Below are 56,978 nucleotides of genomic sequence, written 5' to 3' on the forward strand. Positions count from 1 at the left end.
ATTAAAACGTTGGCGCTTTGTTTTGTTCAGTTTTCAAAGAGCAATTCATGGTGTCACTCTCTCGGAGGCGACTTTGTTATTATATCAATCCGTCAACTAGAAGTCAACACATTTTTATAACTAGTTCATTACTAATTTCGACTTTTTCCTTTGTCGTAAGCAACTTTTATAATATATCAGGATTAAAATATTCCGTCAACAACTTTTTTACTTTTTCACCTCAGAATCTTTCAGTGAATTCTTCCCCGTATGTGACTTCCTCTTAGCAGGGGTTTTGGTTCGCATATATTTAAGACATTCCTTAGGCGGAGCCACTCTTTTGAAAAGGTTAAATAATATTTTATACCTTTCCTCCATCGCTCTTTTAACAACTTGGTCAATCCGGTCGTCCATTAAATCAAATAGGATTTCATCCAATTCTCTCTTTAATAAATACTCTATTTCCTTCTGTTCCATTTCGGAAATCATGAAACCAAGCATTACTCCACCTCATTAACTTTTTTACTATACTTTCCATTTGGCCTAATTTTATGATTGAATCATTTTAAGTTTTAGCATGAACTCTCCAAAAGAAGCATAGGATGTTTCAAGAGTGCTTGGACGAGGTGATGATAATGAATTTTTTTGTGGTATTAAATGCAAGACGGGTGAAACAGTATGCGTTCATTTTGCTTACTGCGTTATTTACAGCATGGTTTTTTTATATTCAAGAAATTGTCAATATACCGGTTTTCTCAACTGCTAGTGGACCTAAAGCTGTTTATGAAGGAGAAAAGGGTCTTGCGTTAACCTTTAATATTGGCTGGGGAGATGAGAAAGCAGTCCCTATTCTTGATACCTTAAAGTCAGGGAACGTTAAAGCAGCTACCTTTTTCTTATCGGGGGCCTGGGCTGAAAGGCATCCGGATATTGTCAGCCGGATCGTAAAGGAAGGCTATGAAATCGGAATGCTTGGCTATGACTACGAGGATTACACTGATCTTGAGGACAGAGAAATTATCAAGGATATCTCTAAAGCACAGGTTGCGTTTAAAAAACTGGGCGTAAAAAAGATCAAGTTAGTTCGCGCTCCGACAGGACATTTTGATAAACGGTTTTTAAAAATAGCAGATAGATTCGGTTACTCTGTAGTTCATTGGAGCCTGGATTCTAAAGATTGGACGAATCCTGGAACAGACAAGATTGTAGAAAATCTTAAGATCGCGGAGAATGGAGATATTGTCTTGCTTCATGCTTCCGACTCAGCAAAGCAAACGGCCGGAGCATTACCCGAAATCCTGAACAATATCCATTCAAAGCACTTAAATTTGGTAACTGTTTCTGAAATGATATCCAATTCTTCTTCTCGAAGTGAAGAAGTGAAATAGTCTAAGAAAAGTGTAAGCTCCCTAACAGATGAAGGACCACAGCTAATTGTACCACGTACCGAGGCTACGCCAGTCTCTGGCACGTCCTCACAAACTTGGCGTTTGTTTGGTGCGAAGTTACTCTTTCGTTATTTCATAAAAAAATGACCTCCGCCAGGAAGGTCATTTTTTCCTTTTTAATGCCAATTCTTTCATCGACATTTCATTAAGTTTGGTTAATATTAATAACTGATAGGAATTACAGATTAAAAGAGGTATCAGCATAAAATACATCCAGCTGTTATCGTTAATGCGCAAAACCGGTACCCATTCCACTGCGGTCACAACTATCATGAAAAATAACGCAGGAATAAAGGCTTGTTTATTTGTTTGTTTCATTTTTAAATATGCCATAATCAGCCCTACTGCTAACAGAACGATAGCCCATCCAATATAGCCTGTAATCCCTTCACCGTCTGAGAAAGCTGTGAAACGGAAATAAACTACGTCAAATAAAACAAAAACAATAAGTACGATTTGAACTGCATTCCAGAGTTTTACCGTTTTAAATATACCTAATCCAAAGCGATGGATAGTTAAGTATGCAAAGAAGCCCATTTGGCTGATTACACTAAATATAAATCCTACTCCTACTAACCAGAAAAACGTCATGAATAACTCGCCTACATCTCCGGAGGCAAACAGTGACCTGTATTCATCCCAGCGGGCAACAAAACCGACAATTCCGGCTGTTACACCTCCTAAGAGCAATGTTGTTATAAATAATCGAACCAAATTACGGCTGTTCACTTTTTTTCCCCCAAGTCTTATTCATCCCCTTGATTGTACCAACCACCCTTACAAAAATCTACAATTTCTGCAAGCGAATATTTTTTTTTACAAGTACCATATTAAGATTATGAAGTCATGAAAGGGGCTCTTACCAAATGAGAATTAGAGTGGTATTCTGTATCTTCTCAGCTATCTGTATCCTTTTTACCGGCTGTTCTCCAAAAGAGTCCGGCGGTGAAAGAGTCCAATATGAAGAAACTAAGAAAATGGTTGTCGATATACTAAAAACGGACGAAGGCAAGAAGGCAATCCAGGACGTTATGTCTGATGAAAAGGTCAAAAGCCAGATGGTTATGGATCAAAAGGTTGTCTCTTCCACCATTGAACAATCCATGACTTCAGATAAAGCAAAAGAGTTTTGGCAAAAGGCATTTGACGATCCCAAATTTGCTTCAGCCTATGCAAAAGGACTGCGCCAGGAGCATGAGAGTCTTCTTAAGGATTTAATGAAAGATCCACAATATCGGGGAATGCTTATGGAAGTGATGCAGGATCCCGAGCTTCAAAAAGAGCTGAGGACTTTAATCAAGAGCAAAGCCATGCGTGATGAAACCAAAAGAATTATGCTTGAGACGATGGATAGCCCTTTAGCGCAGGAAAAGATTCAGGATATCCTTATGCAGGCCGCTGAACAAATGCAATCGCAAAAAAAACAAGAAGGCGGAAGTTAACGACATTACATCTGATGCAACCATAAGAAGCCTTCTCATGCGAGAAGGCTTCTTATAGTTTTTAAAGGATATTTACTACTTTCCGGGCAATATCTGTATAAATAAGGCCCAGTTTGTGATCCTCTGCATAAATTGAAGGTGCAAAGTCATCTTCGTTCCAGTCAGGCTGCTGAAGCGGGAGCTGTCCAAGCAATTGTGTCTGGAGCTCTTCAGCGAGCTTCTTGCCACCGCCTTGTCCGAATACATACTCCTTTTCTTCTGTTACCTGACTTTCAAAATAAGACATATTTTCGATTACTCCGATTACTTCGTGATTCGTTTTAATAGCCATTGCTCCAGCGCGAGCCGCGACAAAAGCCGCTGTCGGATGAGGAGTTGTTACGATAATTTCCTTACATGATGGAAGCATATTATGCACATCAAGCGCTACATCACCTGTTCCCGGCGGAAGATCCAGTACCAGAAAATCCAACTCTCCCCATTCTACCTCATTGAAGAAGCTGTTGAGCATTTTTCCGAGCATCGGCCCTCTCCAGATAATTGGGGCATTATCCTCCACGAAAAAGCCCATTGAAATAACTTTAACACCAAAGCGTTCAACTGGGATTATTTTTTCACCGCGTACAACAGGTCTCTTTGTAATTCCCATCATATCCGGAACAGAGAAACCATATATATCGGCATCCACTAAACCAACCTTTTTGCCCAGCCGTGCAAGTGCTGTTGCAAAGTTGACTGAGATCGTAGATTTACCAACTCCTCCTTTCCCAGAGGCAATCGCAATAAACTGCGTTTTATTGCCAGGAGACAGCAAACCAAGATCTTCTGGGGGAGAACTTGCCCGATGCTTAGCCAATTCTTCCGCAGGTAATTCCGCAAACCGGATTCCCACTGTATCTGCACCAGCGTTCTTCAACAGTTCCACGATCTTGCCCTGAAACTGCATTTGTTCTCCAGTTCCTGTTTTGGCAATCGCAATCTTAACACTCACATGATTCTTTTCTGGTTTTATCTTAACCTCCAGAATGCCATTTGTTTCTTCCAGGCTTTTATGGAGAAACGGATCCTGCAAGTTATGTAAGGCTTCGATAACTTTTTGTTCTGTTAACACGGTAGCACCTGCCTCATTGAATTCGTTTTCAGAAATTAGTATATCATATTATTGTTTCTATTTCGCACTGCAGCGGCTTGTTAACTCACAAATATAGAGAGTTCGGCTAATATGTAGAAAATTCTGGGGTGTCATAAAGGTGACAAAATGTTTGGATTTCCATTGTAAAAAATGTAAAAAAACCCTGCTGCGATGCAGGGCACCACAATATTAATTTTTACTTTGGAGGTTCTTCTGTGAAGTATTTCAGGATTCCCGTGTAAATGGATGCTGCAATACTTTCTTGGTAATCCTCATTAGTGAGGTTTTTACGATCCTCCGGATTAGAGAGGAAACCAACTTCAACTAGTGCACCCGGTTTCTTTGCATTCTTTAGTATATAAACAGAACCTAATGTTTTCGCCTTACGATCTGTGTTTTCCAAGTTTCTTTTAATTTCTGACTGAATATACGTTGCAACTTGTTTATTTTCTTCATATCGTAAGGAATAAAAAGTCTGAGCACCCTTCCACTTATGTGATGGAAGCGAATTTAAGTGAATGCTAAGAAATAGATCAGCATCAGAGTTGTTGATAATTTCTACTCTTTTCCGAAGGTCTTCCCGCTTACGGTTGCTTAGCCCTTTTGTTTCCTTGGCAGCCAGATCACCGTCGTCTTCCCTCGTAAGAATGACCAGCGCCCCCTGTTCCTCCAAAAAAGTTCTGATTTTTTTGGTTATGGAAAGAGCAATGTCCTTTTCAAGTGCATTTAGGAAATTTGCTCCAGCGTCAGGGGCTCCATGTCCAGCATCTAAAATGATTACCTTTCCGCTTAATGGGAGATTCCACGGCTTCCATGAGTTATTCTCCACCAAATTCATTGTCATTATTAAAAATAACAAGATAATTCCAAGTGCAAAACCGGTATATTTCAGCTTCCTTCTCATTTGGCCTATCTCCTTTTCGCTAGTCCTACATTAAAAAAATATGGGACGATAATGCGAAATAGAACTAATGATTAGAAACCGTTTATTATGGTTGCAATTGGTTAATGGAGCAGCCGCATTTTATAGCGGCGTTCCCCATTTTCATACCCTTCTTTCCACCACGTTTCCACAAACCTTTCACAGCGATAATACAAAGACTCGTTATAAAGATCATTATCGGCGACCTTTCCCCAGTACAAGATAAAATTAAACAGGGTATCTATAAGATGTTTCTCTTCTGATAAGCATCTATGTTTAACGGCTTCTATCGGTTCACCATGGTAACCAAATTTGCTGAAATTGGCACCCAGCAGATATGACTCAACAGCAACATCAAAACAACCTTCCTCAAGGACCTGACTAAACGCTACTCCAAACGTCTTGTCCTCTGCAAAAAACTCCTGCACCCTTTTTTTCATATTCCCGATTGATATATCCCTAAGAACTATACGTTCATACTTGATCTGTTTCTCTCTCCGTTTTTCCTTCAATGTTGTAATCACATTCATATATCTGCACCTCGTGATGGGGGTTTAACCCCATTTCCCGGTCTTTTCCCGGGTATGTATTTAGTTTTAGCCTCAAAGCGGTGTCGATTCTTGTTTTTTACTGGGGAGCTGGTGGCAATAATTTATAGAGGAACCAGCAGGAAAGTCGGGGATAATAAAAAGCAACAATGTACTGTGACAGATTTTCATACACACTATTCGAAATACGTGGAATCAGAAACACAAAGATGCTAAGCCAGAATAGTTGAGAGTCATCGGGTGCTAAACATTCCAGTGGTAATATTTTTTTCTACTGCGTATTAAAAAAGATTGCTGTTTATTCTCCAATTTCCTCAACACTTCCCAATGCGGAAAACAAATTGATTGCGAATTAACTCTTCCAATCATAAACATACGATTTTAGGTGCTAACCTAAAGCGTTCCATGAATACTAACTAAAAAAGATCAGCAGTCCGTTAACACTTCAAAGCGCTCACCTTAGTTTTACATGTGGTGACAATGATTGGCGATTAAAGGGGATGTCTTTAACAACAAAAAAAGCCCCAACAAAGGTGAGAGCCTTTACTTCTGTATATTTTTAAAATCTTATTGGCAGGTATATATTCGTGTTCTTTCGGAAACGTTAAAGATCGCTTCAGCTTCTAAAACTTTTCTTTAAACGCTAATCACTTTAACATGATGTTAAATGACCGTCATAATGGAATGGTCTTATTCTGTAAAACATTACTTGCCCTTTTGCATTAATAAAATATCTAGTTTTGTTTCTATTCTACTTAAGGTTTCTTCTAAGTTTTCTACAGCATTAGAATCTTTTTTATCAAGTCTCTTGTCTAATTCGTATAACAGATCCTGCTGTTGAATTAAATTGCGGTAAAACTTACTACTATTGTTTTTTAAACTCACACTAGTCCCTCTTTTCTTTCCACATTGATGCATTCTTAAAGAGTAATAATCAATATTATGGTTTTAAAAAAAGGAAGCAAAGAATAGATCTAATATTCACATGAATCAACTTCTTTGAAATCAACTCTGCAGTCCAGCCATCCTAGCGATAAGCTTTAGATCTGTGACTTTGCGTCCCCATTTTTCAATTAGGTTTGCCCCTGATTCATCATTCTTAACTTATTAACTAAGTATAGTTTACCAGGACTATTTTACCATATATAATATTATCTGAAAATTTTTTTTTGCTTGAAAGGATAAATTTTTTGTTTGAGAGAATAAAATGTCATGTTAAACAAAAGTTTTTGATCAGGATTAGGGGCAATGGCAACTCTGCCTATAATTGCCGGGGTGAACTGCCGTTTTCTAAACAAAAGAAAAGCGCAAGCGCTGGTAGAGGAACGCCGACCAAGGTCTGACACGTCCTGTGCCAAACATCGACGCCAGGACATCCTCACAAAGCTGTCGCTTTGTTTCGTGGGATGTGTCGCTGTCGAAGCCTTTCTTGTCCTGTGCAAGTCCGACAAGCATAAGACAAGTATTGACAGAAAGCGGTCGTTAGCGATTGGCTTATGACCTGGTTTGCAATGGCACTTTATTGCAGTACATTGACGGCTTTTGGTCACAACATTCGAGGGCTTTTTTCCATAAGAAAAAAAGTTGCTGGGCGCTGGAGCTAGACATTTGTACTTGTTAAATAGGAATGCTTTCCTATCTTATAAAAAAGCCCCCAACCAAATGGTTGAGAACCTTTGAAGCGCCAGCTCAGGAGATGACAAACAGTTTCTTTAAAACCGTATTTTCTACATTCTTCATTCCTTTATAACAAAATAAAACCGAAATAATATGATATGAGATAACTCGTGATTAACAGGCTTTTTATTATGAAAAGACAGATCGTGACCGCTGTTCTTTAGCTAAGCAAACTCCCTTTTAGCCAGGCACGGGGACGGTATGGACCCACCGGAATCTGGATCAAGCTGGTTTTTCCTTTCGAATCAATCCTATAAAGTTTATCACATTGGTTCGCATCGAATCCTAGCAGTGGATGCCCGCCCATTCCTAAGGCACCTGATACTAAGAGCAGTCGCTGTACAAGAATGCCAGCTTCCATCTGTTGAATGCGATATCCTCTATAACCGAGTGTCCTTTTGAGATGATCCTTATCTCCAACGACATGAATACAGAGCGGAACCTGAAACAGGTTCACATTGGGCATTGTTAATCCAAATTGTAAATACTGCCGGTAATCCCCCTCTATTATGCTCTGAAGTGCATGAGCTCTTTTGTTATATGAGTACGCGCCATTTGGAATTCCCTCAACGTTATAAAAACTTCCATACAAAGAAACACGAGTCTCACCATTCCCAGTTGTTTCGTCAAGGTCATTCTGGTACGAGAAGGACGATGCATCTTTTAACAAAATGGATAGTTGTTTTAAACTCACTTTTCCCAATATAAAATCGGTATCAGGAGAATGCCGCTCCCTGCAAACAGACCCGAGATCATAAGAGAAGCTTTCGGTAAATGGAAGCAAGATCATCTCCGTACCTATGGAAGAATGTATAATATCTTTTTTATTTATCTCCCCAAATGACTGCGTTGTTTCATACATTGAGGCTTCATTAAGTTTTTTCAACAGCGGATAATCAATGGCTCTCTTTGAGCGGTTATAGGAAACATGCCTCAACAAAGGCACCTCCCGGCTCAATTCAGTGGCAGAAATAATCTCTTCCCCCTTAAGATCTATGTCACCACCATTGATAATTCGGTAAATAGATAATGGGAGAACCGCATATACACTTTCCTCCTGTCCGGATAGCCCAAGCAGATGGTTGATAGACTGATCAAGGAATTGGTAGCATACGCGTGTGAAGAAGCCCATGCTATTGGCCACTTCTAAAAATTGCCCGATTAATGCACCTGCATCTAACCCCTGCAGCCGGTATGAAAAATTATTGTATTTATAGAAGTTTTTCCAAAAAACAGTTGAGACGAAAACGGTGCAAAAACATTGAGAAATATCACAACCATTTCCTAGACTTCTGGACAAGTAGGAGTCATAATTTCCTTCCCGAAGCAAAATGAGGCGATGATGCGCCGCATCGTAATGGTAAATTCCCGTTGGGGCGTCCTCCAGCTTTGCATACACATAAATTTCATTAGGATACAACGCCCCTCCTGAAGGAACAAATCTGCGAAGAGACTGAGCAAAGCTAACAGCTTGATGCCTGCTTCCCTCGGTTAAAGCGGATTGAGAATATTGAGTAAGCCCGTATACGTACCACAAAAAATGGCCAAGCTCCGCCAAGCTTGGATTGTATTGAGATTCTCGTTTCTTAAGTGTTAATGGTATATCTGCTGTTAGTGGAATCGATGGTAAACCGCGGTACAGTTTATAGGGAAGCGGCGCATCTTCCCAATCCACCTGCCAATCTGGCGGAAAGACTTTATCTGTGTCAAAATGCAGATGGCTTAGAAGTGTCTCTAGCTCCAATCTTTTGCCTCCTACTCTTCAATTATGGGAATGGATGGGGATAGGGATTAAGCTGTTCATACGATAATGGCTGCTTCATAAAACCGAGTTTCATCGGTACCTCCAGTACCCTCTCCAGACCTTTCACACGGATAAGATGATGGCCAAATGTCATCGGCAGCATTCCTGGAATCAATACCTTTACGCAAGTTAATCCATTCCGTGCGGTTATAGGTGTTGACTGATCCACTACAATGACCTCAAGGTTTAACTCGCGAAACTTCTGGAGAATTTCTTGAAGATCATCCTTCAGGTCTGTGTACTTCGTTGCCGGCTTGAATTCCTCAGCAAACGTACGTAAAGGACGTTGATCATCCAATAAAAAATTCAATCTCTCCTCTGCTTCTGGCAGACCGTAGAGTAAACCATGGTCCTCCATGCTACGTACTGCGAACGGGTCTTGCAGCATGCCTTCATATTTCTTTCGATTTTGTTCCAATTTTTCATCATCTCTAAACATCATTCCTGCAAGCTCGTAAATTGTGCTTTTTACAGCCCTTACAGGGTCAGGATTAGCTCCGGCTGCACAAATGAGATTTAAACCCTTGGATTTTCTGTTTTTAGCCACTGCCCAGACACTTGGAATTCCATGTTCCATCGTTGAATTGAATATATGAATGTCATATCCCGCCACCTCACATAAACGGTCGACCATCAGATCCAATTCTGTATCGTTAGCAGATCTAAGGTCAAGGCGACGAAGAGGAAGCCTGGCATACCAGGTTAACAAGAAGGAATCTCGCTCAACAACCTCCATAATAGCATGGAAAATAGCTTCCTCTAATCTCCCACCTAAAGCACATCCGTTGGAGGTTTCATAAACAAAGCCCTCCCCATAGCCCAAGCTGTAATAGGCTAGCAACTCCGGCACAAGGAGAGGACGTTTTTGTAAAAATGAATACCCCCATACCCAATTCATTGGATCATCAGGATGAAATGGTTTAAACGGAAAATGAGGTTTTTGATATTGATCCTCTTCATGTAAACCTGTTCTTTCAGGGTTTAGTGCTATTTTCTCCAAGTTGCGGTAACTATCACGAACTGCCTTCCTTTTGCCTCGAGGCTCGATTCCGCAATATCGCTCCAAACCTTCCAAGATAGCAGTTAACTCGCTCAATTGATAAGAATGAGACCTTCCTGCAACTCCCTCATCCGCTCCAAACAGCGGCATGTTCACTAAAACATCAGCAAACGGCAGCCTCAAATCCTGCATTTTCCCATTCATGATCCCAGTACGATAATCAAGATAGTCTTTTGCTAGTACTGTTTTTAATTCATCCATCGAACGGCAGCGATAGCCACCCCCATTTATTTTAGGACTGGATTCTAACCTGATCCGAGCCAATTCCGATGTATCCTCAGGTAACGAACTGCATAACGGGCACAATGGATCTGGCAAGAAAAGATGACTAAAGTTCGTCAACGTTCTCAGGTGAGTAATATATATTTTTTCTTCTAAGTTGCTGGATTCTCCTTGAAGAACCCTCTGCACTTCGTTACATATCAACATTGACATTTGCAATAGGCCCGTTCGTGATGCCCATGCATCTCGCAGTATACTTTCTCCTGCTGAAAATCTAAGCTGAAACTCCCACATTTCTTGGCGATCAGGCCCAGCCATAACTCTCCTTCTATCAGCACAGCGAGAGCATCCAGGTGTATCTGGACGTACCAATGGACCAATTATTCCTTCCCCAAATGAAACGAAACCTCGAAGCCACGGTATACCTGTGACCCTATATCTTTCTTCCGCTTTTTGATGAACTGTCGGATGCCATGCATCGTGCAGCACCAGAGCTAATTCTGTTGCCTCTGGAATTTCCTCTAATGCACCTAGCCGCTTTACAAGATAATTACCGGACAATTGCTCATGGACAAAATCCGCTAATAAACCCTGTCCATCAATTAGAATATCGGCAGCCATTAGCATTCCTCCTCTCGTACCTGTACACCAAACACTCCTGCCAGTTCCTTTTTTAAAAAAGGTTCGAACGCAAGATCATAAACGAATAGCCGTTTGCTGTTTTGGTTTAGGACTTGAATGGAAGATTGTAATAGTTCCCATTGTGACATGTCATCAAAAGAGGGGATTTCCAGTTTGGTTTCCTTTTTTTGAAGAAAACCCGCTGACACTATCTCTTGCCTCACTTCGGAATTCACCTGGTTTTCAGTGTCCAATAGCGATAGCAGCAATGCATTTCGTAATGCCAATGTTAGATTTAAACCTGCCCTTGTGTACCAACGACCATTCGATCTAACCGATATGACGGGGAATCCAGCTATATCCTCCCTCAAACCTATTGTCGGTGGACCGTTCAAGGTAGTCAGAGCATTTAAATAATATCTGCATTGCTGATCGCCTATTGATCCTAGCTGCAAATAAAAAATCTTATTTAGTAGATCAACCGTTCCTTTTCTCAATTCTTCGTCTAAATATCTTTGAAGCCCTCGACAAACACCCTCTGCAATGGATTCACCTGCACCGATGCCTATAAATCCCTCTGGTATGTTCGCACCGGCCTTATCTTTCTGATTTTTAAATGCCTGAGCATGTAAATCTATCATTTTGGAAACATACATTTCAATACCCGTCAGCCCGGCATCTCTTTTTGCTTCCACATGTGTAAGGCCAGCACAGACAATTTCTGGAAGAATCTCTGCCGGTCCCTCCGACACCGGGTTAACTGCTTGAACATAGCATTGTGCAATTGGAAGCTGTGCCAGATTTCGTTCCTCCCAGGTATGGAAAATACCACACTGCTTGGAAGTTAACCGACTGAAGTATTCCAATAATTTTTTCGGCTGGTCATTTCTGATTAATTCCTGTTTGATCCTAAAAACAAGATCTTCAACCAGTGTGGGCGTAATACTTCTAGCCGTAACCAACGGGTGTGTGATGAATGATAACCAATCACCTTCCAGCGTTTCAAGATCAAGCAGGTAAATCTGATTCCCTTGATTTGACTGTGCTATTCCTGTAGCATTTTTAAAAAATTCGAATACAGTGACATTTGCCAGTAACGATACTGCGGTTGAAGAAAAGACTTGAGGCTCTCGTTCTCCTTGTACTGCAGTTTGATGGATGCGGCGCCATGCGGACTCCCAGCATCCATCCGATTCCGGATGAACAACTGGGCCAGCGAGCCCCGTTTGTTCCAAACACATGCCAGGTATAAATGATTTCCTCTCCTCTTTGCAAACCTGATTAAGACTCCTCAGTTCATTTATATTTCCGTCCTGTGAAACATACAGTATCCAATCATATGGCTGCACAGCTTCTCTCCAAAAACTTCTCCCTGGCGCTTTTTGAAAGTGTACCTCCTCTATCTCAACTTCGGAATCCGCCTTGCTGGCATTCTTCATTAATTCATTCAGCCGCGGCCGATTTGTAGGAATGGAATCCGTTATCATGAAATGAAATTTAGGCAATCCTGACTCGACTAATGCAGAAACCAATGAAAGCATGAAGGGGCCAGCGCCGACAGCCAGAACTTTAGCCTGTCGGTACTTTTGAAAATGATACGCACCGGATTCCACAAAATTCTCAATAAATTCAATTTGCGATGCATATTTTTCAAGAACATGACTATCTAACTGATGCGGAGTGTCCTTGCTTATATCGCGTACAAAGCCCTGCTGGTACAATATTTCTCCAATCTGATATACCCTTTCTCGATACGGTGCCGTTAACCCCTCGGTTAAATCTCCCAATGTTTGCTCTCCGTTGAACAATGGCATCAATTTTTCTATCCACTGATAGATTGTGTTACCTTCCATTCGAAATGAGCTTAAGTTATTTCTGAAATACACACCTCCCTTTGGATCAGGGAGAAAAAATGTATCCCTTTTAGCTTTCAATCGTGCTGACGAGTTAAGTTTGGTCATTCAGCCCCTCCTTATTCTAAACATTACTAGTTATGCACTATCATGTTATGTACGCTTATTTGTCCATTATGATTAACCCTAAAAGAAGAGCCCCTGCATCACGGCATACAGGGGGCATTTTTTTTATCATAAAATCTTTTTTTCGTTGAGAATTACCAACCACCCCAACAGTTGTAACAGCTATAACAGCTATAACAGCTGTAACAGTTATAACAACGATAACCGCCACAACGATAGCCTCCGCATCGGTAGCCTCCACAACGGTAGCCTCCGCAACGGTAGCCTCCACAACGACCGCCATACTGGCGCATGTCTTGGCTGTTATCATCTATAGGCATTAAATCACCAACTTGGAAATTATCCATTCCTAAAGACTGAAGATCATTTTGAAAATTGTACATTTTTTCCTCTCCTCTGTTTTTAATAACAGGTACATAACAAGAGTTTAAACGAAGGAAATTCATCAGTTCTGTAAACTGCCAACCGATACTACGTATACTCTCTTCAACAAATTATGATTCTTGTTAGGTCAGTGTTACTGATTTAACAGCCTATTTCATGCTGTGGTACTGTGGCTTCATTACAGTAAGTTCTGAAAGTAAGTTTCAAGAAGCATAGAAATGATTATTACATACACGGACGGAAACTCTAAAAAGAACAAACACCGGCTCAGTATTTCGAGTTGTGAGTCTGGTTAAAATGTGGTCAAAAACCATTAATGGAAGGACCCCCAACCAAATTGGTTGAGAGCCCATTGTATTTTTACTGAAAAGTTAAAAGACAAGATACCTTCTGATCTATTTTTTAAAGCAGGAACATAAACAAAAAGAAAACCAATCCACCTGAGATAGTAGATAGGCTTTTTGGTAAAAAGGGAATGTAACTCGGGGTGATTTAATAGCCACCTCCCCAGTAGGAAGCTCCTACAATACAGAATAAATAGGACTACGATTAATACAAAACCGCAGCCGCCGCCATTACCGTAACCGCCATAGCCTCCTCCGCAATATCCCATATAGCGACTCCCCCTTCACCTTAGTAATATGGGGTTTGATGAATGAAATATTGGTAAAGGCAGATCACGATAGCAAGCCTATTTTTTAAAAACTTCTACACTCAAATATTTTTAATTAAAAATCCTTAACAGGCTATGTGTTAAGGATTTGCCAAAAGGAAAAAATAAAGTGTTTTATGGAGGTAATTCAAAGAACTTCCATTTTGAGATAAACTTCTCTTTTAAAAATACATTACAGCTATAAATTGGGATCAAAAGCATTTTTTAAGAATAAAAAAAGACCCCCAGCCAAAATGACTGAGAGTCTTTGAAAGCGAGAATTAACGCTTTGAGAACTGAGGTGCACGACGAGCGCCTTTAAGACCGTATTTTTTACGTTCTTTCATACGAGCGTCACGTGTTAATAGTCCAGCTGTTTTTAAAGTTGGACGGTATTCTGGATCAGCAAGAAGCAATGCACGAGCGATACCGTGACGGATTGCGCCTGCCTGGCCAGTGTATCCACCGCCATTAACGCTAACAAGAGCGTCGTAATTTCCAGTAGTTTCAGTAGCTACTAGTGGTTGCTTTACAACTTCACGTAAAGCTTCGAATGGGATATAATCTTCAATTTCACGTCCGTTAATGATGATGCGGCCTTCGCCAGGTACTAAACGTACACGAGCAACTGAGCTCTTGCGGCGGCCAGTGCCATAATATTGAACTTGTGCCAAGATAGTTTACCTCCTTATTGATTATCCGCGTAATTCGTATACTTCAGGCTGTTGAGCTTGTTGCTTGTGCTCGCTGCCAGCATATACGTGTAGTTTTTTGAACATTTGACGTCCTAGAGAGTTCTTTGGAAGCATGCCTTTGATAGCAAGTTCAAGCATTCTCTCAGGATAGTTAGTGCGCATTTCAAGAGCTGTTCTTGTTTTAAGACCACCAGCATATTGACTGTGACGGTAGTAGATCTTGTCATTCAATTTCTTACCTGTCAAATGGATCTTTGATGCATTAATGATGATTACGTGATCACCAGTGTCTACGTTTGGTGTAAATGTTGGTTTGTTTTTACCGCGTAAAATAGCTGCTACTTCGCTAGCAAGACGGCCAAGTGTTTGGCCTTCTGCGTCGATAACATACCACTTACGTTCAACTTCATTTGCTTTCGCCATAAATGTTGTACGCATGATTACCCTCCTAAAAAAAGTTCAATGGTTATATTTATTTTCAATCACAATAAGACTTCCGGGGCCTATCGTGGGATTAAAATACATACCATATTATATTAGCCGCTATCTGGGCCATTGTCAAGAGAATGTTACACCAGGATTAGTTGTCTTTTAAAAAAAATTAAAAGAAACGTCGACGCCAGCACATCCTCACAAAGCTGTCGCTTTGTTTCGTGCGATGTGTCGCTGCCGAAGCGTTCCTTGTCCTGTGCAAGTCCGATAAGCTAAGACAAGCGTTGACGGAAGGCGCTTTTTGCCTTCCGAAGTGATTGGCTTATGACCTCGAGGGGCTGGGCGCTGGAGCTAGACATCAGAAAAATTTTTTCTCATTTCCTTTAATAATGTACTTTCCACAAGTACAAACCATGCCCTGGAGCCGTCTTTCCGGCTGCACCGCGGTCTTTTTTATCGAGAATATCCCGCATTTCTGCCGGACTTTTTTTTCCGCTTCCAGCCTCCAGAAGCGTTCCCATTATAATTCTTACCATATTATACAAAAAACCGTTTCCGACAAATTTGAAAATCAATTTATCATCTTCTTCGTAAAACTCAATTTCGCGGATTGTCCGGATCTTATCCACCACTTCTGTTTTTGCCGAACAAAATGAAGTGAAGTCATGAGTTCCTATAAATAACTGCGCCGCTTCCCTTATCACGTCATAGTTTAACGGAAAGGGGTAATAATAGGCATAATTCCGGCTGAAGGGATCTCTTTTTTCAGCTCGAGAAAGGAAGTAGCGGTACTCCTTGCCCACAGCGTCAAACCTCGCATGAAAATCCGAAGCCGCCTGTTCAATATCCAGCACAGAAATATCATCCGGTAACATCGCGTTCAGCCCTTTTTCCCAATTAGGAAGTGGAATAGCAAGGGGTGATTGAAAATGAAAGACCTGTCCCTTAGCATGCACTCCTGCATCAGTCCTTCCTGAAGCAGTTATCTTTATTTCCTGGCCTTTATGCATTTTACCCAATGCCTTTTCGATTTCACTCTGGATCGTCCGTTTATTTGGCTGTACCTGATACCCAGAAAATAGGGTTCCATCGTACGAGATGGTGCATTTGTATTTTTGCATATGCCCTCTCCTCATGTTCTAAAGATTACCAGGAGAACAGTTACGGCCAAAAGTGACACTATGAGCAGTGAATCCACTGTCTGCCATCTTAACCGGCGGTATTTGGTTCGGCCCTCTCCACCACGGTAACCCCTAGCCTCCATGGCAATTGCAAGTTCCTCTGCCCTCTTAAAGGCACTGACAAACAAAGGAACAAGTAAAGGTACAATTGATTTGATCCTGTCTTTAATTGGTCCAGATGAAAAATCTACACCCCTCGCTGCCTGCGCTTTCATGATTTTATCGGTTTCCTCCATAATGGTTGGAATAAACCTCAGCGAAATCGACATCATCAGTGCCAGCTCATGGACAGGCATTTTCAGCTTTTTAAATGGATTAAGCAGCTGCTCCATTCCATCGGTAATTGAAATAGGTGTTGTCGTGAGTGTCAGCAAAGAGGTGATCAAGATCAAATATGTGAACCGAAGCGAAATAAACAGTCCCTGCCGGACTCCGCCCTCGTAAATGTCCAGACCTGCTATACTGTATAAAACCTCGCCTTCCTTTGTAAAAAAGACATGGAGGAACAAGGTGAACAAGATGAGCCAGAATACCGGCTTCAAACCGTTATATAAAAACCGAAATGGAATTTTCGAAAGAATGATTAGGACTAAAGTAAAGATTCCAAGAATCACATATGTCATGGTATTATTGGCTAAAAACACGATGCAGACAAAGAAAAAAACCATCAGTAATTTTGAACGCGGATCCATTCTGTGAAGGGGGGATTCAGCGGGAACATAACGGCCAAAGATCATCTTTTCCATCATGAGCGCTCACCCCATTTCATTACCCGCTTAATCTCCATTGCCAGCTCTTCTATATTCAGGCACGGCTTATCAAAACGGACCCCCATCTCCTTTTGAAGCCTTAGTTGAAAACGGACAGTATCAGGCACGTCAAGCCCAAGCTCCACCAGCTGTTCCGGCTGTGAAAAGACTTCATTAGGAGAACCTTTTTGGTATACAGTCCCTTTATGCATAATCACAATCTCATCTGCATACCGTGCTGCATCTTCCATGCTATGCGTCACTAGTACGGTCGATATGCCCCGTTCTTGATGAAGCTGATAAAACATGTCCATAATTTCTTTACGGCCGCGCGGATCAAGTCCTGCCGTGGGTTCATCAAGCACTAATACCTCTGGCTCCATTGCCAGAACACCGGCAATGGCAACTCGCCTCATCTGCCCGCCGGATAAATCAAATGGGGATTTCCCCAGTATTTCTTCCCCTAATCCTACCTGCTTTAAGGCATCTCTAGCTAGTAGTTTCGCATCCGCCTCTGGGACACCGAAATTAATTGGCCCAAAGCAAATATCCTTTTCCACGGTTTCTTCAAACAGTTGATGCTCTGCGAATTGGAACACAATTCCAACTTTTTTCCGAATCGGCCGTAACTGTTTTTCTTTTTTTCCGGCTTCAATCGTCCTGTCACCAACCTGTATCTTTCCTTTTGTCGGCTGCAGCAGGCCATTTAAATGCTGAAGAATTGTTGATTTTCCTGATCCGGTGTGACCGATCAAAGCCGTATAAGTGCCAGGCTCAATAACAAGGTTAACGTCGTGGATAGCCAGCCTCTCAAATGGGGTATTTACCTGGTAACGATATTCTACATCCTGGAGTTCAATTCGCATAACTCTTTCACCAACTCTCCATCTGTCAGTTGCCTGTCTTCTATCTCGACACCATTCTCACGGAGCGATTTGGCCAGCTTGATTGAAAAAGGGATATCTAGTCCCAAAGAAATCAGTTCTTCCTCAAGCTGAAATATTTCCCGGGGAGTTCCATTACGATAAACCGTCCCTTGATTCATGACAATCATCCGATCAGCTTTTGCAGCTTCTTCTAAATCGTGAGTTATGGATATCACAGTCAAGACATTTTCTTCCTTCAATTCTCTCACAGTTTCCAGTACCTCTTCTCTTCCTCTCGGGTCAAGCATCGAAGTCGCTTCATCAAGGATAATGATATCCGGCTGGAGAGCCAGTACACCCGCGATCGCAACACGCTGCTTTTGACCCCCGGAAAGATGGTGCGGCTCTTGATTAAGAAATTGATCCATTTTTACTCGCTTTAATGCATTCTTAACCCGTTCTCTCATAATTTCCGGTTCAATGCCCGCGTTTTCTAAACCAAAAGCCACATCATCCTGGACAGTCGTCCCTACAAACTGGTTATCTGGATTTTGAAAAACCATGCCTATTCGCTTTCTTACATCCCAAACGGACTCTTCTGATAGCTCCATGCCATTCACTATAATCTTGCCTTCCAAAGGAAATTGCAGTCCGTTTAGCAACTTTGCAAGCGTTGATTTGCCAGACCCATTATGCCCTACAATCGCAAGCCATTCCCCTTTAAAAACATCAAAAGAAACATGATCAACTGCATTGTGCTCCTGGCCGTCATATTTGAATACAACATTATCAAGCAACACCAGTTGTTCTCTCATCTCAGCATTTCCTCCCCTATCTAATCCTCGTCAAAATGCCAAAGGTTTTCCCCTTTGTTCCTCTTTCATATCTGTAATTATTTCTGGGTATAAAAAAACGCTGCACCCCTTCTACCGTATCAATTCCGGTAAATTAAGAGCAGCTTAAAGGTCCTGTCCGCAAAAATAAGGACCATCATAACACTCGCTTACTGATGCAAGCGAGAGAAGGGGTGCAAGAGCTAGACGTGAAGGGTAGTAGTTTCCGTTCTCCAGCCATCATAACGCTCCGCAATGCGCATTTCTTTATGCTAAATACAATGGTGTGCAGTGGTTTAAATAGATAAGCAAAAAAGGGCAAAGACAAGTTAGTATTCAACTGTCCCGCCCCATTTCACGTTTGTTATTAAACTAACTCGATAACTACGATTGGTGCACCGTCTCCGCGGCGTGGACCCATTTTCATAATACGAGTGTATCCGCCTTGGCGTTCTTCATAACGTGGAGCGATATCGCTGAATAATTTTTGAACTGCATCTTGGCCTTTTTCAGCGTCAGCTACTTCATTACGTACGTAAGCTGCTGCTTGACGGCGTGCATGCAAATCACCACGCTTACCAAGAGTGATCATTTTTTCTACAACAGAACGTAATTCTTTTGCACGTGCTTCAGTAGTTTCAATACGCTCATGGATGATAAGGTCAGTTGTCAAATCACGTAACAAAGCCTTACGTTGTGAGCTAGTGCGTCCTAACTTTCTGTAACCCATTGAGAGATTCCCTCCTTTGTTGATCAAGATAATCTGTTATCAGGCTCACAGCAAAATGGCTAGTAAGCAGAGCTAACTAGTCATTAGTCGTCTTTTCTAAGACCTAAGCCTAATTCTTCTAATTTTGCTTTTACTTCTTCTAGGGATTTGCGTCCCAGGTTACGTACCTTCATCATATCTTCTTCCGTTTTGTGAGCAAGCTCTTGAACGGTATTGATTCCAGCACGCTTTAAGCAGTTATAAGAACGAACAGAAAGATCCAGTTCTTCAATTGTCATTTCTAGAACTTTTTCCTTTTGGTCTTCTTCTTTTTCAACCATGATTTCAGCATTTTGAGCTTCATCAGTCAAGCCGACAAAAATATTCAAATGCTCTGTTAAAATCTTGGCACCAAGCGCAACAGCTTCCTGTGGACCATTGCTGCCATCAGTCCATACATCAAGTGTTAGCTTATCATAATTTGTCATTTGACCTACACGAGTATTTTCAACCTGGTAGGTTACACGTGATACAGGAGTGTAAATGGAGTCGATAGGAATTACACCGATTGGCTGATCGTCACGTTTGTTATTATCAGCACGTGTATATCCGCGACCACGGCGGGCTGTTAATCTCATACGCATTTGACCATTTCTGCCAAGTGTAGCAATGTGTAGATCCGGATTAAGAATTTCCACGTCACTATCATGCGTAATGTCAGCTGCTGTAACTACACCTTCACCCTGCACATCAATTTCAAGCGTTTTTTCTTCATCGGAGTAAATCTTCAGAGCTAGTTTCTTCACATTCAGAATGATAGAAGTAACATCTTCTACAACGCCTTCAATTGTTGAGAACTCATGCAGAACACCATCTATTTGAATAGCTGTGACTGCAGCGCCTGGGAGTGAGGATAATAGAATACGACGTAAGGAGTTACCCAGAGTTGTACCATACCCACGCTCAAGTGGCTCGACGACGAACTTGCCATACTTGGCATCATCGTTGATTTCAACCGTTTCGATTTTTGGTTTTTCTATTTCAATCATCCAATAAACCCTCCTTCAAAACGTCGAAACCTCGGTTAGCAGATACAAAGCTCGCATCTAACCGAAATTCCCCATATATACGTTCCCGAATATGCGCAACAACTGATTTAATAATTCTGTAAGAACGCAAAATTTGTATTATATCCCATTATAGACAACAATACAAAATTTATACAGAAAAATTAAACACGGCGACGTTTTGGTGGACGGCATCCGTTATGTGGAACTGGAGTAACGTCTCTGATAGCTGTAACTTCAAGACCAGCCGCCTGTAGTGCACGGATAGCAGCCTCACGACCAGCTCCAGGTCCTTTTACAGTTACCTCAAGAGTTTTCATGCCATGCTCCATAGAAGTTTTAGCAGCAGTTTCAGCAGCCATTTGTGCAGCGAATGGAGTGGATTTACGAGATCCTTTAAAGCCTAGAGCTCCAGCACTTGACCAAGAAACAGCATTACCATGTGCATCTGTAATCGTAACAATTGTGTTGTTGAAGGTTGAACGAATGTGTGCAATACCAGTTTCAATATTCTTTTTCACACGACGCTTACGTGTATTAGTTTTACGTGCCATGAAAAGTACCCTCCTTTACTGATTATTTTTTCTTATTAGCTACTGTACGGCGAGGTCCTTTACGCGTACGAGCATTGTTTTTTGTGTTTTGACCACGAACAGGAAGTCCGCGACGATGACGCAATCCACGATAAGAACCAATTTCCATAAGACGTTTGATGTTTAGGGAAATTTCACGGCGAAGGTCACCTTCTACCTTTAGCTTATCGACGATATCACGAATCTTGTTCAATTCGTCTTCAGTAAGATCACGTACACGAGTATCTTCAGAAACACCAGCTTCTGAAAGAACTTTAATCGCAGTTTGCTTACCAATACCATAAATATATGTTAATGAAATGACAATACGCTTGTCACGTGGAATATCAACACCAGCAATACGTGCCATGTGAGTGCACCTCCTTCAATATTAACCTTGTTTTTGTTTATGCTTAGGGTTTTCGCAAATAACCATTACTTTGCCTCTTCTGCGGATTACTTTGCACTTTTCGCAGATTGGCTTAACTGATGGTCTGACTTTCATTGCTATCTAACCTCCTTATACAAATCGGAGCTTACTTTATTTAAATCGGTAAGTGATTCTTCCGCGAGTTAGATCATAAGGTGAAAGCTCAACAGTTACTCTATCCCCAGGCAAAATGCGAATGAAGTGCATACGAATTTTCCCGGATACGTGAGCTAATACAGTATGACCATTTTCTAATTCTACCTTAAACATTGCATTAGGCAAAGTCTCTTGAACTTTCCCTTCTACTTCAATTACATCGTCTTTCGCCATCTTCTTATTCTCCCTTCTCTTTTGCAACATGTTCATTCACAAATTTCGAAACCGCAAAACGAAGCTTCCCATTAGTGACATAACCTGATTCTACGATACTGTTACGAACTTCTGTAGATATACAATCAAGGAAACGCAAGTGGTGGATGTTTTTCCTCTTTGGATCATGAAACCGGTGTTTCATGCCATCAGCGATCAAAACAAACCTTTCATCGAGCAACCTGATGACAACTGCATAATTCCCAGTATCTCGACCTTGGGTAATGAGAACAAATTGCCCTATGCGTAAACTAGTTTTTTCATCTTTCAATCCTATCACCTAACTTACGGTTTGGTAAGGATCTCAAACCCAGATTCAGTGATTGCGATAGTATGTTCAAAGTGGGCGCACTTTTTTCCGTCAACGGTTACAACAGTCCAGTTATCCTCCAAGGTTTTCACATACCGGCTTCCTGCGTTAACCATAGGTTCAACAGCAAGAACCATTCCCGGTTTTAAGCGAGGGCCCTTATCGGGTGGACCATAGTGAGGAATTTGAGGGTCCTCATGTAAGTCTTGACCAATTCCGTGGCCTACATACTCACGAACGATTGAGAAATCGCGGGCTTCGACATAGGTTTGAATTGCATGGGAGATATTTGAAAGACGCACGCCTGGCAAGGCTTCCTTCAGCCCTCTATATAATGACTCTTCTGTTACTTCCAAGAGCCTCATGGTTTCTTCATCAATGTTGCCGACCGGGTACGTCCAAGCTGAGTCTCCGTGATAACCGTTATACTTCGCACCAATATCAATGCTGATTATATCGCCTTCATTAAGAACCCGGCTACCCGGAATGCCATGGACAAGCTCATTGTTAACAGATGCGCAAATGCTGCCGCGAAATCCATTATACCCTTTAAATGAAGGGAATGCATCATGTTTACGAATAAAGCTTTCAGCAATTGCATCCAGTTCTTTCGTTGTGATACCAGGAACAACGTGTTTCTTTATCTCTTGATGAGTTAAAGCAACAATCCTCCCTGCTTCTCTCATGATTTCAATCTCGCGCGGAGTCTTACAGATGATCATTAACGCAATCCTCCAACCAGTTCTTGGATATCTGAAAACACTTCTTCCATGTGCTTTTGACCATTAATGTTGCGAACATAGCCTTTTTCTTTATAAAAGTTAAGAAGCGGCTCTGTTTGCGCCAAATTTACATCTAAACGGTTTTGAACCGTTTCTTCATTATCATCAGCCCGTTGATAAAGCTCTCCGCCACAGCGGTCACATACTCCGTCTTTTGCTGGCGGATTAAATGCAAGATGATAGGTAGCACCACAGTTCTTGCAAATGCGGCGGCCTGTTAATCTTTCCATCAGAATACTTTTATCTACATCAATGTTGATAACAAAGTCAATGCGGCGCTGCAAGTCTGCAAGGATGCTCTCAAGTGCTTCAGCTTGAGCGACAGTGCGCGGAAAGCCATCAAGCAGAAAGCCTTTCTCACAGTCCGATTTGCTTAATCTTTCACGAACAATTCCGATTGTGACTTCATCAGGCACAAGTTCGCCTTTATCCATAAATGATTTCGCCTGTAAACCAAGTTCCGTTCCATCTTTAATAGCAGCTCGGAACATATCTCCAGTAGAGATATGAGGGATGTCATAATTTTCTACGATTCTTTCGGCTTGAGTGCCTTTTCCAGCACCGGGAAGCCCCATTAATACCAGATTCACACTAATCCCCCTCAAACTCCATAATGGGTTTAAGGGAACTCGTGGTTCCCAAAAAACACATTATTTTATAAAGCCTTTATAGTGACGTTTTACTAATTGAGCTTCAAGCTGCTTCATTGTATCAAGCGCAACCCCAACTACGATCAGTAGGGAAGTTCCGCCGATTTGAGCCGACTGCGGCAAATTAGCAAACGAAATGAAAAAGACCGGTAAAACAGAAATGGCCGCCAGGAATAGGGAGCCTACAAATGTTAAACGATACAATACACGCGTTAAGTAGTCCTGTGTACTTTGGCCTGGACGGATCCCTGGAACATACCCACCCTGCTTTTTCAGATTATCAGCCATTTGTTCAGGGTTAACCTGAATGAAAGCATAGAAATAAGAGAAAGCAATGATGAGAGCAACATAGATTATCATACCAATTGGCTTAGTGTAATCAAATGTCTTTTGAATCCATAGAGTAACATCATTAGAACCAAAGAACGAAGCAATCGTCGTTGGTGTAATGATAAACGCCATTGCAAAGATAACAGGAATAACGCCAGCCGCATTCACCTTTAATGGAAGGTGTGTCGACTGTCCGCCTGCCGGACTGCGTCCAGCAGCACGTTTTGCGTATTGAATCGGAATCTTTCGAAGTGCTTGCTGGATAAATACAACACCAACAACGATTGCAATTACAGCAAGAAGAATTAATAGAACAGTTATTATTCGAATAAATAGCTGCTCTCCTGCATTTTCAAATTGCTGAGCGTAAATCTGGTTTACCGTTGATGGAATACCAGCTACGATCCCCGCAAAGATTATGATTGAGATACCATTTCCTACTCCCTTAGAAGTAATAAGTTCTCCCAACCACATTAAGAAAGCAGTACCTGCTGTTAAAACTACCGCAATTAGCAAGTAAGTCCCAACACCCGGGTTTTGTATCAGCTGTCCTCCAGCCATGTTATTGAATCCGTAAGACATACCAAAGGCCTGGATGAAACCAAGCACAATCGTACCGTAGCGGGTAAACTGAGCTAACTTACGGCGTCCAACATCACCCTGCTTTGCCCATTCTGCAAATTTTGGAACTACGTCCATTTGCAGGAGCTGCACAATGATGGAGGCCGTAATGTAAGGCATGATCCCCATCGCTAGAATAGAGAAGTTATAAAGCGCTCCACCGCCGAAGGTGTTTAAGATTCCGAAAACATTCAGTTCATCTTGTGCTTTTAACAGTTCGGCATTCACATTCGGTACAGGAATAAATGTACCGATGCGATATACGATCAACATTAAAAGAGTAAAAATGATCTTATTTCTGATTTCACCCACGCGCATAAAATTGGAGACCGTGCGAAACATTAAATCACCTCAGTTTTACCGCCAGCAGCTTCGATCGCTTCTTTTGCAGTAGAGGAGAATTTATGAGCTTTAACAGTAAGCTTTTTCTCGACATTGCCTTTAGCTAGAATTTTGATTCCAGCTTTTTCATTGCTTACAATACCTGATTCAACTAGAAGAGCAGGTGTTACTTCAGTTCCATCCTCGAAACGATTTAGAGTATCAAGGTTAACGATAGCGTAGTCCTTACGGTTAATGTTAGTGAAACCGCGCTTAGGAAGACGTCTGAAAAGTGGTGTTTGACCACCTTCAAAACCAAGGCGTACTCCGCCGCCTGAGCGAGCGTTTTGACCTTTATGTCCTTTACCTGCTGTTTTACCGTTACCAGAACCGATACCGCGACCTTTACGTTTGCGTTCTTGACGAGAACCTTCTGTAGGTTGTAGTTCATGAAGTTTCATGTTGGCACCTCCTTGTTAGAGAGAATTTATTTTATTGTTCCTTTACAGTAACAAGATGAGCAACTTTGTTAATCATACCGCGAATCGCAGGGTTATCATCATGAACAACTGTCTGATGCATTTTGCGTAATCCCAGAGTGTTAACTGTAACGCGTTGATCTTCAGGGCGACCAATCAAGCTGCGAGTGAGGGTAATTTCTAATTTATTAGCCATTTGATTTCCCTCCTTATCCTAACAGTTCTTCTACTGATTTTCCACGCAGCTTAGCTACGTCCTCAGCGCGTTTTAATTGCTTTAATCCGTCCAATGTAGCACGAACCATGTTGATTGGTGTGTTGGAACCCAGAGATTTAGAAAGAATATCACTAATTCCGCCTAACTCAAGAACCGCACGAACCGGCCCTCCAGCGATTACTCCAGTACCTTCAGAAGCAGGCTTCAAAAGGATGTGTCCCGCACCAAAGCGGCCGTTCACTAGGTGAGGAATTGTAGTTCCTACCATTGGTACAGTGACCAGGTTTTTCTTTGCATCTTCGATTGCTTTACGGATTGCATCTGGTACTTCTTGAGCTTTACCTGTACCAAATCCAACATGACCGTTTTTGTCCCCTACAACTACAAGTGCAGTGAAACGGAAACGACGTCCGCCTTTAACAACCTTAGCTACGCGGTTAACCGTAACTACACGCTCTTCAAGTTCTAATTTATTAGGATCAATACGACGCATCTGTTTTGTCCCTCCTTTGTCTATTAAAATTCTAAGCCGTTTTCACGAGCAGCGTCCGCTAATGCTTTAATACGACCATGGAAAAGGTATCCTCCGCGGTCAAATACCACAGATGCATAACCTTTCTCAACCGCACGTTTTGCGATTAGTTCGCCAACCTTTTGTGCTGCTTCAGCGTTGTTGCCAGCAACTTCAAGCTCTTTATCAAGAGTAGAAGCGCTTGCCAAAGTTACGCCGTTTACATCATCAATCAGCTGTGCGTAAATGTGTTGGTTAGAACGGAACACATTCAAACGAGGACGAGCTTCAGTTCCTGAAAGCTTAGCACGTACACGTGCATGTCTTTTCTTACGAACAGAATTTTTGTTAGCCTTCGTAATCATTTACGTCACTCCTTTCGTTTACCTAGGCAGCATTACTTACCTGTTTTACCTTCTTTACGACGAACGAATTCGCCTTCATAACGGATACCTTTGCCTTTATACGGCTCTGGCGGACGAACGTCACGGATATTAGCAGCAAGCGCGCCAACGCGTTCTTTGTTTGCGCCTCTTACGATAATTTTTGTATTTGATGGAACTTCAACCTCAAGGCCAGCCTCAGGTTCGATCTCAACCGGATGAGAGTAACCAACGTTAAGTACAAGCTTTGAACCTTGTTTTGTAGCACGGTAACCAACACCGATAAGTTCTAAAGATCTTTCGAAGCCTTTAGATACTCCCTCAACCATGTTAGAGATTACAGCGCGAGTAGTTCCGTGTAATGCGCGGTGTTCTTTAGAATCAGTTGGACGTGAAACAGTAATCACGTTTTCCTCAATGCTGATTGCAATATCCGCATTAAATGTTCTTGTTAATTCACCCTTTGGACCTTTTACAGTTACAGTACCATTGTTGCTAGTAATAGTAACGCCAGCAGGGATTTCAATAGGTTTTTTACCTACGCGTGACATCTAGTGCACCTCCATTCGTGTAAGAAATTTATTACCAAACGTATGCTAATACTTCTCCGCCAACTTGTTTAGCGCGAGCTTCTTTATCAGTGATAACGCCTTGAGAAGTAGAAACGATTGCGATACCTAAACCGTTAAGAACGCGTGGAACTTCACCAGTTTTTGCATAAACACGCAAACCAGGTTTGCTGATGCGCTTTAGGCCAGTGATAACACGTTCGTTATTAACACCGTACTTCAAGAAGATACGGATAACACCTTGCTTGTTGTCTTCGATTAATTCAACGTCACGCACGAAGCCTTCACGCTTTAAGATTTCAGCAATATCTCTCTTAATCTTTGAAGCAGGAACTTCCAGTTTTTCGTGACGAACCATGTTCGCATTACGGATGCGAGTAAGCATATCTGCAATAGGATCTGTCATGACCATTTAATATTACCTCCTTCCCAAAATCGGGTTTTACCAGCTAGCTTTCTTAACGCCAGGAATTTGTCCTTTATATGCAAGTTCACGGAAGCAAATACGGCAAAGCTTGAATTTACGTAGTACTGAATGTGGACGACCGCAACGTTCGCAGCGTGTATAGTCTTGTACTTTAAACTTTGCTCCGCGCTTTTGCTTCAAGATCATAGATTTTTTAGCCACGTTTTCGCCTCCCTTTATTTAGAGATTACTTTTGGAACGGCATTCCAAATTGTGTTAATAGTTCACGAGCTTCTTCATCAGTATTAGCAGTCGTTACGATAACGATGTCCATACCGCGAACCTTGCTCACTTTATCATAATCAATCTCAGGGAAGATAAGCTGTTCTTTAACACCTAAAGTGTAGTTTCCGCGTCCGTCGAATGATTTCTTGGAGACACCGCGGAAGTCACGTACACGTGGTAAAGAAACAGATACTAATTTATCAAGGAATTCATACATACGCTCGCCGCGCAATGTTACTTTCGCACCGATAGGCATTCCTTCACGTAGACGGAAACCTGCGATAGATTTCTTAGCCTTTGTAACCAATGGTTTTTGACCAGTGATCAAAGTTAGTTCTTCCACTGCATTATCTAGGGATTTTGCGTTGGCAACAGCGTCACCCACACCCATGTTTATAACGATTTTCTCGATTTTTGGAACTTCCATAACCGATTTATAATTGAACTTGCTCATTAGAGCAGGAGTCATTTCTTTTTGGAATTTTTCCTTTAGGCGGTTCATTCTTTATTGTACCTCCCTTCTTCAGTAACTTATTTATCTAAAGATTCACCTGATTTAATAGCTACGCGTACTTTCTTGCCGTCAACCACCTTGTAACCAACACGAGTTGGATTACCTGATTTAGGATCAAGAGGCATAACGTTAGAAACGTGAATAGCAGCTTCTTGGCTATTGATTCCACCTTGTGGATTAGCTTGAGAAGGCTTTGAGTGCTTCTTCACGATGTTGACTCCTTCAACAAGCACACGGTTTTTCTTCGGATATGCTTCAAGGATGACACCTTGTTTGCCTTTGTCCTTACCAGAGATGACTACGACTTTGTCACCTTTTTTAACATGCATTAGCTTCGCACCTCCTTGAAAGGGCATTAAAGAATTTATCATTATAAAACTTCTGGAGCTAGAGAAACGATCTTCATGAAGCTGTTGTCACGAAGTTCACGGGCAACAGGTCCGAAGATACGGGTACCGCGCGGGCTCTTGTCATCACGGATGATAACACAAGCATTTTCGTCAAACTTGATGTATGAACCATCATTACGACGAACACCGAACTTAGTACGTACAACAACCGCTTTAACAACGTCACCTTTTTTAACAACGCCTCCTGGCGTTGCTTGTTTTACTGTACATACGATGATATCACCGATGTTAGCAGTTTTGCGGCCAGAACCACCAAGAACTTTAATTGTTAGTACTTCGCGTGCACCAGAATTGTCAGCGACTTTTAAACGTGTTTCTTGTTGAATCATGTACGAAACCTCCCTTCGGAATTAACATAATCCGAAAACCTATATTAAATGATTACTGCTTTTTCTACAACTTCAACTAGACGGAAGCGTTTAGTAGCTGAAAGTGGGCGAGTTTCCATGATTCTTACTGTATCGCCAAGCTTCGCTTCATTCTGCTCGTCATGCGCCTTAAATTTCTTAGAATATTTAACGCGTTTACCGTATAGAGTGTGTTTTTTATAGGTTTCAACCATAACTGTGATTGTTTTATCCATTTTGTCGGATACAACACGGCCAGTATAAACCTTGCGTTGGTTGCGTTCGCTCATTTACGCAAACCTCCCCTCATTTATCGATTGTTAACAGCGATCTCTCTTTCACGTACAACAGTCTTCATACGTGCGATCGATTTGCGCACTTCACGGATACGTGCAGTATTTTCAAGTTGTCCAGTAGCTAGCTGGAAACGAAGATTAAATAGTTCTTCTTTAAGAGATTTAACTTTTTGTTCAATTTCGGCAGTGGTAAGTTCTTTGATTTCATTAGCCTTCATTTGATTCACCACCAATTTCTTCTCGTTTTACAAACTTGCATTTAATTGGAAGTTTGTGTGCTGCAAGGCGCAACGCTTCACGTGCTACCTCTTCAGAGACACCGGAGATTTCAAACATAACTTTGCCAGGTTTTACAACCGCTACCCATCCTTCAGGAGCACCTTTACCGGAACCCATCCGAACTTCTAGAGGCTTGGCAGTGAACGGCTTGCTTGGGAAAATTTTGATCCAAACTTTACCGCCACGTTTCATGTAACGAGTCATTGCGATACGAGCTGCTTCGATCTGACGGTTTGTAATCCATGAAGCTTCTTGAGCTTGAAGACCAAACTCACCAAAATGAACTTCAGTTCCGCCCTTTGCACGGCCTCTCATTTTACCGCGGTGTTCACGGCGATATTTAACGCGTTTAGGCATTAACATATTATTTTCCTCCTTCCTCGGACTTCTTCTTAGTAGGAAGGACTTCTCCACGATAGATCCATACTTTCACGCCAAGCTTACCGTAAGTAGTATCCGCTTCAGCAGTAGCATAGTCGATGTCAGCACGAAGTGTATGAAGTGGAACAGTACCTTCGCTGTAATGTTCAGCACGAGCGATATCAGCACCGCCAAGACGTCCAGAAACCTGAGTTTTAATACCTTGTGCACCAGCACGCATTGTGCGTTGAATAGCTTGCTTTTGAGCACGACGGAAAGAAACGCGGTTTTCAAGCTGGCGAGCGATGTTTTCAGCTACTAATTTCGCATCAAGATCCGCTCTCTTAATTTCAATGATGTTGATGTGTACTCGTTTGCCAGTTAATTGATTTAGAGCTTTACGAAGTGCTTCAACTTCAGTACCGCCTTTACCAATTACCATACCTGGCTTAGCTGTGTGTACAGAAATGTTCACACGGTTTGCAGCACGTTCGATTTCAACCTTAGATACAGAAGCATCGCTTAAACGTTTCGTGATGTATTCACGAACTTTAATGTCTTCATGTAAAAGATCTGCATAGTCTTTGCCTGCGTACCATTTGGATTCCCAATCACGAATGATTCCAATACGCATACCGACCGGATTTACCTTTTGACCCACAGATTATCCCTCCTTCTTTTCTGATACTACGATAGTAATATGACTAGTACGTTTATTAATTGCGCTTGCACGTCCCATTGCGCGTGGACGGAAACGTTTCAATGTTGGCCCTTCATTTACATAAGCTTCTGTAATAACCAAGTTATTAACATCCATGTCGTAGTTGTGTTCTGCGTTAGCAACAGCAGATTTTAACACCTTTTCTACGACTGGAGAAGCAGCTTTTGGAGTAAAACGAAGAATTGCCACAGCTTCGCCTACTTGCTTGCCTCGGATTAAATCAGCTACTAAACGGACTTTACGAGGAGCAATACGGACTGTTCTAGCAATAGCTTTTGCTTGCATGAGTTGCCCTCCTCTCATTAACGTCTTGTTTTCTTATCGTCACTTGCGTGACCTTTGTAAGTACGTGTAGGCGCGAATTCGCCCAGTTTGTGACCTACCATGTCTTCTGTTACATATACCGGTACGTGTTTACGACCATCATAGACAGCGATTGTATGACCGATGAATTGCGGGAAGATTGTTGAACGGCGAGACCAAGTCTTAACAACTTGCTTCTTGTCTGCTTCATTCAATTTTTCAACCTTGACCATTAAATGCTCATCAACGAAAGGTCCTTTTTTCAAACTGCGTCCCATGTAAGTGCCTCCCTTCGTGATTGTTCTACGGTTCTGTTAATGAACCGTAGTTCAACCCCGTTATTTTTTACGACGACGTACGATAAACTTGTCGGATTTATTTTTCTTCTTACGAGTTTTAGCACCAAGAGTTGGTTTGCCCCATGGAGACATTGGTGATTTACGTCCGATTGGTGAACGTCCTTCACCACCACCGTGCGGGTGATCGTTAGGGTTCATTACAGATCCGCGGACAGTTGGGCGCTTGCCTAACCAGCGAGAGCGGCCTGCTTTACCAATGTTGATCAATTCGTGCTGCTCATTACCAACTTGACCAACAGTAGCGCGGCAAGTAGCAAGAATCATGCGAACTTCTCCAGAATTTAAACGCACAAGAACATAACGGCCTTCTTTACCAAGAACTTGAGCAGAAGTACCTGCAGAACGAACCAATTGTCCGCCTTTTCCTGGTTTAAGTTCGATATTGTGTACCACAGTACCTACCGGAATGTTTGATAAAGGTAGTGCATTACCCACTTTAATATCAGCCTCAGGGCCTGACATGATCTCCAGACCTACTTCTAGGTTTTTAGGAGCTAGGATGTAACGCTTTTCTCCATCAACGTAATTAATTAATGCAATGTTTGCAGAACGGTTTGGATCGTATTCAATAGTAGCAACGCGTCCAGGTATACCATCTTTATCGCGCTTAAAGTCGATAATACGGTATTGACGCTTATGGCCGCCACCTTGATGACGAACAGTTAACTTACCTTGATTGTTACGGCCGCCTTTTCTCTTTAAAGGAGCAAGAAGTGACTTTTCTGGAGTGCTTGTAGTGATTTCAGCAAAATCAGAAACTGTCATCCCGCGTCGACCGTTAGAGGTAGGTTTATACTTTTTAATCGCCATTGTATTTCCCTCCTTCTTTTATGAATTAAGCTTCAAAAAGTTCGATTTCTTTGCTGTCAGCAGTTAATTTAACAATTGCCTTGCGGCGCTTGTTTGTGTAACCTGCATGTTTACCCATGCGCTTGAATTTACCTTTGTAGTTCATGATGTTAACTTTGTCAACTTGCACGCCAAAGATTTCTTGTACAGCATCTTTAACTTGAGTTTTATTAGCTCTTACATCAACTTCAAAAGTGTATTTTTTTTCAGCCATTAACTCTGAAGAGTGTTCAGTAATTACGGGGCGCTTAATGATATCGCGAGCATCCATTATGCAAGCACCTCCTCTACTTTTTCAACAGCTGACTTAGTCATGATCAATTTGTTGTGTGATACAACATCAAGAACATTAAGACCAGCAGCTTCTACAACTGTAACACCTGGGATGTTACGTGCAGAAAGAGCAATCTTTTCATCTAAACCGTCAGTTACGATCAAAGCTTTAGTGTCTACAGAAAGCCCTTTAAGGACAGCTGTAAATTCTTTTGTTTTCGGAGCTTCAAAAGCAAGGTTTTCAAGAACAATGATTTCTTGTTCCAATGCTTTAGCGGATAATGCTGATTTGATAGCTAGACGACGCATTTTCTTAGGCATTTTATAGCTGTAAGAGCGTGGAGTTGGTCCGAAGACAGTACCACCGCCGCGCCATTGTGGTGAACGGATAGAACCTTGACGGGCACGTCCAGTTCCTTTTTGACGCCATGGTTTACGTCCACCGCCTGCTACTTCAGAACGGTTTTTAACTTTGTGGTTTCCTTGACGAAGTGATGCTCTTTGCATGATGATCGCTTCGAATAATACATGGTTATTTGGTTCAATACCAAAGATGGAATCGTTTAGCTCGATATCGCCAACTTGGGTTCCAGCTTGATTGAACATTGTAACTTTTGGCATTCTAATGCTCCTCCTTCCTTAAATAATTACTTCACTTTAACCGCACTTTTAACTTTTAATAGAGCCTTTCTAGCTCCGGGAACGTTTCCTTTGATTAAAAGCAAGTTGCGCTCAACATCAACCTTAACGATTGTCAAGTTTTGAACAGTAATCTGTTCTCCACCCATACGTCCAGGCAATAGTTTGTTTTTGAATACACGGTTTGGAGCAACCGGCCCCATTGAACCTGGGCGGCGGTGGTAGCGAGAACCGTGAGCCATTGGTCCGCGAGATTGTCCGTGGCGCTTAATAACACCCTGGAACCCTTTACCTTTAGATACTCCTGTTACATCAACTACATCGCCTTCAGCGAAAATATCAACTTTGACTTCCTGACCCATTTCAACCCCGTCAAAATCACGGAATTCGCGAATGAAGCGCTTAGGTGCAGTATTAGCTTTTGCGACGTGGCCTTTAGCAGGTTTGTTGGAAAGCTTTTCGCGCTTATCTTCAAAACCGATCTGTACCGCCTCGTAGCCGTCTGCTTCAACAGTTTTCTTTTGAAGAACAACGTTATTAGCAGCTTCTACAACAGTTACAGGAATAAGTTCACCGTTCTCAGCAAATACTTGCGTCATACCGATTTTTCTTCCTAAGATTCCTTTGGTCATTAGTCACACCTCCTATAATGTTTTGTTTTTATATGAATTACAGTTTAATTTCAATGTCAACACCTGACGGCAAATCTAAACGCATTAATGAATCAACTGTTTGTGGAGTTGGGTTCACAATATCGATTAGACGCTTGTGTGTACGCATCTCGAATTGTTCACGAGAATCTTTGTATTTATGAACCGCACGAAGGATTGTATAAACAGATCTTTCAGTCGGCAGTGGAATCGGCCCAGATACAGCCGCACCAGAACGCTTTGCAGTTTCTACAATTTTCTCAGCAGATTGATCAAGAATCCTGTGATCATATGCTTTCAAACGTATACGAATTTTTTGTTTTGCCATTATTTTCCCTCCTTTTCGCCTATTTTTAAAATAGACTTTCTCAGCAGAAATTTCCCACACACTCGCCATGGCAAAGCGGCCGGGTGTGTCAGCAACCTTCCACATCATCGCAGTCAAAGACCAACATTGTCTATTATACATAAAACTTTCAGAAGATGCAAGTTAATCTTACACTTTCTTTGTCTGACACACTTCTACTATTATACATAGATGCCTACATATTTTCAAGACAATTTTTAAAAAGTAGTGTTGTAATTATTTTCTTCTATTATATAGTTCCAAAAGCAATAAACTCAGTGGTCGAAGAATGAATAGCTCCAAATCGGTTAATTAGTATGAAAAGCCCGAAAAAGTTTCTCGGACAGTTGTTATTCATACAAATATTTCATTGGGTTGTATCATTTAATCCAACCCAGTCAACCCAAGTCTGCATCACCCGCTTATCCAAATCTCCTGTACTTTTCACCCGAATGAAAAACAACCATATAAAAAGAGCAGACGGCGTCCCGTCTGCTCTTTTGCAAAAACTATAAGGTTTCTATAAATTATTCTTGGATTGTAGCAACTACGCCAGCGCCTACAGTACGTCCACCCTCACGGATAGAGAACTTAGTACCTTCTTCGATAGCGATAGGAGCGATAAGTTCAACAGTCATTTCGATGTTGTCGCCAGGCATAACCATTTCTACACCTTCAGGAAGGTTGCAAATACCAGTTACATCAGTTGTACGGAAGTAGAACTGTGGGCGATAGTTAGTGAAGAATGGAGTGTGACGTCCACCTTCTTCTTTAGAAAGAACGTAAACTTCTGCTTTGAACTTAGTGTGTGGCTTGATTGTACCCGGCTTAGCAAGTACTTGGCCACGTTGGATTTCTTCACGAGATACACCACGTAGAAGAGCTCCGATGTTGTCTCCAGCTTCAGCATAGTCAAGAAGCTTACGGAACATTTCAACACCTGTTACAGTTGTTGGTTTTGGCTCTTCAGTGAAACCAGTGATTTCAACAGTGTCACCAACTTTAACTTGTCCACGCTCTACACGTCCTGTAGCAACAGTACCACGGCCAGTGATTGAGAATACATCCTCAACAGGCATCATGAATGGCTTTTCAGTGTCACGAGTTGGAGTTGGGATATATTCGTCAACAGCTGTCATTAGCTCAACGATTTTTTCTTCCCAAGCAGCATCGCCTTCTAGAGCTTTAAGAGCAGATCCTTTGATAACTGGGATGTCATCACCAGGGAACTCATATTCAGAAAGAAGGTCACGGATCTCCATTTCTACTAATTCAAGAAGCTCTTCGTCGTCCACCATGTCACACTTGTTCATGAATACAACAAGGTAAGGTACACCTACTTGACGAGAAAGAAGGATGTGCTCACGAGTTTGTGGCATTGGGCCGTCAGCAGCAGATACTACAAGGATTCCGCCATCCATTTGAGCAGCACCAGTGATCATGTTTTTAACATAGTCAGCGTGTCCTGGGCAGTCAACGTGTGCATAGTGACGGCTAGCAGTTTCATACTCAACGTGTGCAGTTGAGATTGTGATACCACGCTCTCTTTCTTCTGGAGCAGCGTCGATTTGATCGTAAGCGCGTGCTTCAGCTCCACCTGCTTTAGCAAGTACAGTTGTGATAGCAGCTGTTAAAGTAGTTTTACCATGGTCAACGTGACCAATTGTACCGATATTAACGTGCGGTTTAGAGCGGTCGAATTTAGCTTTTCCCATTAGGAAATTCCTCCTTAAAATTGTTTATGGATTAAGTATAGTTGCTATGAAAGCCCAAAAAATGCTGCTTTCATAGCTTACATAAGTAGTTATACTTTAATAAGAGATGAAAATCAATTATTCACCTTTATTTTTTTTGATAATTTCTTCAGAAATGCTCTTTGGTACTTCTTCATAGTGGTCGAAGTGCATAGAGAATGTTCCGCGTCCTTGAGTGTTAGAACGTAGTGAAGTAGCATATCCAAACATTTCAGATAGTGGAACCATCGCGCGTACAACTTGTGCGTTACCGCGAGCTTCCATACCTTCTACACGACCACGGCGAGATGTAATATCACCCATGATATCTCCCAAATATTCTTCAGGAATAACTACTTCGACTTTCATAATTGGCTCAAGGATTACTGGGTTACATTTAGAAGCAGCGTTTTTCAATGCCATAGAAGCAGCGATCTTAAACGCCATTTCGTTGGAGTCAACATCATGGTAAGACCCGTCAAATAAACGAGCTTTAATGTCTACTAATGGGAATCCAGCAAGAACTCCATTATCTAAAGAATCTTGTAGTCCAGCTTGTACAGCAGGAATGTATTCACGAGGAACAACCCCACCTACAATACCGTTTTCAAACTCAAAGCCTTTTCCTTCTTCATTTGGAGAGAATTCAATCCAAACGTGTCCGAATTGTCCGCGGCCGCCTGACTGACGTACGAACTTTCCTTCAACCTGTGCAGATCCACGGAAAGTTTCACGATACGCAACCTGAGGAGCACCAACATTAGCTTCTACTTTGAATTCACGGCGCATACGATCAACGAGTATATCTAGGTGAAGCTCACCCATACCAGCAATGATTGTTTGTCCAGTTTCCTGGTCTGTATGTGCACGGAATGTTGGATCTTCTTCTTGCAGCTTTTGTAAAGCGTTAGACATTTTGTCTTGGTCCGCTTTAGATTTAGGTTCAACGGAAAGTGAGATAACTGGCTCTGGGAATACCATGGATTCAAGAATAACTTGATTCTTGTCATCACATAGAGTATCTCCAGTTGTAGTATCTTTCAAACCAACAGCAGCAGCGATATCCCCAGCGTGTACTTCTGAGATTTCTTCACGGCTGTTTGCGTGCATTTGAAGGATACGTCCAATACGTTCACGCTTACCTTTTGTAGAGTTAATTACATATGAACCTGATTGCAATGTACCAGAGTACACGCGGAAGAATGTAAGTTTTCCTACATAAGGATCTGTCATAACCTTAAACGCAAGAGCTGCAAATGGCTCTTCATCACTTGATGGACGAGTTACTTCTTCTTCGGAATCCGGAAGAGTACCTTTAATAGCTGGCACATCAACAGGAGCTGGAAGATAGTCAATAACTGCATCTAGCATTAATTGAACACCTTTGTTTTTGAATGCTGATCCACAGATTACAGGGAAGAATTCAACGTTTACTGTACCTTTACGAATAGCCGCTTTAAGCTCTTCTTTAGTGATTTCTTCACCGCCAAGGTATTTTTCCATTAATTCTTCGTCTAATTCTGCAACAGCTTCTACTAGCTTTTCACGGTATTCGTCGGCCTGCGCTTTGTATTCCTCAGGAATATCACGCACTTCGATATCAGTACCTAGGTCATTGCCGTAGAACGTAGCGTTCATTTCAATCAAGTCAATGATCGCTTCGAACTCGTCTTCAGCACCGATTGGCAGCTGAATTGGGTGTGCATTTGCTTGAAGACGTTCATGAATCGTTTTTACTGAATATAAGAAGTCAGCACCGATTTTGTCCATCTTGTTTACAAATACAACACGTGGTACTCCGTAAGTTGTAGCCTGGCGCCAAACTGTTTCAGTTTGAGGCTCAACACCTGATTGGGCATCAAGAACAGCAACAGCACCATCCAGTACACGCAATGAACGTTCAACTTCAACTGTGAAGTCTACGTGTCCAGGTGTGTCGATGATATTAACGCGGTGTCCTTTCCATGCTGCAGTAGTTGCTGCAGATGTAATGGTGATACCGCGTTCTTGTTCCTGCTCCATCCAGTCCATCTGAGATGCACCTTCATGAGTTTCACCAATCTTGTGAATACGGCCAGTGTAATATAATACGCGCTCAGTCGTAGTCGTTTTACCGGCATCGATGTGGGCCATGATGCCGATATTACGAGTATTAGCCAAGGAGAACTCTCTTGCCATTGGGGTATTTCTCCTTCCATATATGGGTAATAGTGTTTGGTTGGATTTTACCAGCGATAGTGAGCAAATGCTTTATTTGCTTCAGCCATTTTATGAGTATCTTCACGTTTCTTAACAGAAGCACCAGTGTTGTTTGCTGCATCAAGAATTTCGTTAGCCAAACGCTCTTCCATCGTTTTTTCTCCACGTGAACGAGAGTAGTTAACTAACCAGCGAAGTCCAAGAGTTGAACGGCGATCTGGGCGCACCTCCACAGGTACTTGGTAGTTTGCACCACCTACACGACGTGCTTTTACTTCCAGTACAGGCATGATGTTCTTAAGTGCTTGATCAAACACTTCGATTGCATCTTTGCCAGAACGTTCCGCAATGATATCAAATGCTGAGTAAAGAATTTTTTGTGATTTACCTCTTTGTCCGTCAACCATCATTTTGTTGATCAAACGAGTCACAAGTTTTGAATTGTAAATTGGATCCGGCAATACATCTCTTTTTGAAACAGGTCCTTTACGAGGCATGAATGTTCCTCCTTTCAGTAAGGTTCATATTTTTAGATTATTTTTTTGCTGCTTTTGGACGCTTCGTACCGTATTTTGAACGGCCTTGCATACGGTTGTTAACACCAGCAGTATCAAGCGCACCACGAACGATGTGATAACGTACCCCTGGTAAATCCTTTACACGTCCACCGCGGATAAGTACCACGCTGTGTTCTTGTAAGTTGTGACCGATACCTGGGATATAAGCTGTTACCTCAATACCGTTAGTCAAACGTACACGCGCATATTTACGCAATGCTGAGTTTGGTTTCTTCGGTGTCATAGTACCAACACGCGTACATACACCACGCTTTTGTGGAGATGAAACGTTTGTTTGTGCTTTCTTAAAGCTGTTGTAACCTTTGTTTAGCGCTGGAGATTTTGACTTCTCTTCTTTAGACTCGCGTCCTCTGCGCACTAATTGATTAATAGTAGGCATTGTTATTGTCCTCCCTTCACATTTTCGATTCTAGTACCACACATCCAGGTGGTTCATAAATGAGCAAAAACAAAGTTTTTGCAGAATATCCACAAAAACAGTTTTACTTTTTAATGGCAACAGCTGCTGCTCCAACATCAATTCCACAAGCTTTTCCAAGCATTTGCATCGAATCAACATATGTGATTGGAACCCCTAAATCCCGTGCATTCATCTCAATCTTTGCTGTCAGTGTCCTGTCAGCATCCTTTGAGATCACTACCTCTTGAATCAGGTTGTTCTTAAGAGCTCTCACTGTCTGTTTCGTTCCTACAATCACTGACTTTGCCTGTAGCACTTTTTCATAAGACATATTACATATCCTCCAAAGCAACAGGGTATTATAGGAGCACCTTTGCTATAATACCACCCTTAGGCAGTAGATGTCAACTTACTTTTTAAAAAAAGTTTTATTGTTCTCAGAAGCTTTAAAAAAGGAGACCGGTGAGAATATCACCGGCCATCTTATTACTTATATTTAAAGAATTACTCAATGGTTAATCTACAGTGACTGTTTCCTCGCTTGCATCTTCTGCAAGAACAGGCTTCGCTTTTCTGTAGCGTGTCATACCAGTTCCAGCAGGAACCAGTTTACCAATAATAACATTTTCCTTTAAGCCAAGAAGTTCATCTCGCTTACCCTTAATTGCTGCATCTGTAAGGACACGTGTTGTCTCCTGGAAGGATGCTGCAGAAAGGAAGGAATCTGTTTCGAGAGAAGCTTTAGTAATACCAAGCAATACTGGACGGCCTGTAGCCGGCAGCTTACCTTCCATTAAAGCGGATGTATTAGCAGCCGTGAATTGGTGGACATCCAGAAGTGTACCTGGAAGGACATCAGTTTCTCCTGCATCAATGACACGAACTTTACGCATCATTTGTCTTACCATAACTTCTATATGCTTATCTCCAATTTCAACACCCTGCATACGGTAAACTTTTTGAACTTCACGAAGCAGATATTCCTGTACAGAAAGTACGTCTTTTACTTTCAGGAGCTCTTTTGGATCAATGGATCCTTCTGTAAGTTCCTGACCGCGCATAACGTGAGAATCAACAGTTACCTTCAAGCGTGCTGTATAAGGTGCAGTATATGTGCGTGATTCAACTTCGCCCTGAATAACAATTTCCTGCTGTTTATCCTTGACTTCGTTGATAGCCACAACTGTACCTTCAATTTCGGTAATCAAGGCTTGACCTTTCGGATTTCTCGCTTCAAAAATTTCCTGAATACGAGGCAAACCTTGTGTGATATCGTCACCGGCAACTCCGCCCGTATGGAAAGTACGCATTGTCAGCTGTGTACCTGGTTCACCGATTGATTGGGCCGCAATAATACCGACTGCTTCCCCAACTTCGACTTCCTGCCCTGTAGCTAAATTGCGTCCATAACATTTTTTACATACACCATGTGAAGTGTTGCATGTAAAGGCAGAACGGATCCAAACCTCTTCAATACCGCTATCTTCAATATAGTTAGCCAGATCTTCCGTGATTAAACCATTTTCAGGTACAATCACTTCGTTAGTTTCTGGATGCTTGATTGTTTTCCTAGCATGTCTTCCTACAAGACGCTCTTCAAGCCTTTCGATTACTTCTGTTCCATCTTTAAGAGCTGAAATCTTAAGGCCCCGGTCTGTTCCACAGTCGTCATCGCGTACGATAACATCCTGTGCCACGTCAACCAGACGACGGGTGAGGTAACCTGAGTCTGCCGTTTTAAGAGCTGTATCTACAAGGCCTTTACGGGCTCCGTGTGTAGAAATAAAGTATTCTAAAACGGTTAAGCCTTCACGGAAACTTGACTTAATTGGGAGCTCAATAATACGACCGGCCGGGTTTGCCATCAGTCCGCGCATACCTGCAAGCTGTGTAAAGTTCGAAGCATTACCACGGGCACCTGAGTCACTCATCATAAAGATTGGGTTGGTTGTATCCAATGAACCCATTAGTTTAGCCTGGATATTATCCTTAGCCGCACTCCAAATGGAGATAACACGGTCATAACGCTCATCTTCAGTAATTAAACCGCGGCGGAATTGTTTTAACACGTTATCTACCTTTGTTTGAGCTTCTTCAATAACCTTTGTTTTTTCTTCCAAAACAACGATGTCGGCCACACCTACTGTAATACCGGCACGTGTGGAATATCTAAAGCCCAGGTCCTTCATACGGTCAAGCATTTTAGAGGTTTCCGTGATTTTAAATCGCTTGAAAACTTCCGCTATGATATTTCCAAGGATCTTTTTCTTGAACGGATCAATGATTTCCTGTGCTCTTATCTTTTCAACAACATTTGCTCCTTTTTCAACAAAGTACCGTTCAGGAGTTTTCACTTCCAGGTTCTCCCTTGTAGGTTCGTTGATGTAAGGGAAGGATGCAGGAAGGATTTCATTGAAAACCAGCTTACCTACAGTTGTAATTAACAGCTGTTGGTTCTGCTCCTCTGTAAATGTTTGATTGTTTAATGAAGATGCATGGACCGCTACACGTGAATGCAGATGTACATAGCCATTTTGATAGGCAAGCAGCGCTTCATTTGTATCTTTGAAAATCATTCCTTCACCAACTGCCCCAGCACGTTCAAGAGTAAGGTAATAGTTGCCTAATACCATATCCTGTGACGGTGTAACAACTGGTTTTCCATCTTTAGGATTCAAGATATTCTGGGCTGCAAGCATAAGCAAGCGGGCTTCCGCTTGTGCTTCAGAAGATAGTGGAACGTGAACCGCCATTTGATCGCCGTCGAAATCGGCATTATAAGCCGTACATACAAGCGGGTGCAAACGGATCGCGCGGCCTTCTACCAATGTTGGTTCGAAAGCCTGGATTCCGAGCCTGTGAAGAGTAGGGGCACGGTTAAGCAGAACCGGATGCTCCTTAATAACGGATTCCAGCACATCCCAAACTTCTGGCTGCAGCCTTTCGATTTTACGTTTTGCTGATTTAATATTGTGGGCTAATCCTTTTTGAACCAATTCCTTCATAACAAATGGCTTGAATAGCTCAATTGCCATTTCTTTAGGAAGTCCGCATTGGTACATTTTAAGGTTTGGACCTACGACGATAACAGAACGTCCGGAATAATCAACACGCTTACCAAGAAGGTTTTGACGGAAACGGCCCTGTTTACCTTTAAACATATGGGATAAAGATTTTAAAGGCCTATTACCCGGTCCTGTTACAGGACGCCCACGGCGGCCGTTATCAATCAGCGCATCTACCGCTTCTTGCAGCATACGCTTTTCGTTTTGAACGATAATGCTAGGCGCTCCAAGATCCAACAGCCTTTTCAGACGGTTGTTACGGTTAATTACACGGCGGTACAGATCATTCAGATCGGAAGTTGCAAAGCGTCCGCCATCTAATTGTACCATCGGGCGAAGCTCCGGAGGAATGACCGGTAGTACATCAAGAATCATCCATGAAGGTTCGTTCCCTGAATTCCTGAAGGCTTCGAGAACTTCTAGACGCTTGATAGCACGAGTTCTTCTTTGTCCTTGTGCAGTTTTTAATTCTTCTTTTAAAGAATCTACTTCTTTTTCAGTGTCGATATCAGATAAAAGCTTTTTAATAGCCTCTGCTCCCATGCCTGCCTGGAACTTTGTTCCATACTTTTCGCGATATGCACGGTATTCTTTTTCAGATAAAAGCTGCTTCTTCTCTAATGCAGTATCTCCTGTTTCGGTCACTACATAAGAGGCGAAATAAATAACTTCCTCCAAAGCGCGGGGGGACATGTCCAGGACAAGTCCCATCCGGCTTGGAATACCTTTGAAATACCAGATATGGGATACCGGGGCTGCAAGCTCAATGTGTCCCATACGCTCACGGCGAACCTTGGCACGCGTTACTTCAACGCCGCATCGATCACAGACTACACCTTTATAACGTACACGCTTATACTTTCCGCAATGGCATTCCCAGTCTTTTTGAGGACCGAAAATCCTTTCACAGAACAAGCCGTCCTTTTCAGGCTTTAGTGTACGATAGTTTATTGTTTCCGGCTTCTTTACTTCGCCATGCGACCAAGAACGGATCTTGTCAGGCGAAGCAAGCCCGATTTTCATATACTCAAAATTATTAACATCTATCAAGGGGCCTACCTCCCTTTAATCTCAGGTTATACCCTTACCTGACTATATCGTGAAGCCTTGTGATTGTTTTGATTATATCAGTCTTTTATGACCGGATTAGATTTAGTTCCCGTTTCAGTTGCCACCAGATCCTTGCTCTCTGCATCGAGTGTCAGGGTATCTGCCTGGCTGGCGTCATCATCATCTTCTGTATCAAGCATCTCGATTTCTTTATCTTCTGCTGACATGATTTTGACATCCATACCCAAGCTCTGGAGTTCTTTTATCAGTACCTTGAATGATTCTGGAACACCTGGCTCTGGAACATTTTCGCCCTTGACAATGGCTTCATACGTTTTCACACGGCCAACTACGTCATCCGACTTAACTGTAAGGATTTCCTGCAGTGTATAAGCTGCGCCATATGCTTCAAGAGCCCAAACCTCCATCTCACCAAAACGCTGTCCGCCAAACTGTGCTTTACCGCCCAGAGGCTGCTGCGTAACAAGAGAGTATGGTCCAGTTGAACGGGCATGAAGCTTATCATCAACCATGTGAGCCAGCTTGATCATGTACATGACTCCGACTGAAACGCGGTTGTCGAATGGTTCACCTGAACGGCCATCATAAAGTACAGTCTTTGCATCAGCGGCCATTCCTGCTTCTTCGATGGTAGACCAGACATCTTCTTCGCGTGCACCGTCAAATACCGGAGATGCAACGTGAATTCCAAGAGCCCTTGCAGCCATTCCAAGGTGAAGCTCTAACACTTGACCGATATTCATACGTGATGGAACCCCTAGAGGATTCAACATGATGTCTACCGGAGTGCCATCTGGAAGGAATGGCATATCTTCTTCAGGAAGAATACGGGAGATAACACCCTTGTTACCGTGGCGTCCCGCCATTTTATCTCCTTCAGAGATTTTACGTTTTTGAACAATATAAGCACGGACTAATTGATTTACTCCCGGTGGAAGCTCATCTCCATCCTCACGGTTAAAGACTTTAACATCCAATACGATACCGCCGCCGCCATGCGGAACACGAAGCGATGTATCGCGAACTTCTCGGGCCTTTTCACCGAAGATTGCGTGAAGCAGGCGCTCTTCAGCAGTTAGTTCAGTTACCCCTTTTGGAGTTACTTTACCCACAAGAAGATCTCCGTCTTTTACTTCAGCACCAATACGGATAATTCCTCGCTCATCAAGGTTACGAAGCGCATCCTCCCCGACGTTCGGAATGTCACGTGTGATTTCTTCAGGTCCGAGCTTTGTATCACGGGATTCTGACTCATATTCTTCAATATGAATAGAAGTATAGACATCATCTTTCACAAGGCGTTCACTCATGATGATTGCATCTTCATAGTTATATCCATCCCATGTCATGAATGCTACGAGAACGTTGCGTCCAAGCGCTAATTCTCCTTTTTCCATAGAAGGGCCATCTGCAAGGATTTCTCCTTTTACAACACGGTCTCCGACACTCACAATCGGACGCTGGTTGTAGCATGTTCCCTGGTTTGAACGGATAAACTTCAGCATGCGGTATTTATCTAAGTCGCCTTTTACTTCCTGACCATCAACTTCTTTTACACGGCGGACCCAAACTGAACGGGCCTCAACATGCTCTACAATTCCTTCATGTTTACAGATGACCGCTGCACCTGAGTCTTTTCCGGAAACATATTCCATACCCGTTCCGACCCGCGGAGCTTCCGGCTGCATAAGAGGAACTGCTTGACGCTGCATGTTCGCTCCCATTAGGGCACGGTTTGAGTCATCGTTTTCAAGGAAAGGTATGCAAGCTGTTGCGGCAGAAACTACCTGCTTCGGCGATACATCCATATAATCCACACGATCACGCGGAACAACTGTGTTCTCACCGCGGAAACGCGCTACGATATCTTCATCAACAAATGAACCATCATCAGATAGACGTGCATTCGCCTGGGCAACTACATAGTTGTCCTCTTCGTCAGCAGTCATATAATCAATGTGCTCAGTAATCTTTCCTGTTTCCGGATCAACGCGGCGGTATGGTGTCTCAATAAATCCGAAACGATTTACCTTCGCATAGCTGGAAAGGGAGTTAATAAGTCCAATGTTTGGCCCTTCAGGCGTTTCAATTGGACACATGCGGCCATAGTGAGAATAGTGAACGTCACGGACTTCAAAGCCGGCACGCTCACGGGTTAATCCACCAGGTCCTAACGCAGACAGACGGCGTTTATGAGTCAGCTCAGCCAACGGGTTTGTCTGGTCCATGAATTGAGACAGCTGGGAGCTTCCGAAGAACTCTTTCATTGAAGCAATAACAGGACGTATATTAATTAACTGCTGAGGTGTAATAGTTGCTGTATCCTGAATGGACATTCTTTCTCGAACAACACGTTCCATCCGTGATAAACCAATTCTGAATTGGTTTTGAAGCAACTCACCTACAGAACGCAGACGACGATTTCCTAAATGGTCAATATCGTCTGTATCCCCAACCTGATGGAGCAAGTTAAAGAAGTAACTGATGGAAGCGATAATATCAGCCGGTGTAATATTCTTCACCTGTTCCGAAACATACGCATTGCCAATTACATTGATTACTTTTTCACCTTCAGCATCATTTGGCGCATAGATTTTAATTGACTGAAGAAGCGTTTCCTCTTCCACTACCCCGCCTGACGGATTGAAGTTTTGGAAACCAATTCCTGCTTCAATAGAAGGAATAATCCGATCAAGTGTACGGCGGTCAAGCAGCGTGCCTTTTTCCACAATGATTTCACCAGTTTCCGGGTCAACCAAAGTTTCCGCTATTTTCTGGTTAAAGAGGCGATTCTTGATATGAAGCTTTTTATTAATTTTATAACGTCCTACATTTGCTAGGTCATATCTTTTTGGATCAAAGAAGCGTGTTACCAATAAGCTTTTTGCATTCTCTACCGTTGGCGGTTCACCAGGGCGGAGGCGCTCATAAATTTCAAGCAAAGCTTTCTCTGCACTTTCAGTGTTATCTTTTTCAAGGGTATTTCTGATATACTCATTATCGCCGATTAAATCGATGATTTCCTGATCGGAACCAAAACCAAGCGCACGAAGAAGTACCGTTACTGGAAGTTTTCTTGTACGGTCAATTCTTACATATACAATGTCTTTGGCGTCCGTTTCGTATTCAAGCCAAGCACCCCGGTTTGGAATAACAGTTGCGTTAAAGCCACGCTTCCCGTTTTTATCCATTTTTCCGCTGTAATACACACTTGGTGAACGAACTAACTGAGAAACGATAACCCGTTCTGCACCATTGATGACAAAGGTACCCGTTTCTGACATTAAAGGAAAATCACCCATGAATACATCCTGGTCTTTTACTTCCCCTGTTTCTTTATTAACAAGACGTACCTTCACACGAAGTGGAGCCGAATATGTAACATCCCGCTCTTTTGATTCATCAACGGAGTACTTTGGTTCTCCTAAGCTGTAATCAATGAAATCAAGAGCCAAGTTACCAGTAAAATCCTCAATTGGAGAAATATCCTGGAACATTTCTCTTAATCCTTCATCAAGAAACCATTGATAAGAAGCAGTCTGGATTTCAATTAAATTTGGTAACTCTAGGACCTCGCTAATTCTTGCATAACTTCTGCGCTGGCGGTGTCGTCCATACTGAACAAGTTGACCTGTCAACAGATTCACCCCTCAAATCAAGCGTAATAAGGATCTATTGTCTATCGGATACCCCGGTAGACAAAAAGAAAATGGTTTTTGATAAAAAACCACTATTTTCACACAACTCGAACTATTATTTATATATATTTCCCAGATTATCCATTTTTATACGTACTATACAAAAAAATGCATAGATACTGGAAATTATATATATGCATTTTATAACTATAACATAGGCAAAAATTAGAGTCAAACCTTTTTAGCTGCAAGTATATAATAGCCTTTTTTCTTTTCTGCCACTTCTACATTGCCAAAAAGCTGTTCGATTTTTTCCATAGCTGAGGGCGCTCCCTGTTTCTTTTGGATGACTACCCATAAGGTTCCACCAGTGGTCAAATATTCAAAGCTCTTTTCAAAGATCTCATGAACAACTGTTTTCCCAGCTCTTATTGGCGGATTTGTCAGTATAGCAGCAAACTCCTTCCGAGCAACAGCTGAAAACAGGTCACTTTCATAGATTTCAACATTACTGATTGCGTTCGCCCGGGCATTTTCCTTAGAAAGTTCAATCGCCCTGTTATTAACATCAACCATATGAACAATCCTGGCGGGATGGGCTGACGCTACAGAAAGTCCAATGGGTCCATAGCCACACCCTACATCCAGTATATCTCCTGGGATATCTTGATCCAAATTAAAAGCTTCTATTAGCAGCCGTGAGCCAAAATCAACCTCTTTCTTTGAAAATACACCACTATCGCTTTTAAACCGGAAATTTCGGCCCTTTAGGTCAAAATTCCAGTAAATCGGATTGCTTTCTGTTTCGGGATTTTTAGAATAATAATGTTCTGACAAGTCTCTCTCCTCCTATCAAGAAAAGCGCAAGCGCCCAGACCAAGGAACGTCGACAAAGGGCTTGGCACGTCCTGTGCCAAACATCAACGCCAGCACACCCAGTGTAAGACAAGCTCTGAAAGAAGGCGATTTTTTCGCCTTCAGAAGTGATTGACTTATGACCTCGAGGCCGACTTAAACCACCACGTCCTGTGGCGGCGTCGGCACTAGCACGTCCTGTGCGTCGGGGCCGGGCGCTGTAGCTAGACATCTGAACTTGTTAAAAAAGTTATACTTTTTTATCTGCTAAAAGCGAAAGCACCCCGGCATGGACAGTACATGCACCAGTTTGTAATGTTACTCTTGTTACAGCCTTCGGCCTGTGTCAATGCCGTCCTGACCACATCCTATGTTCCCGGATTTGTAATGGCAGTTGCGCCACAACAAAATAATACCAGTTTCAACAGCAGTTGCTGTATTCTCAAAGGTTACTCCCTTCCGGCCGTCGGGAATGATACATCCTGTAAGTCAGGCTTTATTTTTTCTATCAAAAATTGCTGGGTGCTAGAGCTAATTAGTAGTTTATATTGAAGAAGTTACACTTTATTTGCCGATTATATACACAGGCAATTGAAGAATGAGAAAAGAGTTTGCTTGCCGGAGAGAAAACATAAGGGTTCCAAGCGAATAACTTAGCCGGGATAACTAGATTACTAAAGCATACATCTCCACCAAGCTTTTTTTGCTTTTGATTTCGGCCACCGGGACTCAATGATTTTGAAAGTCAAAAAAAGCCCGCTAAAGCAGCGAGCTTTTTTATTTATGCAGCATTACTTAACTTCAACGCTAGCTCCAACTTCTTCAAGTTTAGCTTTGATTTCTTCAGCCTCTTCTTTAGAAGCGCCTTCTTTAACAGCTTTTGGAGTGTTATCAACAAGGTCTTTTGCTTCTTTAAGACCAAGTCCTGTGATTTCACGAACAACCTTGATAACTTTGATTTTTTGGTCGCCTGCAGATGCAAGAACAACGTCAAATTCAGTTTGCTCTTCAGCAGCGCCGCCAGCAGCAGCTCCGCCCATCATAGCTACAGGAGCAGCAGCAGTTACACCAAACTCTTCTTCGATTGCTTTTACAAGGTCATTTAGTTCTAAAACAGTCATAGATTTAACTGCTTCAATGATTTGTTCTTTAGTCATTGTATAGTTCCTCCTTAAGGATATTGTTAGTTTATAGTTTTTTTAAAACGAAAGGTTAAAACTGAAAGTCAGCTTACGCGCCTTGTTCTTCTTTTTGATCTGCAACAGCTTTTGCAGCAAGAGCAAGATTGCGGATAGGTGCTTGAAGCACGGAAAGTAGCATAGAAAGCAAGCCTTCGCGTGATGGAAGATCGGCAAGTGCCTGAACTTCTTCAACAGTTGCAATGTTTCCTTCGATAACACCAGCTTTAATTTCAAGAGCCTCATGTTTCTTAGCGAAATCGTTAAGGATTTTCGCTGGCGCAACTACGTCTTCAGTTGAGAACGCGATTGCGTTTGGACCCGTTAGAGATTCGTTTAAACCAGAAAGCTCAGCGGCTTCAGTTGCACGGCGAGTCAATGAGTTTTTGTAAACTTTGAACTCAACGCCTGCTTCACGAAGCTGTTTACGAAGTTCAGTAACTTCTCCAACAGTCAATCCGCGGTAGTCAACTACGATCGTTGACTTGCTTGATTTAAATTTATCAGCAATCTCTTCTACGATTTGTTTCTTTTGTTCGATAACGCTGCTCATCCTTACACCTCCTATTAGATTTGCTTGAAACTCATCTATACCGACCATAAAAAAGCCTTCATATCTAGTAGACATGAAGGCAGTAAAATCAAATCATAGTCAAAGACTATATTATCGAAATTACCTAGGCAGGAAATTAAGCTCATAGTGAGCACCTACTGTCTACGGTACAAATGATATTCATTTATTAACAACAAAATCTATTATAACAATAATGACTTTGTAATGTCAAATTATTTTTTTGCTTATTTTTTTGCAGTGAAAGAAGCAGGATCTACTTTCACGCCAGGGCCCATTGTAGTAGTTACAGAAATGTTCTTCATGTAAGTTCCTTTTGCAGCCGAAGGCTTAGCTTTTTGCATCGTTTCGAAAATTGTAGAGAAGTTTTCAACAAGCTTGTTGTCTTCGAAAGATACTTTTCCGATTGGAACGTGAATGTTTCCAGCTTTATCAACGCGGTATTCTACTTTACCTGCTTTGATTTCGGCAACAGCTCTCGTTACATCAAAAGTTACTGTTCCAGTCTTAGGGTTTGGCATTAAGCCTTTTGGTCCCAATACGCGGCCAAGCTTACCAACTTCACCCATCATATCTGGAGTAGCAACGATTACGTCAAAGTCAAACCAACCTTGTTGGATTTTGTTGATATAGTCAGTATCGCCTACGAAGTCAGCACCAGCAGCTTCAGCTTCTTTTGCTTTTTCACCTTTTGCAAATACTAACACACGCTGAGTTTTACCAGTTCCATTTGGAAGCACAACTGCTCCACGGATTTGCTGGTCAGCTTTCTTAGGGTCTACTCCTAAACGGAAAGCAACTTCAACAGTAGCGTCAAACTTTGCATAGTTAGCTTTTTTAGCTAGTTCAACAGCTTCTCCTACAGAATAAACCTTTGATGCGTCAATTAGCTTTGCAGCTTCTTGAAACTTTTTACCTTTTTTAGCCATGATATAAAATCCTCCTATATTGTGGTTTTAGCGGAATAACCTCCCACGAATAAAGGTTGCGATATTATCAAAACACCGCAACCCCCGTAGCAAAACATTTACATCAGCACGGATTAGTCTTCGATAACAATCCCCATGCTGCGAGCAGTACCTTCAACCATACGCATTGCAGACTCAACGTTTGCAGCGTTTAGGTCAGGCATTTTTTGTTCAGCAATCTCACGTACTTTTTCACGCTTGACTGTCGCAACTTTATTACGGTTAGGTTCACCAGAACCTGACTCGATGCCAGCTGCTACTTTAAGCAATACTGCAGCAGGCGGAGTTTTCGTAATAAATGTAAATGAACGGTCTTCGAATACCGTGATTTCAACAGGAATGATTAGACCTGCTTGATCTGCTGTACGAGCGTTAAACTCCTTACAAAATCCCATGATGTTAACACCGGCTTGACCCAAAGCAGGACCAACTGGCGGCGCTGGATTCGCTTTACCTGCAGGAATTTGCAGCTTTACCATTTTAATTACTTTTTTAGCCACGGGACACACCTCCTTATTAAGTCCGTGATGTGGTAATAGGGTTTTTTTACCCTCCCACTCATATTAATTCTTTATATGTGAAATAAAGAATGTTTCAATAAAGTTCAGATCTCCCAATAGAGACATACTGACCTTTGAAATATTAACATTTTTTCAAAATGATTTCAAGTTTTTTCAATTATAATTTTTCAACCTGGTCAAAATCAAGTTCTACCGGTGTATCGCGTCCAAACATATTCACCAGAACTTTAACCTTTGACTTGTCCTTATCAAGCTCTTCAACAGAGCCGGTGAAATTGGCAAACGGACCTTCCTTCACACGGACTGTCTCACCAAGCTCAAGGTTAATGTCAACCCTTCGCTCTTCCATTCCCATCCGTTTAAGTACAAAATCAATTTCTTCCGGAAGTAGCGGAGTCGGCTTAGATCCATGGCCTGCAGAACCAACAAAACCGGTAACTCCCGGTGTATTGCGGACCACATACCATGAATCGTCAGTCATGATAATTTCGACCAAAACATATCCAGGGAAAACTTTCTTTTTCAGCACTTTTTTCTTACCGTTTTTAACTTCGGTTTCTTCTTCCTCAGGGACTACCACGCGGAAAATTTTATCCTGCATTCCCATCGTTTCAACCCGTTTTTCAAGATTTGTTTTTACCTTGTTCTCGTAACCGGAGTATGTGTGTACAACATACCAATTTTTTTCCATTCAGTAGGACTGTGCGTCCTTCCCTCCCCTTGCTCTATTTTTGACAGTATTCAATCAAGCTGCCTTGTAACTGGAATCCAAGAAAACCATTACTTACCACATGAAAAAAAGACAAATTAAAAAACCCGTCTCCGGGCTTTTTTATATAACACATATTATTCTATCACTATTATAGCTGTTTTTTAAATCTCTTATTCAAGAACCAAGCGAATTATACTTGAAATTCCTAAATCAATAACAGCAAAAAAGACAGCCATGATCGTAACTGTAGCAAGAACAATGACCGTATATCTTGTAAGCTCCTTTTTCTTAGGCCAGCTTACCTTTTTCATCTCACGGCCGACACCGCCGAAGAAGTCGGTTAAGCGATTCATGATTGTAACCTCCAACCAGTAGGGATTGCATTGATAATCTATTAGGCAAATTTATTTTGTTTCTTTATGAACCTTATGAGCATTACAAGTGCTGCAAAACTTCTTAATTTCCAAGCGTTCGGATTTTGAATCCTTGTTGCTTTCAGAGCTGTAGTTTCTTGAACCGCAATCGGAACAAGCTAATACGACTTTCTTTCTCATATAATTACACCTGCCAAGCTTCTGTACGTCCTCAAAACTTTATCATGGCTTACTTTTAATGTCAACCTCAAAAAGTTTACAGCACACCCTTAGAGTCCTTCTTCATATCTCTGAAAAGGTTGTTTTCTGTATAGGACAGCTGCAGCGAAATTTCAGCCATATAAACACTCAGCAGTTCTCCTGATGCTATAAACTGACCTCTCTTACTTCAAGGTACCGTTCCAGCTTCCTTTTGACCCGCTGGAGCGCGTTATCAATAGACTTGACATGGCGGTTTAATTCTTCAGAGATTTCTTGGTAGGATTGTCCATCGAGGTAAAGGGCAAGTACTTTCCTTTCCAAATCGCTTAACAGTTCCGCCATCTTCAGTTCGATATCGTCAAACTCTTCCTGGTTAATAATCAGCTCTTCCGGATCCATGATTTTCGCCCCGGAAATGATGTCCATTAAGGTCCTGTCTGACTCTTCATCATAAATAGGCTTATCTAGGGAAACATAGGAGTTAAGAGGGATATGTTTTTGGCGGGTGGCTGTTTTAATGGCAGTAATAATTTGTCTTGTGATGCAAAGCTCAGCAAACGCCTTGAAGGAAGACAGCTTGTCCCCTTTATAGTCGCGAATGGCTTTATATAGGCCGATCATGCCTTCCTGCACGATATCTTCCCTATCGGCACCAATCAAGAAATAGGTCCTTGCTTTTGCCCTTACGAAGTTGCGGTATTTATGAATCAGAAAATCAAGAGCCTCACTGTCACCTTTATGTACAAACTCTACTAGAACGTCATCTTCCAGTTCTGCATAATTATCATTCAGCTTTACTCCGAAGTTGGCAACCACAAGTCAATCCCCCTGACCGTACACGCATATAGGAACATTATACAGCAGCAAAAAATTCACCGTCAACCGCTCAAAGCTTCCCGCGGCGCCATTTTTCAAAAATTTCTGCCACTTCATCACTCAGAGGGATTTTGGAGGCTGGCTTCTTTTTAGTTGTTTTTTTAACGTTTTTTTCAATTTCTCCACTCACATGCTCCATCTCATTCAAAAGCTCCCGCGCTGATTTTCTGAGGGCACCCTGTCCAAAAATGACCCATTGCTCTGTAAAATCAGAGGTAGCGACATGGATTTGTGTTTTTATATTATTCAAGTCGATTGCAAGCTTTTCGATCCGTTCATCTGCACTTTCATTTTCCCGTGTAAAAATAATTTCAACTTTATAGTTTTTATATTTTTTTTCTACACCTGGCACAAAATGCGCATCAAAAACAATGATTACTCGATATCCGGTAAACGCTTGGTATTCAGCCATTCTTTCAATTAATCGGTCCCTGGCCGCGGAAAGGTCATGATCCTTCAATGTTCTTAGCTCAGGCCAGGCCCCAATAATATTGTAACCGTCTACCAATAAGATGTTCATGATCTATTCCCCTAGGGGGTGTCTTTTTCGGTAAACCTCATACATAAGCAGTCCCGCTGCAACAGAAGCGTTTAGCGAGGTTACCTTTCCAACCATCGGCATGCGAATTAAAAAATCGCATTTTTCCTTGATCAGGCGCCCCATTCCTTTTCCCTCGCTGCCGATTACAAGGCCGATTGGCATTGTTCCGTCCATATTTCTGTAATCGTCAGTGCCCTTTGCATCCGTCCCGACAATCCATACACCGCGTTCTTTTAATTCCTCCACAGCCATAGCCATGTTGGTGACCCTGACTACAGGAATATACTCGATTGCTCCTGTTGACGCTTTAGCAACTGTTGCTGTTAAACCAACAGCCCGCCGCTTTGGAATAATGATTCCATGTGCCCCAACCGCATCAGCTGTCCGCATGATGGATCCTAAATTATGCGGATCCTCAATTTCGTCCAGCAACAAGAAAAATGGTGGCTCGTTTCTGGAATTAGCCCTCGCAAATAAGTCGTCCATTTCGGCATATGTGTAAGCCGCCACATGGGCAACAACGCCTTGGTGATTCCCTTCTGCCATCTGGTCTATTTTCCTTCGTGGAACAACCTGTACTAAAACATTCCGCTCCTTCGCCATGGAAATAAGCTGCCCCTGGCTTTTTTGCGAGCCTTCAGCAATCCAAATCTTGTTGATCTCCCGCTCAGACCGAAGTGCTTCCAGAACCGGATTTCTCCCAATGATGTATTCTTCACTCACGGGTTATACCCCCCTTTTCCTCTTCTAAAAATTGGATCGATGCGTTTATAATGGCTTCCATCCTCTCAATACGTCCCGAGAGGTAAAGATATCCTATCAGGGCTTCAAAAGCAGTTCCATAACGGTAAGTTTGCACATCTGTATTTTTCGGTACCGTGCCCGACTTGGCATTTCTTCCTCTTCGAACCACAGCCAGTTCTTCCTCGGAGAGATCACCGCTGTCACTGAGATAGTGAATCGCTTTGCTCTGAGCTTTCGCTGAAACAAAATGCGTCGCTTCCCTATGCAAAAGGTTTGGCTTTACCCTGCCCTTTTGAAGCAGGTGATGCCGTATATACGTTTCATATACAGCATCTCCCATATAAGCCAAAGCCAGGCTATTCAATACCTTTTCGTCAACTTTATGTTCATAATGATGCATCGTTATCCTCTTTTCCAGCGTGTACCCTGCGGTGTATCTTCAAGGATGATATTCATGGCTTTCAATTGGTCGCGGATTTCATCTGACAGCTGAAAATTACGGTCTTTTCTGGCCTGTATCCGCTTTTGGATGAGGGCTTCAATATCTGAATCCAATAGTTCCTCAGGTTCAAGGCTTAGTCCCAGTACGCTGAAAAGACCCTCAAACTCCTTAATAAAAGCCTCGATGACTTCTTTTTCCGTATTTTTTTCCATCAAATAATAATTAGCCTGCTTCGATAACTCAAATAAGACGGAAATGGCGTTGGCCGTATTAAAGTCGTCATCCATAGCTGTAATAAAATCATGATGCAGCTTATCAATTTTCTCAAGCCATTCCTGTTTTGAATCCGTTAAACCAGCGCTCACCTCGAGACGGTGCTGTAAATTTTGGTATGATGTTTTAATCCTATCCAGCGCTGCTTTTATATCTTCCAGTAAATCTTCACTGTAGTTAATTGGATGTCTGTAATGGACAGAAAGCATAAAGAAACGTAAAATCTGCGGATCATGCTTTTTAATTATGTCATGTACGAGGACAAAGTTGCCCAGGGACTTAGACATTTTTTCATTATCTATATTAATATACCCGTTATGCATCCAATATTTCGCGAACATTTTGCCTGTTAAAGCTTCTGATTGGGCAATTTCATTCTCATGGTGCGGGAACGTTAAATCCTGGCCGCCTGCATGGATATCAATCGTGTCTCCAAGATATTTCCGTACCATTGCAGAGCATTCTATATGCCAGCCCGGACGGCCTTGGCCCCAAGGGCTATTCCACGAAATTTCACCATCTTTAGCCGCTTTCCATAGAGCGAAGTCAAGAGCATCCTGTTTCTTTTCACCAACTTCAATTCTCGCGCCCACTCTCAGCTCATCAATGGATTGATGTGAAAGCTTGCCATATTCATCGAATTTACGGGTTCTGTAATATACATCCCCTTCAGATTCATAGGCAAACCCTTTTTCAATCAAAGCTGTAATAAATTCAATAATTATATCCATATTTTCCATAACTGTCGGGTGGGTATCTGCCCGTTTGCAGCCAAGTGCTCCAACATCTTCAAAATATGCTTCGATAAACCTTTTTGAAATAGACGGCACATCCTCGCCCAGCTCTTTAGCCGCACGGATTAACTTATCATCGACATCAGTAAAATTAGATACATATTTTACTTCGTAACCTCGGTATTCCAGGTACCTTCGCACTGTATCATAGACGATTGCAGGCCTAGCATTTCCTATATGAATATAATTATAGACTGTCGGGCCGCAGACATACATTTTTACCTTTCCTTCTTCTAAAGGTGTAAATTCTTCTTTTTGTCTGGTTAACGTATTAAACAATTTAATTGCCAACTTTATGGCCCCTTTCTATTTTTACCTTTTCTAATTCCTTTTTTAATAAAGCGATTTCTGTTTCCAAGACCCTGAATCTGTCTGCGGTTGGATCCGGAAGATCGCAATGATTTAAATCTTTTCCTACTTTTACTCCATCCCTGATTACAACTTTGCCTGGAATTCCAACAACAGTCGAATTGGCCGGCACTTCCTTTAAGACTACCGAACCAGCCCCTACTTTTGAATTTTCCCCAACTGTAATGGAACCTAATACCTTGGCCCCTGTAGCAATAAGGACATTATCTTTGATAGTCGGATGACGTTTCCCTTTTTCCTTTCCGGTTCCGCCTAATGTAACGCCCTGGAATACCGTAACATTATCACCAATTTCACATGTCTCCCCAATAACAACACCCATTCCATGGTCGATAAAAAAGCGGCGGCCAATTGTAGCACCTGGGTGAATTTCAATTCCGGTAAAAAAGCGGCTAATCTGGGAAATGGCCCTTGCCAGGAAAAAAAGCTTCCGCTTATAGAATGCATGGGCAAGCCGATGGCTCCAAATCGCGTGCAAACCGGAATATGTCAAAATCACTTCTAGATAGCTGCGGGCTGCAGGGTCTTGATCGAAGACAACTTCGATATCTTCCTTTAACATTTTAAACATTGCATTCTCCCCCTCCGGGTATCTTTTTTTAGTAGGTATAAAAGAATAATGGCAACAAAAAAACGCCTCTGCAAAATGACAGAGACGCTTATCGGCGCGGTTCCACTCTGTTTGAAATGTCCGGCTATGCCAATCCGGTGGTAAACCCGGTTAACAAAACTATTTATTCCCAACTTAACCCGGTAACGGCGGGTGCCGCCTTAGCCTACTCCAGCAAGAGCATTTCAGCTAAAGGCTCAGAGGTGCATTTCAGTAACGAGGGACTTAAACCACTTTCAGCAAATTGTGGTTCTCTCTAAAAGGCTCGTTTTCTTACTTCTC

The 56,978-nt window shown here is 42.1% G+C and carries 70 protein-coding genes, 1 pseudogene, 1 riboswitch and 2 other annotated features (1 of these 74 running past the window's edge); of the genes and pseudogenes, 2 read left to right on the top strand and 69 right to left on the bottom strand.

Features of this window, described 5'->3' with window-relative positions:
• Nucleotides 1-207 precede the first annotated feature (207 nt).
• Nucleotides 208-480, bottom strand: coding sequence for a hypothetical protein (locus tag D0469_RS11520; protein ID WP_117326903.1), 273 nt, complete (start codon nt 478-480; stop codon nt 208-210).
• Nucleotides 481-614: 134 nt separating this feature from the next.
• On the opposite strand from D0469_RS11520, the gene pdaB reads away from it, so the two are divergent.
• Nucleotides 615-1,367: a polysaccharide deacetylase family sporulation protein PdaB gene (pdaB, locus tag D0469_RS11525; RefSeq protein ID WP_117326904.1), complete on the top strand. Its 753-nt coding sequence runs from the start codon at nt 615-617 to the stop codon at nt 1,365-1,367.
• A gap of 162 nt (nt 1,368-1,529) precedes the next feature.
• Here the strand turns inward: pdaB and D0469_RS11530 are convergent, their stop codons facing one another.
• The gene (locus D0469_RS11530; RefSeq protein WP_117326905.1) at nt 1,530-2,156 is read right to left on the bottom strand and encodes a KinB-signaling pathway activation protein; all 627 of its coding nucleotides are present in this window, start codon (nt 2,154-2,156) and stop codon (nt 1,530-1,532) included.
• A 137-nt stretch (nt 2,157-2,293) separates the two neighbouring features.
• Here D0469_RS11530 and gerD point away from each other — a divergent pair, with 137 nt between their 5' ends.
• Nucleotides 2,294-2,869, top strand: coding sequence for a spore germination lipoprotein GerD (gene gerD / locus D0469_RS11535; RefSeq protein WP_117326906.1), 576 nt, complete (start codon nt 2,294-2,296; stop codon nt 2,867-2,869).
• Between the two features lie 61 nt (nt 2,870-2,930).
• Here gerD and D0469_RS11540 read toward each other — a convergent pair whose 3' ends face one another.
• From D0469_RS11540 to cysE, 67 genes and pseudogenes are all read right to left on the bottom strand, one after another.
• Entirely contained in the window at nt 2,931-3,980 is a 1,050-nt protein-coding gene (locus D0469_RS11540) for an Mrp/NBP35 family ATP-binding protein (protein WP_117326907.1), read from the bottom strand.
• 217 nt (nt 3,981-4,197) lie between these two features.
• Complete coding sequence (cwlD, locus tag D0469_RS11545; RefSeq protein ID WP_117326908.1) at nt 4,198-4,905, bottom strand: N-acetylmuramoyl-L-alanine amidase CwlD; 708 nt, start codon at nt 4,903-4,905, stop codon at nt 4,198-4,200.
• Nucleotides 4,906-5,006: 101 nt separating this feature from the next.
• Nucleotides 5,007-5,453 carry a YbaK family protein gene (locus D0469_RS11550; protein ID WP_117326909.1) on the bottom strand — a complete coding sequence of 149 codons (447 nt, stop codon included), beginning with the start codon at nt 5,451-5,453 and terminating at the stop codon, nt 5,007-5,009.
• 723 nt (nt 5,454-6,176) lie between these two features.
• Nucleotides 6,177-6,356 (bottom strand): hypothetical protein, encoded by a 180-nt coding sequence (locus D0469_RS11555; protein WP_117326910.1) that lies wholly within the window; start codon nt 6,354-6,356, stop codon nt 6,177-6,179.
• A 124-nt stretch (nt 6,357-6,480) separates the two neighbouring features.
• A riboswitch (cyclic di-GMP riboswitch) is annotated at nt 6,481-6,565 on the bottom strand.
• Between the two features lie 743 nt (nt 6,566-7,308).
• The gene (locus tag D0469_RS11560; protein ID WP_117326911.1) at nt 7,309-8,892 is read right to left on the bottom strand and encodes a SagB family peptide dehydrogenase; all 1,584 of its coding nucleotides are present in this window, start codon (nt 8,890-8,892) and stop codon (nt 7,309-7,311) included.
• A gap of 22 nt (nt 8,893-8,914) precedes the next feature.
• Nucleotides 8,915-10,855 carry a TOMM precursor leader peptide-binding protein gene (locus tag D0469_RS11565; RefSeq protein ID WP_117326912.1) on the bottom strand — a complete coding sequence of 647 codons (1,941 nt, stop codon included), beginning with the start codon at nt 10,853-10,855 and terminating at the stop codon, nt 8,915-8,917.
• On the bottom strand, nt 10,855-12,816 hold the full coding sequence (locus D0469_RS11570) for a putative thiazole-containing bacteriocin maturation protein (protein ID WP_117326913.1): 1,962 nt from the start codon (nt 12,814-12,816) through the stop codon (nt 10,855-10,857). Before D0469_RS11570 ends, D0469_RS11565 begins: the two co-directional genes overlap by 1 nt.
• Nucleotides 12,817-12,968: 152 nt before the next feature.
• The gene (locus D0469_RS22145) at nt 12,969-13,280 is read right to left on the bottom strand and encodes a heterocycloanthracin/sonorensin family bacteriocin (protein WP_117326914.1); all 312 of its coding nucleotides are present in this window, start codon (nt 13,278-13,280) and stop codon (nt 12,969-12,971) included.
• Nucleotides 13,281-13,747: 467 nt separating this feature from the next.
• Nucleotides 13,748-13,831 (bottom strand): annotated as a pseudogene (locus tag D0469_RS11580) (sporulation protein YjcZ); the annotation flags it as partial.
• A 320-nt stretch (nt 13,832-14,151) separates the two neighbouring features.
• Nucleotides 14,152-14,544: a 30S ribosomal protein S9 gene (gene rpsI, locus D0469_RS11585; protein ID WP_117326915.1), complete on the bottom strand. Its 393-nt coding sequence runs from the start codon at nt 14,542-14,544 to the stop codon at nt 14,152-14,154.
• Between the two features lie 21 nt (nt 14,545-14,565).
• The gene (rplM, locus tag D0469_RS11590) at nt 14,566-15,003 is read right to left on the bottom strand and encodes a 50S ribosomal protein L13 (RefSeq protein WP_117326916.1); all 438 of its coding nucleotides are present in this window, start codon (nt 15,001-15,003) and stop codon (nt 14,566-14,568) included.
• A gap of 377 nt (nt 15,004-15,380) precedes the next feature.
• Nucleotides 15,381-16,118, bottom strand: a complete 738-nt coding sequence (gene truA, locus D0469_RS11595; protein WP_117326917.1) for a tRNA pseudouridine(38-40) synthase TruA — start codon at nt 16,116-16,118, stop codon at nt 15,381-15,383.
• 11 nt (nt 16,119-16,129) lie between these two features.
• Entirely contained in the window at nt 16,130-16,927 is a 798-nt protein-coding gene (locus tag D0469_RS11600; protein WP_117326918.1) for an energy-coupling factor transporter transmembrane component T family protein, read from the bottom strand.
• A complete protein-coding gene (locus D0469_RS11605) occupies nt 16,924-17,793 on the bottom strand; it encodes an energy-coupling factor ABC transporter ATP-binding protein (protein WP_117326919.1) in 870 nt (289 codons plus the stop codon). The genes D0469_RS11600 and D0469_RS11605 overlap by 4 nt, the downstream gene beginning before the upstream one ends.
• Entirely contained in the window at nt 17,769-18,608 is an 840-nt protein-coding gene (locus D0469_RS11610; protein ID WP_117326920.1) for an energy-coupling factor ABC transporter ATP-binding protein, read from the bottom strand. The genes D0469_RS11605 and D0469_RS11610 overlap by 25 nt, the downstream gene beginning before the upstream one ends.
• A gap of 385 nt (nt 18,609-18,993) precedes the next feature.
• Complete coding sequence (rplQ, locus tag D0469_RS11615; RefSeq protein ID WP_101596746.1) at nt 18,994-19,356, bottom strand: 50S ribosomal protein L17; 363 nt, start codon at nt 19,354-19,356, stop codon at nt 18,994-18,996.
• Nucleotides 19,357-19,439: 83 nt separating this feature from the next.
• Entirely contained in the window at nt 19,440-20,384 is a 945-nt protein-coding gene (locus D0469_RS11620) for a DNA-directed RNA polymerase subunit alpha (protein WP_101596743.1), read from the bottom strand.
• A 182-nt stretch (nt 20,385-20,566) separates the two neighbouring features.
• Nucleotides 20,567-20,956: a 30S ribosomal protein S11 gene (gene rpsK / locus D0469_RS11625; protein WP_117326921.1), complete on the bottom strand. Its 390-nt coding sequence runs from the start codon at nt 20,954-20,956 to the stop codon at nt 20,567-20,569.
• A gap of 22 nt (nt 20,957-20,978) precedes the next feature.
• Nucleotides 20,979-21,344, bottom strand: coding sequence for a 30S ribosomal protein S13 (gene rpsM / locus D0469_RS11630; RefSeq protein WP_101596737.1), 366 nt, complete (start codon nt 21,342-21,344; stop codon nt 20,979-20,981).
• Between the two features lie 21 nt (nt 21,345-21,365).
• Nucleotides 21,366-21,479, bottom strand: a complete 114-nt coding sequence (gene rpmJ / locus D0469_RS11635) for a 50S ribosomal protein L36 (protein ID WP_000868344.1) — start codon at nt 21,477-21,479, stop codon at nt 21,366-21,368.
• A gap of 36 nt (nt 21,480-21,515) precedes the next feature.
• Nucleotides 21,516-21,734: a translation initiation factor IF-1 gene (infA, locus tag D0469_RS11640; protein WP_101596733.1), complete on the bottom strand. Its 219-nt coding sequence runs from the start codon at nt 21,732-21,734 to the stop codon at nt 21,516-21,518.
• A 4-nt stretch (nt 21,735-21,738) separates the two neighbouring features.
• Nucleotides 21,739-22,053: an RNA-binding protein gene (locus tag D0469_RS11645; protein WP_407675740.1), complete on the bottom strand. Its 315-nt coding sequence runs from the start codon at nt 22,051-22,053 to the stop codon at nt 21,739-21,741.
• A 5-nt stretch (nt 22,054-22,058) separates the two neighbouring features.
• Complete coding sequence (gene map / locus D0469_RS11650; protein WP_117326923.1) at nt 22,059-22,805, bottom strand: type I methionyl aminopeptidase; 747 nt, start codon at nt 22,803-22,805, stop codon at nt 22,059-22,061.
• Nucleotides 22,805-23,455 (bottom strand): adenylate kinase, encoded by a 651-nt coding sequence (locus D0469_RS11655; RefSeq protein ID WP_117326924.1) that lies wholly within the window; start codon nt 23,453-23,455, stop codon nt 22,805-22,807. Before D0469_RS11655 ends, map begins: the two co-directional genes overlap by 1 nt.
• A gap of 60 nt (nt 23,456-23,515) precedes the next feature.
• Entirely contained in the window at nt 23,516-24,808 is a 1,293-nt protein-coding gene (gene secY, locus D0469_RS11660; protein WP_117326925.1) for a preprotein translocase subunit SecY, read from the bottom strand.
• Complete coding sequence (rplO, locus tag D0469_RS11665; RefSeq protein WP_117326926.1) at nt 24,808-25,248, bottom strand: 50S ribosomal protein L15; 441 nt, start codon at nt 25,246-25,248, stop codon at nt 24,808-24,810. The genes secY and rplO overlap by 1 nt, the downstream gene beginning before the upstream one ends.
• Nucleotides 25,249-25,279: 31 nt before the next feature.
• Entirely contained in the window at nt 25,280-25,462 is a 183-nt protein-coding gene (rpmD, locus tag D0469_RS11670; RefSeq protein ID WP_101596716.1) for a 50S ribosomal protein L30, read from the bottom strand.
• Nucleotides 25,463-25,475: 13 nt separating this feature from the next.
• On the bottom strand, nt 25,476-25,976 hold the full coding sequence (gene rpsE, locus D0469_RS11675) for a 30S ribosomal protein S5 (protein WP_101596713.1): 501 nt from the start codon (nt 25,974-25,976) through the stop codon (nt 25,476-25,478).
• A 23-nt stretch (nt 25,977-25,999) separates the two neighbouring features.
• On the bottom strand, nt 26,000-26,359 hold the full coding sequence (rplR, locus tag D0469_RS11680) for a 50S ribosomal protein L18 (RefSeq protein ID WP_117326927.1): 360 nt from the start codon (nt 26,357-26,359) through the stop codon (nt 26,000-26,002).
• A gap of 32 nt (nt 26,360-26,391) precedes the next feature.
• Nucleotides 26,392-26,928 carry a 50S ribosomal protein L6 gene (rplF, locus tag D0469_RS11685; protein ID WP_117326928.1) on the bottom strand — a complete coding sequence of 179 codons (537 nt, stop codon included), beginning with the start codon at nt 26,926-26,928 and terminating at the stop codon, nt 26,392-26,394.
• Nucleotides 26,929-26,959: 31 nt separating this feature from the next.
• On the bottom strand, nt 26,960-27,358 hold the full coding sequence (rpsH, locus tag D0469_RS11690; protein ID WP_101596705.1) for a 30S ribosomal protein S8: 399 nt from the start codon (nt 27,356-27,358) through the stop codon (nt 26,960-26,962).
• Between the two features lie 30 nt (nt 27,359-27,388).
• The gene (locus D0469_RS11695; protein ID WP_101596703.1) at nt 27,389-27,574 is read right to left on the bottom strand and encodes a type Z 30S ribosomal protein S14; all 186 of its coding nucleotides are present in this window, start codon (nt 27,572-27,574) and stop codon (nt 27,389-27,391) included.
• A gap of 25 nt (nt 27,575-27,599) precedes the next feature.
• Entirely contained in the window at nt 27,600-28,139 is a 540-nt protein-coding gene (rplE, locus tag D0469_RS11700; protein ID WP_117326929.1) for a 50S ribosomal protein L5, read from the bottom strand.
• 29 nt (nt 28,140-28,168) lie between these two features.
• Nucleotides 28,169-28,480 carry a 50S ribosomal protein L24 gene (rplX, locus tag D0469_RS11705; protein WP_101596697.1) on the bottom strand — a complete coding sequence of 104 codons (312 nt, stop codon included), beginning with the start codon at nt 28,478-28,480 and terminating at the stop codon, nt 28,169-28,171.
• Between the two features lie 41 nt (nt 28,481-28,521).
• Complete coding sequence (gene rplN / locus D0469_RS11710) at nt 28,522-28,890, bottom strand: 50S ribosomal protein L14 (RefSeq protein WP_101596694.1); 369 nt, start codon at nt 28,888-28,890, stop codon at nt 28,522-28,524.
• A gap of 44 nt (nt 28,891-28,934) precedes the next feature.
• Complete coding sequence (gene rpsQ / locus D0469_RS11715) at nt 28,935-29,198, bottom strand: 30S ribosomal protein S17 (RefSeq protein WP_117326930.1); 264 nt, start codon at nt 29,196-29,198, stop codon at nt 28,935-28,937.
• A 20-nt stretch (nt 29,199-29,218) separates the two neighbouring features.
• Entirely contained in the window at nt 29,219-29,422 is a 204-nt protein-coding gene (rpmC, locus tag D0469_RS11720; RefSeq protein ID WP_101596690.1) for a 50S ribosomal protein L29, read from the bottom strand.
• A complete protein-coding gene (gene rplP, locus D0469_RS11725) occupies nt 29,412-29,846 on the bottom strand; it encodes a 50S ribosomal protein L16 (protein ID WP_101596687.1) in 435 nt (144 codons plus the stop codon). The genes rpmC and rplP overlap by 11 nt, the downstream gene beginning before the upstream one ends.
• A gap of 1 nt (nt 29,847) precedes the next feature.
• Nucleotides 29,848-30,504 carry a 30S ribosomal protein S3 gene (gene rpsC, locus D0469_RS11730; RefSeq protein ID WP_117326931.1) on the bottom strand — a complete coding sequence of 219 codons (657 nt, stop codon included), beginning with the start codon at nt 30,502-30,504 and terminating at the stop codon, nt 29,848-29,850.
• A 3-nt stretch (nt 30,505-30,507) separates the two neighbouring features.
• Entirely contained in the window at nt 30,508-30,849 is a 342-nt protein-coding gene (rplV, locus tag D0469_RS11735) for a 50S ribosomal protein L22 (protein ID WP_101596681.1), read from the bottom strand.
• Between the two features lie 17 nt (nt 30,850-30,866).
• On the bottom strand, nt 30,867-31,145 hold the full coding sequence (rpsS, locus tag D0469_RS11740; protein ID WP_101631943.1) for a 30S ribosomal protein S19: 279 nt from the start codon (nt 31,143-31,145) through the stop codon (nt 30,867-30,869).
• Between the two features lie 60 nt (nt 31,146-31,205).
• A complete protein-coding gene (gene rplB / locus D0469_RS11745) occupies nt 31,206-32,036 on the bottom strand; it encodes a 50S ribosomal protein L2 (RefSeq protein WP_117326932.1) in 831 nt (276 codons plus the stop codon).
• A 25-nt stretch (nt 32,037-32,061) separates the two neighbouring features.
• A complete protein-coding gene (gene rplW / locus D0469_RS11750) occupies nt 32,062-32,346 on the bottom strand; it encodes a 50S ribosomal protein L23 (protein WP_117326933.1) in 285 nt (94 codons plus the stop codon).
• Entirely contained in the window at nt 32,346-32,969 is a 624-nt protein-coding gene (gene rplD / locus D0469_RS11755) for a 50S ribosomal protein L4 (protein WP_117326934.1), read from the bottom strand. Before rplD ends, rplW begins: the two co-directional genes overlap by 1 nt.
• 26 nt (nt 32,970-32,995) lie before the next feature.
• Nucleotides 32,996-33,619, bottom strand: coding sequence for a 50S ribosomal protein L3 (rplC, locus tag D0469_RS11760; RefSeq protein WP_117326935.1), 624 nt, complete (start codon nt 33,617-33,619; stop codon nt 32,996-32,998).
• Between the two features lie 37 nt (nt 33,620-33,656).
• Nucleotides 33,657-33,965, bottom strand: a complete 309-nt coding sequence (gene rpsJ / locus D0469_RS11765; RefSeq protein ID WP_019244375.1) for a 30S ribosomal protein S10 — start codon at nt 33,963-33,965, stop codon at nt 33,657-33,659.
• 545 nt (nt 33,966-34,510) lie between these two features.
• Nucleotides 34,511-35,698 (bottom strand): elongation factor Tu, encoded by a 1,188-nt coding sequence (tuf, locus tag D0469_RS11775; RefSeq protein ID WP_117326937.1) that lies wholly within the window; start codon nt 35,696-35,698, stop codon nt 34,511-34,513.
• A gap of 117 nt (nt 35,699-35,815) precedes the next feature.
• The gene (gene fusA / locus D0469_RS11780) at nt 35,816-37,894 is read right to left on the bottom strand and encodes an elongation factor G (protein ID WP_117326938.1); all 2,079 of its coding nucleotides are present in this window, start codon (nt 37,892-37,894) and stop codon (nt 35,816-35,818) included.
• A 47-nt stretch (nt 37,895-37,941) separates the two neighbouring features.
• Nucleotides 37,942-38,412, bottom strand: a complete 471-nt coding sequence (gene rpsG / locus D0469_RS11785; protein ID WP_117326939.1) for a 30S ribosomal protein S7 — start codon at nt 38,410-38,412, stop codon at nt 37,942-37,944.
• 37 nt (nt 38,413-38,449) lie between these two features.
• Complete coding sequence (gene rpsL / locus D0469_RS11790) at nt 38,450-38,872, bottom strand: 30S ribosomal protein S12 (protein ID WP_117326940.1); 423 nt, start codon at nt 38,870-38,872, stop codon at nt 38,450-38,452.
• Between the two features lie 103 nt (nt 38,873-38,975).
• On the bottom strand, nt 38,976-39,224 hold the full coding sequence (locus D0469_RS11795; RefSeq protein WP_117326941.1) for a 50S ribosomal protein L7ae-like protein: 249 nt from the start codon (nt 39,222-39,224) through the stop codon (nt 38,976-38,978).
• A gap of 184 nt (nt 39,225-39,408) precedes the next feature.
• Nucleotides 39,409-43,008, bottom strand: a complete 3,600-nt coding sequence (gene rpoC, locus D0469_RS11800; protein ID WP_117326942.1) for a DNA-directed RNA polymerase subunit beta' — start codon at nt 43,006-43,008, stop codon at nt 39,409-39,411.
• A gap of 77 nt (nt 43,009-43,085) precedes the next feature.
• Nucleotides 43,086-46,667 (bottom strand): DNA-directed RNA polymerase subunit beta, encoded by a 3,582-nt coding sequence (rpoB, locus tag D0469_RS11805; protein WP_117326943.1) that lies wholly within the window; start codon nt 46,665-46,667, stop codon nt 43,086-43,088.
• A gap of 231 nt (nt 46,668-46,898) precedes the next feature.
• Nucleotides 46,899-47,504, bottom strand: coding sequence for a class I SAM-dependent methyltransferase (locus D0469_RS11810; RefSeq protein WP_117326944.1), 606 nt, complete (start codon nt 47,502-47,504; stop codon nt 46,899-46,901).
• Between the two features lie 809 nt (nt 47,505-48,313).
• Nucleotides 48,314-48,679, bottom strand: a complete 366-nt coding sequence (gene rplL / locus D0469_RS11815; protein WP_117326945.1) for a 50S ribosomal protein L7/L12 — start codon at nt 48,677-48,679, stop codon at nt 48,314-48,316.
• Nucleotides 48,680-48,752: 73 nt separating this feature from the next.
• Nucleotides 48,753-49,253 carry a 50S ribosomal protein L10 gene (rplJ, locus tag D0469_RS11820; protein WP_117326946.1) on the bottom strand — a complete coding sequence of 167 codons (501 nt, stop codon included), beginning with the start codon at nt 49,251-49,253 and terminating at the stop codon, nt 48,753-48,755.
• Between the two features lie 39 nt (nt 49,254-49,292).
• Nucleotides 49,293-49,439, bottom strand: a sequence feature (ribosomal protein L10 leader region).
• A 59-nt stretch (nt 49,440-49,498) separates the two neighbouring features.
• Nucleotides 49,499-50,200 (bottom strand): 50S ribosomal protein L1, encoded by a 702-nt coding sequence (gene rplA / locus D0469_RS11825; protein ID WP_117326947.1) that lies wholly within the window; start codon nt 50,198-50,200, stop codon nt 49,499-49,501.
• 113 nt (nt 50,201-50,313) lie between these two features.
• Complete coding sequence (gene rplK / locus D0469_RS11830; protein ID WP_142919184.1) at nt 50,314-50,739, bottom strand: 50S ribosomal protein L11; 426 nt, start codon at nt 50,737-50,739, stop codon at nt 50,314-50,316.
• Between the two features lie 178 nt (nt 50,740-50,917).
• A complete protein-coding gene (nusG, locus tag D0469_RS11835) occupies nt 50,918-51,451 on the bottom strand; it encodes a transcription termination/antitermination protein NusG (protein WP_117326949.1) in 534 nt (177 codons plus the stop codon).
• Between the two features lie 191 nt (nt 51,452-51,642).
• A complete protein-coding gene (gene secE / locus D0469_RS11840) occupies nt 51,643-51,825 on the bottom strand; it encodes a preprotein translocase subunit SecE (RefSeq protein WP_117326950.1) in 183 nt (60 codons plus the stop codon).
• Between the two features lie 51 nt (nt 51,826-51,876).
• Nucleotides 51,877-52,026: a 50S ribosomal protein L33 gene (gene rpmG / locus D0469_RS11845; RefSeq protein ID WP_117326951.1), complete on the bottom strand. Its 150-nt coding sequence runs from the start codon at nt 52,024-52,026 to the stop codon at nt 51,877-51,879.
• Between the two features lie 186 nt (nt 52,027-52,212).
• On the bottom strand, nt 52,213-52,863 hold the full coding sequence (sigH, locus tag D0469_RS11850; RefSeq protein ID WP_117326952.1) for an RNA polymerase sporulation sigma factor SigH: 651 nt from the start codon (nt 52,861-52,863) through the stop codon (nt 52,213-52,215).
• Between the two features lie 70 nt (nt 52,864-52,933).
• A complete protein-coding gene (locus D0469_RS11855; RefSeq protein ID WP_117326953.1) occupies nt 52,934-53,443 on the bottom strand; it encodes an NYN domain-containing protein in 510 nt (169 codons plus the stop codon).
• A gap of 3 nt (nt 53,444-53,446) precedes the next feature.
• Entirely contained in the window at nt 53,447-54,187 is a 741-nt protein-coding gene (rlmB, locus tag D0469_RS11860) for a 23S rRNA (guanosine(2251)-2'-O)-methyltransferase RlmB (protein ID WP_117326954.1), read from the bottom strand.
• Nucleotides 54,180-54,608, bottom strand: a complete 429-nt coding sequence (locus D0469_RS11865) for a Mini-ribonuclease 3 (RefSeq protein ID WP_117326955.1) — start codon at nt 54,606-54,608, stop codon at nt 54,180-54,182. Before D0469_RS11865 ends, rlmB begins: the two co-directional genes overlap by 8 nt.
• 2 nt (nt 54,609-54,610) lie before the next feature.
• Nucleotides 54,611-56,008 (bottom strand): cysteine--tRNA ligase, encoded by a 1,398-nt coding sequence (cysS, locus tag D0469_RS11870; RefSeq protein ID WP_117326956.1) that lies wholly within the window; start codon nt 56,006-56,008, stop codon nt 54,611-54,613.
• Nucleotides 55,998-56,657, bottom strand: a complete 660-nt coding sequence (gene cysE, locus D0469_RS11875; protein ID WP_117326957.1) for a serine O-acetyltransferase — start codon at nt 56,655-56,657, stop codon at nt 55,998-56,000. Before cysE ends, cysS begins: the two co-directional genes overlap by 11 nt.
• A gap of 77 nt (nt 56,658-56,734) precedes the next feature.
• Nucleotides 56,735-56,978, bottom strand: a binding site (T-box leader) (it continues 17 nt past the right edge of the window).

Source organism: Peribacillus saganii (genome assembly GCF_003429095.1).
Classification (GTDB): domain Bacteria; phylum Bacillota; class Bacilli; order Bacillales; family DSM-1321; genus Peribacillus; species Peribacillus saganii.

Bases quoted from the DNA above. Each gene is read 5' to 3' on its own strand.
- rpsG (WP_117326939.1), bottom strand. From the start codon at position 38,412: ATGCCTCGTAAAGGACCTGTTTCAAAAAGAGATGTATTGCCGGATCCA.
- tuf (WP_117326937.1), bottom strand. From the start codon at position 35,698: ATGGGAAAAGCTAAATTCGACCGCTCTAAACCGCACGTTAATATCGGT.
- rpsH (WP_101596705.1), bottom strand. From the start codon at position 27,358: ATGGTCATGACAGATCCTATTGCAGATATGCTTACTCGCATCCGTAAT.
- D0469_RS11520 (WP_117326903.1), bottom strand. From the start codon at position 480: ATGCTTGGTTTCATGATTTCCGAAATGGAACAGAAGGAAATAGAGTAT.
- D0469_RS11620 (WP_101596743.1), bottom strand. From the start codon at position 20,384: ATGATTGAAATAGAAAAACCAAAAATCGAAACGGTTGAAATCAACGAT.
- D0469_RS11550 (WP_117326909.1), bottom strand. From the start codon at position 5,453: ATGAATGTGATTACAACATTGAAGGAAAAACGGAGAGAGAAACAGATC.
- rplJ (WP_117326946.1), bottom strand. From the start codon at position 49,253: ATGAGCAGCGTTATCGAACAAAAGAAACAAATCGTAGAAGAGATTGCT.
- secE (WP_117326950.1), bottom strand. From the start codon at position 51,825: ATGAATCGCTTAACCGACTTCTTCGGCGGTGTCGGCCGTGAGATGAAA.
- gerD (WP_117326906.1), top strand. From the start codon at position 2,294: ATGAGAATTAGAGTGGTATTCTGTATCTTCTCAGCTATCTGTATCCTT.
- rplB (WP_117326932.1), bottom strand. From the start codon at position 32,036: ATGGCGATTAAAAAGTATAAACCTACCTCTAACGGTCGACGCGGGATG.
- D0469_RS11855 (WP_117326953.1), bottom strand. From the start codon at position 53,443: ATGAACATCTTATTGGTAGACGGTTACAATATTATTGGGGCCTGGCCT.
- map (WP_117326923.1), bottom strand. From the start codon at position 22,805: ATGATCATCTGTAAGACTCCGCGCGAGATTGAAATCATGAGAGAAGCA.
- rpsS (WP_101631943.1), bottom strand. From the start codon at position 31,145: ATGGGACGCAGTTTGAAAAAAGGACCTTTCGTTGATGAGCATTTAATG.
- rplE (WP_117326929.1), bottom strand. From the start codon at position 28,139: ATGAACCGCCTAAAGGAAAAATTCCAAAAAGAAATGACTCCTGCTCTA.
- rpmJ (WP_000868344.1), bottom strand. From the start codon at position 21,479: ATGAAAGTCAGACCATCAGTTAAGCCAATCTGCGAAAAGTGCAAAGTA.
- fusA (WP_117326938.1), bottom strand. From the start codon at position 37,894: ATGGCAAGAGAGTTCTCCTTGGCTAATACTCGTAATATCGGCATCATG.
- D0469_RS11605 (WP_117326919.1), bottom strand. From the start codon at position 17,793: ATGCGAATTGAACTCCAGGATGTAGAATATCGTTACCAGGTAAATACC.
- nusG (WP_117326949.1), bottom strand. From the start codon at position 51,451: ATGGAAAAAAATTGGTATGTTGTACACACATACTCCGGTTACGAGAAC.
- rplN (WP_101596694.1), bottom strand. From the start codon at position 28,890: ATGATTCAACAAGAAACACGTTTAAAAGTCGCTGACAATTCTGGTGCA.
- rplL (WP_117326945.1), bottom strand. From the start codon at position 48,679: ATGACTAAAGAACAAATCATTGAAGCAGTTAAATCTATGACTGTTTTA.
- D0469_RS11795 (WP_117326941.1), bottom strand. From the start codon at position 39,224: ATGTCTTATGAAAAAGTGCTACAGGCAAAGTCAGTGATTGTAGGAACG.
- rpmD (WP_101596716.1), bottom strand. From the start codon at position 25,462: ATGGCTAATAAATTAGAAATTACCCTCACTCGCAGCTTGATTGGTCGC.
- rplW (WP_117326933.1), bottom strand. From the start codon at position 32,346: ATGGATGCTCGCGATATCATTAAGCGCCCCGTAATTACTGAACACTCT.
- rplA (WP_117326947.1), bottom strand. From the start codon at position 50,200: ATGGCTAAAAAAGGTAAAAAGTTTCAAGAAGCTGCAAAGCTAATTGAC.
- rpmG (WP_117326951.1), bottom strand. From the start codon at position 52,026: ATGAGAAAGAAAGTCGTATTAGCTTGTTCCGATTGCGGTTCAAGAAAC.
- pdaB (WP_117326904.1), top strand. From the start codon at position 615: ATGAATTTTTTTGTGGTATTAAATGCAAGACGGGTGAAACAGTATGCG.
- D0469_RS22145 (WP_117326914.1), bottom strand. From the start codon at position 13,280: ATGAATTTCCTTCGTTTAAACTCTTGTTATGTACCTGTTATTAAAAAC.
- rpsJ (WP_019244375.1), bottom strand. From the start codon at position 33,965: ATGGCAAAACAAAAAATTCGTATACGTTTGAAAGCATATGATCACAGG.
- rplM (WP_117326916.1), bottom strand. From the start codon at position 15,003: ATGCGTACAACATTTATGGCGAAAGCAAATGAAGTTGAACGTAAGTGG.
- rpsL (WP_117326940.1), bottom strand. From the start codon at position 38,872: ATGCCTACTATTAATCAATTAGTGCGCAGAGGACGCGAGTCTAAAGAA.
- rpsM (WP_101596737.1), bottom strand. From the start codon at position 21,344: ATGGCACGTATTGCTGGTGTTGATATTCCACGTGACAAGCGTATTGTC.
- rplO (WP_117326926.1), bottom strand. From the start codon at position 25,248: ATGAAACTTCATGAACTACAACCTACAGAAGGTTCTCGTCAAGAACGC.
- D0469_RS11600 (WP_117326918.1), bottom strand. From the start codon at position 16,927: ATGATGGAAAAGATGATCTTTGGCCGTTATGTTCCCGCTGAATCCCCC.
- rplV (WP_101596681.1), bottom strand. From the start codon at position 30,849: ATGCAAGCAAAAGCTATTGCTAGAACAGTCCGTATTGCTCCTCGTAAA.
- rpsE (WP_101596713.1), bottom strand. From the start codon at position 25,976: ATGCGTCGTATTGATCCTAATAAATTAGAACTTGAAGAGCGTGTAGTT.
- rplF (WP_117326928.1), bottom strand. From the start codon at position 26,928: ATGTCACGCGTAGGTAAAAAACCTATTGAAATCCCTGCTGGCGTTACT.
- rplX (WP_101596697.1), bottom strand. From the start codon at position 28,480: ATGCATGTTAAAAAAGGTGACAAAGTCGTAGTCATCTCTGGTAAGGAC.
- rpsQ (WP_117326930.1), bottom strand. From the start codon at position 29,198: ATGAGCGAACGCAACCAACGCAAGGTTTATACTGGCCGTGTTGTATCC.
- rplQ (WP_101596746.1), bottom strand. From the start codon at position 19,356: ATGGGTTACAGAAAGTTAGGACGCACTAGCTCACAACGTAAGGCTTTG.
- infA (WP_101596733.1), bottom strand. From the start codon at position 21,734: ATGGCGAAAGACGATGTAATTGAAGTAGAAGGGAAAGTTCAAGAGACT.
- cwlD (WP_117326908.1), bottom strand. From the start codon at position 4,905: ATGAGAAGGAAGCTGAAATATACCGGTTTTGCACTTGGAATTATCTTG.
- rpmC (WP_101596690.1), bottom strand. From the start codon at position 29,422: ATGAAGGCTAATGAAATCAAAGAACTTACCACTGCCGAAATTGAACAA.
- secY (WP_117326925.1), bottom strand. From the start codon at position 24,808: ATGTTTCGCACGGTCTCCAATTTTATGCGCGTGGGTGAAATCAGAAAT.
- D0469_RS11610 (WP_117326920.1), bottom strand. From the start codon at position 18,608: ATGAGAGAACAACTGGTGTTGCTTGATAATGTTGTATTCAAATATGAC.
- rplP (WP_101596687.1), bottom strand. From the start codon at position 29,846: ATGTTAATGCCTAAACGCGTTAAATATCGCCGTGAACACCGCGGTAAA.
- rpsK (WP_117326921.1), bottom strand. From the start codon at position 20,956: ATGGCACGTAAAACTAATACACGTAAGCGTCGTGTGAAAAAGAATATT.
- truA (WP_117326917.1), bottom strand. From the start codon at position 16,118: ATGCAAAAATACAAATGCACCATCTCGTACGATGGAACCCTATTTTCT.
- rplC (WP_117326935.1), bottom strand. From the start codon at position 33,619: ATGACCAAAGGAATCTTAGGAAGAAAAATCGGTATGACGCAAGTATTT.
- D0469_RS11565 (WP_117326912.1), bottom strand. From the start codon at position 10,855: ATGGCTGCCGATATTCTAATTGATGGACAGGGTTTATTAGCGGATTTT.
- cysE (WP_117326957.1), bottom strand. From the start codon at position 56,657: ATGTTTAAAATGTTAAAGGAAGATATCGAAGTTGTCTTCGATCAAGAC.
- rplD (WP_117326934.1), bottom strand. From the start codon at position 32,969: ATGCCAAAAGTTACAATGTTCAATCAAGCTGGAACCCAAGTTGGCGAT.
- D0469_RS11570 (WP_117326913.1), bottom strand. From the start codon at position 12,816: ATGACCAAACTTAACTCGTCAGCACGATTGAAAGCTAAAAGGGATACA.
- rplR (WP_117326927.1), bottom strand. From the start codon at position 26,359: ATGATTACGAAGGCTAACAAAAATTCTGTTCGTAAGAAAAGACATGCA.
- D0469_RS11865 (WP_117326955.1), bottom strand. From the start codon at position 54,608: ATGCATCATTATGAACATAAAGTTGACGAAAAGGTATTGAATAGCCTG.